This is a genomic window from Sphingobium chungbukense (assembly GCF_001005725.1).
GTDB classification, from domain to species: Bacteria; Pseudomonadota; Alphaproteobacteria; order Sphingomonadales; family Sphingomonadaceae; genus Sphingobium; species Sphingobium chungbukense.
This window is the reverse complement of sequence record NZ_LBIC01000021.1, coordinates 1-56,065: the sequence shown is the minus strand read 5'-3', so window position 1 is coordinate 56,065 and position 56,065 is coordinate 1. Positions and strand designations below refer to the sequence as shown.

Annotated in this window: 55 protein-coding genes and 1 tRNA gene (1 of these 56 cut by a window edge); 31 read left to right on the top strand and 25 right to left on the bottom strand. The window is 63.0% G+C overall.

The features are described from left to right. A protein-coding gene (locus tag YP76_RS25495) for a peptidylprolyl isomerase (RefSeq protein ID WP_046766175.1) crosses the window boundary here: on the bottom strand, positions 1 to 759 show its 5' portion. It extends 627 nt beyond the left edge of the window; the window shows 759 of its 1,386 coding nt (coding positions 1–759); its start codon is at positions 757 to 759; its stop codon lies off the left edge, out of view. Between the two features lie 86 nt (positions 760 to 845). Further along, positions 846 to 3,110: an LPS-assembly protein LptD gene (locus tag YP76_RS25490; protein WP_046766174.1), complete on the bottom strand. Its 2,265-nt coding sequence runs from the start codon at positions 3,108 to 3,110 to the stop codon at positions 846 to 848. A 180-nt stretch (positions 3,111 to 3,290) separates the two neighbouring features. Here YP76_RS25490 and YP76_RS25485 point away from each other — a divergent pair, with 180 nt between their 5' ends. The 3 genes from YP76_RS25485 (at position 3,291) to ndk (ending at position 5,706) form a co-directional block, all read left to right on the top strand. Beyond that, entirely contained in the window at positions 3,291 to 4,751 is a 1,461-nt protein-coding gene (locus tag YP76_RS25485) for a leucyl aminopeptidase (protein WP_046766173.1), read from the top strand. After that, a complete protein-coding gene (locus YP76_RS25480; protein WP_046766172.1) occupies positions 4,751 to 5,188 on the top strand; it encodes a DNA polymerase III subunit chi in 438 nt (145 codons plus the stop codon). Before YP76_RS25485 ends, YP76_RS25480 begins: the two co-directional genes overlap by 1 nt. A gap of 95 nt (positions 5,189 to 5,283) precedes the next feature. Beyond that, a complete protein-coding gene (gene ndk / locus YP76_RS25475; RefSeq protein ID WP_046766171.1) occupies positions 5,284 to 5,706 on the top strand; it encodes a nucleoside-diphosphate kinase in 423 nt (140 codons plus the stop codon). Between the two features lie 150 nt (positions 5,707 to 5,856). On the opposite strand, the gene YP76_RS25470 is transcribed toward ndk, so the two are convergent. Continuing rightward, positions 5,857 to 6,531 carry a glutathione S-transferase family protein gene (locus YP76_RS25470; protein ID WP_198147601.1) on the bottom strand — a complete coding sequence of 225 codons (675 nt, stop codon included), beginning with the start codon at positions 6,529 to 6,531 and terminating at the stop codon, positions 5,857 to 5,859. A 178-nt stretch (positions 6,532 to 6,709) separates the two neighbouring features. Here YP76_RS25470 and YP76_RS25465 point away from each other — a divergent pair, with 178 nt between their 5' ends. The 4 genes from YP76_RS25465 to YP76_RS25450 all read left to right on the top strand — a co-directional run bounded on the left by YP76_RS25465 (position 6,710) and on the right by YP76_RS25450 (position 9,863). Then, positions 6,710 to 7,501 (top strand): sulfite exporter TauE/SafE family protein, encoded by a 792-nt coding sequence (locus YP76_RS25465; RefSeq protein WP_046766170.1) that lies wholly within the window; start codon positions 6,710 to 6,712, stop codon positions 7,499 to 7,501. Between the two features lie 169 nt (positions 7,502 to 7,670). Continuing rightward, positions 7,671 to 8,912 carry a tyrosine-type recombinase/integrase gene (locus tag YP76_RS25460; RefSeq protein WP_046766169.1) on the top strand — a complete coding sequence of 414 codons (1,242 nt, stop codon included), beginning with the start codon at positions 7,671 to 7,673 and terminating at the stop codon, positions 8,910 to 8,912. Positions 8,913 to 8,965: 53 nt separating this feature from the next. Next, complete coding sequence (locus YP76_RS25455; protein ID WP_157035897.1) at positions 8,966 to 9,526, top strand: hypothetical protein; 561 nt, start codon at positions 8,966 to 8,968, stop codon at positions 9,524 to 9,526. Between the two features lie 112 nt (positions 9,527 to 9,638). Continuing rightward, positions 9,639 to 9,863: a helix-turn-helix domain-containing protein gene (locus tag YP76_RS25450; RefSeq protein WP_232307729.1), complete on the top strand. Its 225-nt coding sequence runs from the start codon at positions 9,639 to 9,641 to the stop codon at positions 9,861 to 9,863. A 249-nt stretch (positions 9,864 to 10,112) separates the two neighbouring features. Here the strand turns inward: YP76_RS25450 and YP76_RS28045 are convergent, their stop codons facing one another. Then, positions 10,113 to 10,361, bottom strand: a complete 249-nt coding sequence (locus tag YP76_RS28045) for a hypothetical protein (protein WP_232307728.1) — start codon at positions 10,359 to 10,361, stop codon at positions 10,113 to 10,115. A gap of 117 nt (positions 10,362 to 10,478) precedes the next feature. On the opposite strand from YP76_RS28045, the gene YP76_RS25430 reads away from it, so the two are divergent. From YP76_RS25430 to YP76_RS25405, 6 genes are all read left to right on the top strand, one after another. Beyond that, a complete protein-coding gene (locus YP76_RS25430) occupies positions 10,479 to 10,679 on the top strand; it encodes an arginine repressor (RefSeq protein WP_198147600.1) in 201 nt (66 codons plus the stop codon). Continuing rightward, on the top strand, positions 10,633 to 11,061 hold the full coding sequence (locus YP76_RS25425) for a hypothetical protein (protein ID WP_157035895.1): 429 nt from the start codon (positions 10,633 to 10,635) through the stop codon (positions 11,059 to 11,061). The genes YP76_RS25430 and YP76_RS25425 overlap by 47 nt, the downstream gene beginning before the upstream one ends. Positions 11,062 to 11,657: 596 nt before the next feature. Continuing rightward, the gene (locus YP76_RS28955) at positions 11,658 to 11,960 is read left to right on the top strand and encodes a toprim domain-containing protein (protein ID WP_232307727.1); all 303 of its coding nucleotides are present in this window, start codon (positions 11,658 to 11,660) and stop codon (positions 11,958 to 11,960) included. Positions 11,961 to 12,123: 163 nt separating this feature from the next. Next, positions 12,124 to 13,347 carry an AAA family ATPase gene (locus YP76_RS25415; RefSeq protein WP_046766162.1) on the top strand — a complete coding sequence of 408 codons (1,224 nt, stop codon included), beginning with the start codon at positions 12,124 to 12,126 and terminating at the stop codon, positions 13,345 to 13,347. 193 nt (positions 13,348 to 13,540) lie between these two features. Beyond that, on the top strand, positions 13,541 to 13,843 hold the full coding sequence (locus YP76_RS28485) for a helix-turn-helix domain-containing protein (RefSeq protein WP_046766161.1): 303 nt from the start codon (positions 13,541 to 13,543) through the stop codon (positions 13,841 to 13,843). A gap of 415 nt (positions 13,844 to 14,258) precedes the next feature. Then, a complete protein-coding gene (locus tag YP76_RS25405; RefSeq protein WP_157035893.1) occupies positions 14,259 to 14,591 on the top strand; it encodes a hypothetical protein in 333 nt (110 codons plus the stop codon). A gap of 101 nt (positions 14,592 to 14,692) precedes the next feature. Here the strand turns inward: YP76_RS25405 and YP76_RS25400 are convergent, their stop codons facing one another. From YP76_RS25400 to YP76_RS25390, 3 genes are read right to left on the bottom strand one after another with little or no spacing between them, the layout of a single operon-like run. Further along, positions 14,693 to 15,292, bottom strand: coding sequence for a hypothetical protein (locus YP76_RS25400; protein WP_046766159.1), 600 nt, complete (start codon positions 15,290 to 15,292; stop codon positions 14,693 to 14,695). After that, entirely contained in the window at positions 15,286 to 15,561 is a 276-nt protein-coding gene (locus tag YP76_RS25395; protein ID WP_046766158.1) for a hypothetical protein, read from the bottom strand. The genes YP76_RS25400 and YP76_RS25395 overlap by 7 nt, the downstream gene beginning before the upstream one ends. Before the next feature lie 3 nt (positions 15,562 to 15,564). Further along, on the bottom strand, positions 15,565 to 16,149 hold the full coding sequence (locus YP76_RS25390; protein ID WP_157035892.1) for a hypothetical protein: 585 nt from the start codon (positions 16,147 to 16,149) through the stop codon (positions 15,565 to 15,567). 202 nt (positions 16,150 to 16,351) lie between these two features. On the opposite strand from YP76_RS25390, the gene YP76_RS29345 reads away from it, so the two are divergent. Both YP76_RS29345 and YP76_RS25380 read left to right on the top strand, forming a co-directional pair. Continuing rightward, positions 16,352 to 16,591: a helix-turn-helix domain-containing protein gene (locus tag YP76_RS29345; protein WP_046766156.1), complete on the top strand. Its 240-nt coding sequence runs from the start codon at positions 16,352 to 16,354 to the stop codon at positions 16,589 to 16,591. A 146-nt stretch (positions 16,592 to 16,737) separates the two neighbouring features. Beyond that, entirely contained in the window at positions 16,738 to 17,130 is a 393-nt protein-coding gene (locus YP76_RS25380; RefSeq protein ID WP_046766155.1) for a hypothetical protein, read from the top strand. Between the two features lie 184 nt (positions 17,131 to 17,314). On the opposite strand, the gene YP76_RS25375 is transcribed toward YP76_RS25380, so the two are convergent. Beyond that, the gene (locus YP76_RS25375; protein ID WP_046766154.1) at positions 17,315 to 17,929 is read right to left on the bottom strand and encodes a hypothetical protein; all 615 of its coding nucleotides are present in this window, start codon (positions 17,927 to 17,929) and stop codon (positions 17,315 to 17,317) included. 190 nt (positions 17,930 to 18,119) lie between these two features. Here YP76_RS25375 and YP76_RS28040 point away from each other — a divergent pair, with 190 nt between their 5' ends. The 7 genes from YP76_RS28040 (at position 18,120) to YP76_RS25335 (ending at position 26,905) form a co-directional block, all read left to right on the top strand. Then, a complete protein-coding gene (locus YP76_RS28040) occupies positions 18,120 to 18,710 on the top strand; it encodes a hypothetical protein (protein WP_157035891.1) in 591 nt (196 codons plus the stop codon). Beyond that, positions 18,707 to 19,249 (top strand): aspartyl/asparaginyl beta-hydroxylase domain-containing protein, encoded by a 543-nt coding sequence (locus YP76_RS25360; protein WP_046766151.1) that lies wholly within the window; start codon positions 18,707 to 18,709, stop codon positions 19,247 to 19,249. Before YP76_RS28040 ends, YP76_RS25360 begins: the two co-directional genes overlap by 4 nt. Beyond that, the gene (locus YP76_RS25355) at positions 19,249 to 19,731 is read left to right on the top strand and encodes a GNAT family N-acetyltransferase (protein WP_046766150.1); all 483 of its coding nucleotides are present in this window, start codon (positions 19,249 to 19,251) and stop codon (positions 19,729 to 19,731) included. The genes YP76_RS25360 and YP76_RS25355 overlap by 1 nt, the downstream gene beginning before the upstream one ends. Then, the gene (locus tag YP76_RS26800) at positions 19,731 to 20,453 is read left to right on the top strand and encodes a hypothetical protein (RefSeq protein ID WP_052757578.1); all 723 of its coding nucleotides are present in this window, start codon (positions 19,731 to 19,733) and stop codon (positions 20,451 to 20,453) included. Before YP76_RS25355 ends, YP76_RS26800 begins: the two co-directional genes overlap by 1 nt. Position 20,454: 1 nt before the next feature. Beyond that, positions 20,455 to 21,756 (top strand): hypothetical protein, encoded by a 1,302-nt coding sequence (locus tag YP76_RS25345; protein WP_046766149.1) that lies wholly within the window; start codon positions 20,455 to 20,457, stop codon positions 21,754 to 21,756. Beyond that, on the top strand, positions 21,756 to 26,255 hold the full coding sequence (locus YP76_RS25340; RefSeq protein ID WP_046766148.1) for a thermonuclease family protein: 4,500 nt from the start codon (positions 21,756 to 21,758) through the stop codon (positions 26,253 to 26,255). Before YP76_RS25345 ends, YP76_RS25340 begins: the two co-directional genes overlap by 1 nt. A gap of 167 nt (positions 26,256 to 26,422) precedes the next feature. Next, positions 26,423 to 26,905: a hypothetical protein gene (locus YP76_RS25335; RefSeq protein WP_046766147.1), complete on the top strand. Its 483-nt coding sequence runs from the start codon at positions 26,423 to 26,425 to the stop codon at positions 26,903 to 26,905. 10 nt (positions 26,906 to 26,915) lie between these two features. Here YP76_RS25335 and YP76_RS25330 read toward each other — a convergent pair whose 3' ends face one another. Beyond that, a complete protein-coding gene (locus YP76_RS25330) occupies positions 26,916 to 27,686 on the bottom strand; it encodes a hypothetical protein (protein WP_046766146.1) in 771 nt (256 codons plus the stop codon). Between the two features lie 395 nt (positions 27,687 to 28,081). Next, positions 28,082 to 28,155: transfer RNA gene (locus YP76_RS25325), tRNA-Cys, on the bottom strand. Positions 28,156 to 28,343: 188 nt separating this feature from the next. On the opposite strand from YP76_RS25325, the gene YP76_RS25320 reads away from it, so the two are divergent. The 7 genes from YP76_RS25320 to YP76_RS25290 all read left to right on the top strand — a co-directional run bounded on the left by YP76_RS25320 (position 28,344) and on the right by YP76_RS25290 (position 38,232). Further along, the gene (locus tag YP76_RS25320; RefSeq protein ID WP_046766145.1) at positions 28,344 to 28,976 is read left to right on the top strand and encodes a protein-L-isoaspartate O-methyltransferase family protein; all 633 of its coding nucleotides are present in this window, start codon (positions 28,344 to 28,346) and stop codon (positions 28,974 to 28,976) included. 58 nt (positions 28,977 to 29,034) lie between these two features. After that, the gene (locus YP76_RS25315) at positions 29,035 to 30,462 is read left to right on the top strand and encodes a TolC family outer membrane protein (RefSeq protein ID WP_046766214.1); all 1,428 of its coding nucleotides are present in this window, start codon (positions 29,035 to 29,037) and stop codon (positions 30,460 to 30,462) included. Between the two features lie 68 nt (positions 30,463 to 30,530). Beyond that, positions 30,531 to 31,040: a DUF2497 domain-containing protein gene (locus YP76_RS25310; protein WP_046766144.1), complete on the top strand. Its 510-nt coding sequence runs from the start codon at positions 30,531 to 30,533 to the stop codon at positions 31,038 to 31,040. Between the two features lie 214 nt (positions 31,041 to 31,254). After that, positions 31,255 to 33,321: an alpha/beta hydrolase family protein gene (locus tag YP76_RS25305; RefSeq protein ID WP_046766143.1), complete on the top strand. Its 2,067-nt coding sequence runs from the start codon at positions 31,255 to 31,257 to the stop codon at positions 33,319 to 33,321. Positions 33,322 to 33,400: 79 nt separating this feature from the next. Next, positions 33,401 to 33,991 carry an energy transducer TonB gene (locus tag YP76_RS26795; protein ID WP_052757577.1) on the top strand — a complete coding sequence of 197 codons (591 nt, stop codon included), beginning with the start codon at positions 33,401 to 33,403 and terminating at the stop codon, positions 33,989 to 33,991. Positions 33,992 to 34,040: 49 nt separating this feature from the next. Then, on the top strand, positions 34,041 to 36,740 hold the full coding sequence (locus tag YP76_RS25295; protein ID WP_046766142.1) for a valine--tRNA ligase: 2,700 nt from the start codon (positions 34,041 to 34,043) through the stop codon (positions 36,738 to 36,740). 43 nt (positions 36,741 to 36,783) lie between these two features. Then, positions 36,784 to 38,232 carry an MATE family efflux transporter gene (locus tag YP76_RS25290; RefSeq protein ID WP_046766141.1) on the top strand — a complete coding sequence of 483 codons (1,449 nt, stop codon included), beginning with the start codon at positions 36,784 to 36,786 and terminating at the stop codon, positions 38,230 to 38,232. Between the two features lie 27 nt (positions 38,233 to 38,259). Here the strand turns inward: YP76_RS25290 and YP76_RS25285 are convergent, their stop codons facing one another. Continuing rightward, entirely contained in the window at positions 38,260 to 39,918 is a 1,659-nt protein-coding gene (locus tag YP76_RS25285) for an ATP-binding protein (RefSeq protein ID WP_046766140.1), read from the bottom strand. Between the two features lie 189 nt (positions 39,919 to 40,107). Here YP76_RS25285 and YP76_RS25280 point away from each other — a divergent pair, with 189 nt between their 5' ends. Then, entirely contained in the window at positions 40,108 to 41,190 is a 1,083-nt protein-coding gene (locus YP76_RS25280) for an acyltransferase family protein (protein ID WP_408640462.1), read from the top strand. On the opposite strand, the gene YP76_RS25275 is transcribed toward YP76_RS25280, so the two are convergent. From YP76_RS25275 to YP76_RS25225, 11 genes are all read right to left on the bottom strand, one after another. After that, complete coding sequence (locus tag YP76_RS25275) at positions 41,158 to 42,174, bottom strand: LLM class flavin-dependent oxidoreductase (RefSeq protein WP_046766139.1); 1,017 nt, start codon at positions 42,172 to 42,174, stop codon at positions 41,158 to 41,160. The genes YP76_RS25280 and YP76_RS25275 overlap by 33 nt on opposite strands. 52 nt (positions 42,175 to 42,226) lie before the next feature. After that, complete coding sequence (locus tag YP76_RS25270) at positions 42,227 to 42,667, bottom strand: Hpt domain-containing protein (RefSeq protein WP_046766138.1); 441 nt, start codon at positions 42,665 to 42,667, stop codon at positions 42,227 to 42,229. A 58-nt stretch (positions 42,668 to 42,725) separates the two neighbouring features. After that, the gene (locus YP76_RS25265) at positions 42,726 to 42,947 is read right to left on the bottom strand and encodes a sulfurtransferase TusA family protein (protein WP_046766137.1); all 222 of its coding nucleotides are present in this window, start codon (positions 42,945 to 42,947) and stop codon (positions 42,726 to 42,728) included. Then, positions 42,934 to 44,301 (bottom strand): ribosome biogenesis GTPase Der, encoded by a 1,368-nt coding sequence (gene der, locus YP76_RS25260; protein WP_046766136.1) that lies wholly within the window; start codon positions 44,299 to 44,301, stop codon positions 42,934 to 42,936. The genes YP76_RS25265 and der overlap by 14 nt, the downstream gene beginning before the upstream one ends. Before the next feature lie 117 nt (positions 44,302 to 44,418). Then, a complete protein-coding gene (locus YP76_RS25255) occupies positions 44,419 to 45,762 on the bottom strand; it encodes an outer membrane protein assembly factor BamB family protein (protein ID WP_408640463.1) in 1,344 nt (447 codons plus the stop codon). A gap of 14 nt (positions 45,763 to 45,776) precedes the next feature. Next, positions 45,777 to 46,475 (bottom strand): tetratricopeptide repeat protein, encoded by a 699-nt coding sequence (locus YP76_RS25250; protein WP_046766134.1) that lies wholly within the window; start codon positions 46,473 to 46,475, stop codon positions 45,777 to 45,779. A gap of 74 nt (positions 46,476 to 46,549) precedes the next feature. Continuing rightward, complete coding sequence (gene panB / locus YP76_RS25245) at positions 46,550 to 47,422, bottom strand: 3-methyl-2-oxobutanoate hydroxymethyltransferase (RefSeq protein ID WP_046766133.1); 873 nt, start codon at positions 47,420 to 47,422, stop codon at positions 46,550 to 46,552. Positions 47,423 to 47,555: 133 nt separating this feature from the next. Next, positions 47,556 to 50,030 carry a TonB-dependent receptor gene (locus YP76_RS25240; protein ID WP_046766132.1) on the bottom strand — a complete coding sequence of 825 codons (2,475 nt, stop codon included), beginning with the start codon at positions 50,028 to 50,030 and terminating at the stop codon, positions 47,556 to 47,558. A gap of 171 nt (positions 50,031 to 50,201) precedes the next feature. Continuing rightward, the gene (locus YP76_RS25235; protein ID WP_046766131.1) at positions 50,202 to 50,393 is read right to left on the bottom strand and encodes a YezD family protein; all 192 of its coding nucleotides are present in this window, start codon (positions 50,391 to 50,393) and stop codon (positions 50,202 to 50,204) included. 95 nt (positions 50,394 to 50,488) lie between these two features. Further along, positions 50,489 to 51,157, bottom strand: a complete 669-nt coding sequence (locus YP76_RS25230) for an RBBP9/YdeN family alpha/beta hydrolase (protein ID WP_046766130.1) — start codon at positions 51,155 to 51,157, stop codon at positions 50,489 to 50,491. A 227-nt stretch (positions 51,158 to 51,384) separates the two neighbouring features. Beyond that, positions 51,385 to 51,750: a PRC-barrel domain-containing protein gene (locus tag YP76_RS25225; protein ID WP_046766129.1), complete on the bottom strand. Its 366-nt coding sequence runs from the start codon at positions 51,748 to 51,750 to the stop codon at positions 51,385 to 51,387. Positions 51,751 to 51,835: 85 nt separating this feature from the next. Here YP76_RS25225 and YP76_RS25220 point away from each other — a divergent pair, with 85 nt between their 5' ends. Then, the gene (locus YP76_RS25220; RefSeq protein ID WP_046766128.1) at positions 51,836 to 52,267 is read left to right on the top strand and encodes an OsmC family protein; all 432 of its coding nucleotides are present in this window, start codon (positions 51,836 to 51,838) and stop codon (positions 52,265 to 52,267) included. On the opposite strand, the gene YP76_RS25215 is transcribed toward YP76_RS25220, so the two are convergent. The 3 genes from YP76_RS25215 to YP76_RS25205 form a co-directional block, all read right to left on the bottom strand. Further along, positions 52,256 to 53,164 carry a DMT family transporter gene (locus YP76_RS25215; RefSeq protein ID WP_046766127.1) on the bottom strand — a complete coding sequence of 303 codons (909 nt, stop codon included), beginning with the start codon at positions 53,162 to 53,164 and terminating at the stop codon, positions 52,256 to 52,258. The two genes, YP76_RS25220 and YP76_RS25215, sit on opposite strands and share 12 nt — an antisense overlap. A 152-nt stretch (positions 53,165 to 53,316) precedes the next feature. Next, a complete protein-coding gene (locus YP76_RS25210; protein ID WP_046766126.1) occupies positions 53,317 to 54,129 on the bottom strand; it encodes a class I SAM-dependent methyltransferase in 813 nt (270 codons plus the stop codon). Positions 54,130 to 54,269: 140 nt separating this feature from the next. After that, a complete protein-coding gene (locus tag YP76_RS25205) occupies positions 54,270 to 55,796 on the bottom strand; it encodes a CpaF family protein (RefSeq protein ID WP_046766125.1) in 1,527 nt (508 codons plus the stop codon). Positions 55,797 to 56,065 lie beyond the last annotated feature (269 nt).

Below are 56,065 nucleotides of genomic sequence, written 5' to 3'. Positions count from 1 at the left end.
CGCATAGGCCGCGAAGCTGCCGCCCTGCTTGATCTGTTCGATGATGTTGCGGGCGTTGGCGACGATCTGCTGCTGGTTTTCCGGCGTGGCCGACAGGTAGATCTCGCCGATGCGATATTCGTCGCTGCCCTTGGCCGCGTTCATGCGGTCGACCACCGACTTCACCTCATCCTCCGACACGTTGACGAAGGGCTGGATGTTGCGGCGGAGCAGGCGGCTCCAGGCCAGTTCGCCTTCGATCTGCCGCTTGATGCTGGCGGACGCGCTGCCCTGCTGACGCAGATACTGGTCGAACTGGGCGGGTGACTGGCGGAAATTGGCCGCGACCCGTTCATAGCTTTGTTCGATCTCGGCCTTGTCGACCTTGATGTCGTTGGCGGCGGCTTCCTGGATCTGGAGCGTTTCGTCGATCAGGTTGCGCAGCACCTGGACGCGCAGCCGCTCCTTCTCCTCGTCCGACACCTTGCCGCCATTGGCGGTGATGATCAGGGCCAGGCGCTGGTCGACATCCGTGCCGGTGATGATGCGGCCGTTGACGATGGCGGTCGCCTTGCGGACATTGGGATCGCTCTTGCCGAAGATCGTCACATCCTTGGGCAGGTTGAGCTGCTGCGAGGCGACGGCATCGTCGTCGCCCACCGTCTGGGCGGCTACGCCATGCACTCCTGTCGCCAGCAGGGCGGAAGACAGGAACAGGGTGCGCAGGCCCTTGGTGGCCGTGCTGCCAAGGCGGGAAAACGGGAAAACGACAGGCTGCATCGTCGACAAAACTCTCCAATCGGTTCGGCACGAGATGCGCCGATCCGCCTTAACCGGCCCTGAGCAGGAAGCGGGAAGGCTGATCCTTATATGCCAATATTGCGAAAAGCCAGCCGAAGCTGGAAGCTGTTGCCCTTTCGTGCGTCACCCAGCACCTGATAGTCGCGCCGCCAGGTGAGGCCGAGCGTCAGGCAGTCATCTTCATAGGCGATGCCGAGGCGATGGCGTACGGGTTCATAGCCGTCCGCCATGCTCAGCGGATCTTCCTTCGCATCGGTGAGGTCGATGACGGTCGAGCCGAACACCGACCAGAAACGCGCGAACTGGATTCGGCCCCCCAGGCGCAGTTCCTCACGGTCCTGCAAATCCTCCAGATTGAGGTTGGCATCGCGGTTGAGCCTCAGATAACCGACCATCGCGTAAGTCTTCTTGCTGCCGATGGTCGCGTCGATTTCATTGCGGCGGACGGCCAGCTTGTCCTTGTCCACGCGGAAACGGTGGGTGAAGCTGATGAAATCCTTGTAGCGGATGGTGGTGCGCCCGACGATGTCGGACAGGCGATCCGCCAGGCCGGTCCCGTCGGGCAGGATGCTCTCGCGGCTGTTGAGGCGATAGCTCTGCCCCACCACGGTCTCCAGCGAGAAGTTCGGCAAGGACAGGCTATATTCCAGGCCATAGGTGACGCGGGTCGAATCCTCGAACCGGTCGTAGCCGGAAAAGCGGTTGAGCGCGAAGAGGTTGCTATCCTCCAGATCGATCGCGCGGGCGTCCTCATTGGGGACGGAAAGGTTGGCGATCTTGGGCGCCGCGACGATCTGGACGCGCGGGGCGATGCGCTGCACGCCGCCAAAGGCCTCTCCCATGAAGGGCCAGCGCATGTCGACCGCCGCCGCCGCGATGCCGCGCGCCTTCCAGCCTGGATCGCCGGCATAGCTCGCCACGCTGCTCATCAGATTGTCGCTGCTGTGATAGATGTCGCCACGCAAATAGGTGGTGAAGGTCACTTCCTGCCCCATGCCGGTCAGCTTGCGCAGGTTCCATTCGAAGGCGGCGAAGGCGCGCTGCGTATCCTCGCCATGGGTGCGGGTGATGGCGAGGCTGTTGAGCTGGAACTGGGCCATGCCGCCCAGCCATGGGTCCTTCATGCGCAGGCGGTAATCGATGACGGGCAGCGCGATCGGCTGCTGTCCCTGCGAATCGCCGGAGCGGAGCGTCTGAACCGCCCAGCCGGCGATGGAGAAATAGCTCCTCTCGCCGATCCGTTGCGCATTGAGGGTTGAGCGCAGCCGGTCGTCATTGCTGATGTCGTAGCGGCGCAGGAAGGTCCGGTCGGTCGTGGCGCGAATCGATCCGCCGATGCGCCATTCGGGTGTCAGTTGCAGCGCGCCGCTGGCGTCCAGATAGCCGCGAAAATCCTTCTGCGAGTTTGCGGGGATGGTGGATGCGGCGCCGCTGGTGGCAAGGCGGCTGCCATAGGTGGCGTAGCCCGTGATCTGGTAGGCGCCGCGATCCCACAAATGCCGGTAATTGGTTTCCAACATCGGTAGCGTGCCGGTGTAGACATGCGGCGTGATGGTGAGGTCGCGATTGGGCGCCAGCTTCAGATAATAGGGCAGGGCGACCTCGAACCCGTTGTTCCGGTCATAGCGCAGGTTCGGCACCAGCAGGCCGCTGCCGCCATTGTCGCCCACCGGATGGGAAAAGCCGGGCAGCGGGATCAGCGGCAGGCCGAACAGCTCGACACTGGCATTGGTATATTTGACGCGGGCCTTCACCGGGTCGTAGACGACCTTCACCGCCTTGATCTGCCAGGTCGGCTCCTTCGGGCAGCCATCATGGTCCTCGACCACGCAGCCGGTATAGGCGGCCTTGTGCAGCGTGTAGACGCCCTTCACCCGCTCGCCATTGGCCGCGGCGAGGCGCCCGCCCGATTGCAGCACCAGCAGCATGTTCTGCACCATGCCGTCCTGAAGGCTGTCGGTGACGTCGAACCGGTCGCCATAGGCGATATTGCCTTCCGGGTCGGTGACGGAAACATTGCCGGTCGCCTCGACCTTTCCCGTATTGCGGTTCCACACCACCTTGTCGGCGCGCAGCCGGTTGCCCTCCCGCAGCAATTGCACATTGCCGCTGGCGGTCACGACCTCGCTGTTGTTGTCATATTCCAGCGCATCGGCGGCAAAGCCGATCTGCTCGTCGCTTTCGGGCACCGGGGCATCGGGGGCGCTGACGGTCGTCTGCGGTTCCTGAAGCTGCTGCGCCGTTGCGTGCGGGACGACGCCCAGACACGAAAAGGCGACGCCCGCGGCCAGGGCCTGTTTGAAACGCAAGGGGAAAGGGGAAATCTGCAAAGGGTGGGGCCTCTTCGGGGGCGCTTTGTTTCCCGCCTATCGCACTGCTTTGCGCGCGCCGCAATCTTTCAAGGCCAGTCTTTTGCCGGAAAATCGGTCGAACGGCTTTGCCAGACGACCGAAGCCGCACTATCTGAAGGGATACAGATATAAAGTCTTGCAGGAAATAAAGGACCCTTGATGGAAATCGCTTTCAGCCCCGTCCGTCCCGAAGCCGATACGCTGGTGTTCGCCGTGCCCAAGGGCGGTTTCGACGCCCTGCCGTTGAGTGCCGCGCCGGTGCTGGCAGCGGGTGCCGTGGCGGCACGCTTCACGGGCGAAGCGGGATCGAGCTTCGAGAGTTTCGTGGATGAAGGCGGCAAGGTGCTCCGCGTGGTGCTGGTCGGCACCGGCGCGGGCAGCGACGGCGATTATGAGCGCGCGGGCAGCGCTCTGACGGCGCGCCTGTCGACCAGCGGTGCCGTCCATGCGGCGGTCGAGTTCTTCGGCGGCGCGAGCGGCGACAAGGCGGCGGCGCTGGCCTTCGGCGCGTCCTTGCGCGGCTGGAGGATCGATACCTATCGCACGCGACAGGCGGAAAAGGCGAAGCCCACCCTGGCGAAGATCACGCTGGTTTCGGCGGACGCAGGTGCGGCCTGGGAACGCAAGGCGGCCGTGGCGGCGGGCGTGGCCTTCACCCGCGAGCTGGTGTCGGAGCCGGCGAATATCCTTTATCCCGAAAGCTTCGTCGAGCGCTGCCAGCATCTGGCCGAGCTGGGCGTCAAGATCACCGTGCTCGACAAGGCGGCGATGACGGAACTCGGCATGGGGTCGCTGCTGGGGGTGGCGCAGGGTTCGGCGCGCGAGCCCAGGCTGCTGGCGATGGAATGGGACGGAACGGCTTCGGCGGGGATTGGCGGCGCGACCGAAAAGCCGCTGGTCTTCGTGGGCAAGGGCGTGACCTTCGACACGGGCGGCATTTCGCTGAAGCCCGGTGCGGGCATGGAAGACATGAAGTGGGACATGGGCGGCGCGGGCGCCGTCGCAGGTGCGATCAAGGCGCTGGCCGGCCGCAAGGCGAAGGTCCGCGTCGTCGGCATTTGCGGCCTGGTCGAGAATATGCCCGACGGCAATGCGCAGCGTCCGGGCGACATCGTCACCTCCATGTCCGGGCAGACGATCGAGGTGCTGAACACCGATGCCGAAGGGCGTCTGGTGCTGTGCGACGTCATCACCTGGGCGCAGAAGACCTACGCGCCGGAGGTTGTCATTGACCTCGCGACCCTGACCGGGGCGATGGTCATTTCGCTCGGCAATGAATATGCGGGCATCTTTTCCAATGACGACGGCCTCGCCGACGATCTGATCGCGGCGGGCAAGGCGGCGGGCGACCCGCTGTGGCGCTTCCCGCTGGGCGATGCCTATAATAAGCTGATCGACAGTCCGATCGCCGACATGAAGAATATCGGGCCGCGCTATGGCGGGTCGATCACGGCGGCGCAGTTCATCAAGCGCTTCGTCGATGATGGCGTCAAATGGGCGCATCTCGACATTGCCGGCATGGTTTGGGCCGACAAGCCCGGCGCGACGTGGGACAAGGGCGCGACCGGCTATGGCGTGCGGCTGCTCGACCGCTATGTCGCGGACAAGTTCGAGCAATAATGCAGGTCGATTTCTACCAGCTCAGCCGCGATCCAGTGGAACAGGTGTTGCCCGCGATTGCCGGCCGCATCCTGGATATGGGCGCGCGGCTGCTGGTGGTGGCGCAGGAGCCCGATCGGCTGGAGCGGATTTCCGCAGGCCTCTGGGCGGGGCCGCCGGAGAGCTTCTTGGCGCATGGCCGGGCGGGCGAAGGCGCCGAGTCGGTACAGCCGGTGCTGCTGGCGATGGACTGTGCTGCCGCTAATGGGGCACGGCATGTCGCATTGGTGGACGGCCTCTGGCGTGAGGAAGCGCTGGGTTTCGAGCGGGTCTTCTATTTCTTCGACGCGGAAACCGTCGAGGGCGCACGCGCAAGCTGGCGCGATCTCGCCAAGCGCGAGGGTGTGACGCCTCGATTCTGGCGGCAGGAAGGCCGAAAATGGGTGCAAGGTCCCTAGCGCGACCGTGAATCCCAGTCCCTCTTGCGATAGCTTTCGGCCCGGTCTAAAGGGCGCGCCATCTTATCCCACATAATTCGGAGCTTTTGAGCCTCATGGCCGTGACCCGCACTTTTTCGATCATCAAGCCCGACGCGACCCGTCGCAACCTGACGGGCGCCGTGACCAAGAAGCTGGAGGAAGCGGGCCTGCGGGTCGTCGCTTCCAAGCGCATCCGCATGAGCCGCGAGCAGGCCGAGGGCTTCTACGCCGTTCACAAGGAACGTCCCTTCTTCGCCGATCTCGTCGCCTTCATGATCTCCGGCCCGGTGGTCGTGCAGGTGCTGGAAGGCGAAGATGCCGTGAAGCGCAACCGCGACATCATGGGCGCCACCAACCCGGCCAATGCCGATGAGGGCACCATCCGCAAGGACTATGCCGAATCGATCGAAGCCAATTCGGTCCACGGTTCGGACAGCGAGGAAAATGCCGCGATCGAGATCGCCTATTTCTTCAAGGCCGACGAAATCGTCGGCTGATCCGGCACGACAGTGGTAGAAAAGGGGCCGGGGCGATGTGCTGCCGGCCCCTTTTTCGTGGCCGATCGGGGTGGATTCCAGCCCTTCCCACCGTCCGGGATCAAACCCGGGGCGTGAAGGGCTTATGTCCGGTCCTAGCCAAAACCCACCTCATTCCGGTTGCGGTGGCGCCTCGAACTTGTCGATGACCCATTCTTCGGCCTGGGCGCCGCCGATCCACTCCTGCATCCAGGGATGGTTGATGACCGCGCGCATATAGGCTTCGGCAAAGCGGGCCACGGGCAGTTGATAGGTGATGAAGCGGGTCACGACCGGCGCGAACATCACGTCCGCCGCGCCGAACTCCCCGAACAGGAACTCTCCCTGGCCGCCATGACGGGCGCGGGCCTCCGCCCAGATCTGCATGATGCGGCCGATGTCCTGCGCCACCGCTTCGGACGGGGGAACCGGCGCATAGATCTGGCGGATGTTCATGCTGTGCTCGCGCCGCAGCGCCGCAAAGCTCGAATGCATTTCCGCCGCCATCGACCGGGCCATGGCGCGCGCGGCGGTATCGGCGGGCCAGAACATGTCGCCGCCCGATTTCTCGTTCAGATATTCGACGATGGCCAGGCTGTCCCACACGACGATGTCTTCGCCATCCCACAGAATCGGCACCTTGCCTGAGGAGGGCGCGAACTCGTCGCCCTCACGCCGCTTCTCCCACGCTTCGTCATAGAGCGGGACCACGACTTCCTCGAACGGCAGTCCGGAAAGCTTGCACGCCAGCCAGCCGCGCAGCGACCAGCTCGAATAGGCCTTGTTGCCAATGAACAGCTTCATCATGCGTCCGTCTTAGACGCGGGAGGGAAGGGAAGTCGAGAGGATCGCCGTCGTGACGTCTTCCGCCCGAACAGCAATTGTTTCCGCGGCGATAAATTTCCAATCCAAAAGGGGGCTGGCTGGCGAGGCCTTTGAGCCCTAGATGTCTACCAAATTAATCATAGAGAATTCGGGGCGGAATATGGATTGGTTGCACGCGGTCGCCGGTTTGTTCGTCGGCCTGATGGTCGGCATGACCGGAGTGGGGGGCGGGTCGCTGATGGCGCCGATCCTGATCCTGCTGTTCGGCGTCGCGCCGACGACGGCGGTCGGCACCGACCTCTGGTTCGCGTCCATTACCAAGGCCGTTGGCGGCGCGGTGCACCACCATCATGGCGGTCCCGAAGGCGGGCCGGATTATGAGGTCATCAAGCGCCTGATGATCGGCAGCATTCCCGCCTCGCTGATCATGCTGACGGTCCTGTCCCAAATGCATGTGGGGCAGATCAAGACCGGGGTCATCACAGGGGCACTGGGTATCGTATTGATCGCGACGGCGGTCGCGACGCTGCTGCGCGGGCGTTTCCACGCCTGGGCGCTGGCCCGCAGGGTCGGTACGGCTGACCGCTTCACCCGCTGGCAACCGGCGCTGACCGTGCTGGCGGGCGCGCTGCTGGGTGCGATGGTGACGCTCACCTCCGTCGGTGCGGGCGCGATCGGGGCGACCCTGCTGCTGGCGCTCTATCCGTTGCGCATGCGGATGCAGCGGCTGGTGGCGACCGACATCGTCCATGCCGTGCCGCTGACGTTGGTGGCGGGCCTGGGCCATTTGTGGATCGGCAATGTCAATCCCACGCTGCTGGTCAACCTGCTGGCCGGATCGCTGCCCGGTATCGTGATCGGATCGCTGCTGGCCACCCGCACGTCGGACCGCGTGCTCCAGCCCTTGCTGGCGGCAGTGCTGGTGGTGGTGGGGTGGCGCCTGATCGCTTGATCGCCGAAACTATGGAGGCCCGAGCCAACTTATAACCTTCCTTCGCTCGCTTTCGCGACTCTTCGGGAATCTGCCACTGTTCCCTTTATGATCGTCCAACCTGTTCCGCTTACGTTCGTTGACCTTCGCCTAAAGTCGCTCCATTATGAGGGAACGAATGAGGTGACGGATGGGCAAGCTGACAGCGACCACAGTGAAGAACGCGAAGCCGGGCCGTCACGCCGATGGCGAAGGGCTTTACCTGCTGGTGAAGCCGACAGGCGGACGGTCATGGCTTCTGCGCGTCCAGTTCGACGGGAGCCGCCGCGACATAGGGCTGGGGTCAGTCGATCTTGCGCCGCGAAAGATCGCGTCAGGCGATCCGGTTGATGACATTCCTATTCTCGACAGGCGTCTGCTGACTTTAGCTGAGGCGCGGGAGAAGGCTGCTATTCTTCGGCGTCTCGCAAAAGCTGGGCGTGATCCGGTCGCTGAGAGAGACAAAGACCGGCGCGCCAGTCGCACATTCAAGGACGCCGCCGAAGCCTACAAGAAGAGCATGGCGGCAACCTGGACGAAGGCTCACACGGCGCGCTTCATCAATTCCCTGACGGAGCATGCTTATCCACATATCGGGGCGAAGCCGGTGGACCAGATTGACGCCGCCGCGATGCGCGATGCCCTTGGGCCGATCTGGACGACCATGCCGGTGACGGCCGGGAAGCTGCGCCAGCGAATCGCTGCCGTCCTGAATTATTCGAACAGCGAGGGGTGGCGACCCACGGAAGCGCCGCTGCGTGCCCTGTCTTTCATGTTGGGCGATCGTCCGAACGGCGGCAATTATCCTGCGATGCCGTTTGAGGAAGTGCCTGCGTTCGTCGCCGGGCTGGAGGCCGATGCGGAGACGATGGGAAAGCTGGCACTCCGCTTCCTTATCTTCACCGCCGCGCGATCGGGGGAGGTTCGTAAGACGACATGGGCGCACATCGATCTGGAGGGCAGGATGTGGAACCGCCCCGCCGACATCATGAAGGGGCGAAAAGCGAAGGCTCATAGCGTCACGTTGAACGACCAGGCGATTGCGGTGCTACAACGTGCGGCGGAGTTGGGAGGCAGTAACCCAGATGCCCCCATCTTCCCCGGCAGCAAGGGTCAGGCGCTCAGCGACATGACCATTTCAAAGATCATGCGCGACAAAGGACTCGCCTTCGTGCCGCATGGCTTCCGATCTAGCTTTCGCGACTGGGCGGCAGAACGGATGCCGTCGATCCCCGATCCAGTGGCAGAGGCGGCGCTGGCGCACATCGTGCCCGATAAGGTGGTCGCAGCCTACAAGCGGACAACCTTTATTGAGTTGCGGCGAACACTGATGGACGGGTGGGGAAGCTTCCTCGCTGGAGGTCAGAACGTACGCCACCTAAGGGCGGTATAGTGCGCAGCCGAAAGCACGGGCTGGTCGGGCCGCGATCCCACATCGATCTTTGTTTGAAATATGCTGCCGAAGCGAAAGGGCGCGGGGCATCTGGCGAGGCAGAGGCGCAGCGGGCTATCTTCTATCTGCTTCAATATCTTGGTGAGAGCGCGGCACCGTTGACTACGGTTGCCGAACCGAAGCGGGACAGTTGGATGCGGGCTTTGCGGTTTCTAGATGATTGTCTTGCTACTACAGCGCTTGACGGACTGAGCTTGGCTCTCGCGGATTTAGAGAAGGGCAATATCGACCCCGCATTTTCTGTGGCGCCTAAAGTGGGACGGCGAGGCCCGTCGTGGCGAGAACTGGTGGCCATGCGTGTGATCGTGGAGGGAGCAGACGCGCTCAGGGCAGAAGTGGAAAACGATCTTGTGTATCGCTTGGAGCTGAAGGCAGCGGGCGTTCCTTATTCGACCGTTGAGGACCATCGTCGAAGGATTGGAAAAGCGGGCGGCGAGTGGGCGAATCATCGGTCGTTCATTCTGACTTACGGAAGTGCCACGCCGGTAGATGTAATTCGGCGCGGGGCGGTGCTCCTAGCGTCAGTGCGCAGGTCGCTGAAAGGTGCGGTATGACTTGAACGTCGGGAAATGCTCGCAGTTATCCGGCGCGCAATCTTGATGACGTGCCCGAAGGCGTGCGTAATTTGGCGAGCGGTCACGAAGGACCGCACAGCGCGGTCCCAAAATGGAGGCCGCTATTATGGGAACGACTTCAACCATCGAACCGATCGCGCTGCCGCCTAAGATGGCGTTTGCGGCAATCGGCGTCGGCGTCACCAAGGGTTATGAACTGATTGCGGCGGGCGAACTCGAAACCTTCAAGATCGGTCGCGCTACCCGGATCACTACGTCCAGCATCAAGGCGCTCGTAGCCCGCCGCCTTGAAGCGCAGAGTAAAGACGCTGCATAATGCCGCTCGCCACGGCACGGCGCGCCGATAGCGCTGGAAAACGAAGAGGCCGCCCCGGCAAGAGCAGCCCCTTCCAAATCACTTTCAACGGCAGCAACAAGGATAAGGGTTCAGACTGGCGGGCGCAACTGCTGATGCGGCGCCATCACGTTTCGCCAAGCGTTGGCGGCCTGATCCTGTCGCTCCATTTCGGGGAGGGTCGTCATGCCTAATCCCCATAATGGAAAGAACGCCCAGCATATCACCTCGCTAGCTGATGCCGCGATGGTCTCCGCCTGCGGCCGGAGCGCTGAGGCCGCAATCCTGCTCTTGGACGCCGCGTTGGCTATTGCCCTGACAATGCTCGGTGCGCGCGCTGATGAGATGGCCGGCTATTTGGCAGAATATCTCGTCCAGCAGTGCAGCCATGTGACGGGAGGCGCTGGCAATGCCTGACCGGATCATCATCAGCAGGGCCGCTATCGGTGGCCGCTTCATCGTCAGCTTTGAGCCGCGCACGATCGCAATGCCGAGTTTGGAGTTTCGCGCCCATGCTGACGCCAAGCGGTGCGCTGACGCTCGCCACGCGGCGCATGGCTGGCCCATCATAGACCAGACGGCGGAAGGAGGCGCGGCATGATGGCCCCTTTCACCGACCATCGCACCGCTGCTCTGGCGCTGCTCAATGGTGGCGAGCGACTGACGCGGAAGGCCGGCTCCTTCCTCGGTCAACTCGCCGTCGATCCCACGCCCATGACCCCGGCCCAAGCTGAATGGCTTGCAAAGCTGCTTGACCGGTCTGGGCTTCCTCCTGTCGCGGGAGATGAACATGAATGATCTGTACGACCGCGAACTGCGGGCGAGCGCTGCCGGGGGCTATTCCTCGCCGGGCGCAATCTATCCGAACACTGCTGGCTTCAAGGGATCTGCGGAAACTGGACGGGAGGCGGCAGAGGCCATCAACGCGAAGTTGGGCCCGCTGCAAAGCCTTGTTCTCCGCAAGTTGCGGGAGCGTGGCCCCTATGGCCTCACGCCCGAGGAATGCGCCGAGCTTGCCGGCTTGGGCCGTGTCAGCCTTCAGCCTCGTTTTTCCGAACTCAAAGCCAAGGGCCTGATTGCCGATAGCGGAAAGCGCCGGGTGAATTCCTCCAGCCGCAAGCGCGCGGTGGTGTGGGTGATCCGCGATCTGGCCCCGGAGCAGAAAGGCGTCGAGATATGAGGGAGTTTTCCTCCAGAACTCGCCGCCCTTATCGTGACGCTCCAATGGAACATGATACGGTCGCGGCCTTCATTTCGGCCATGGAAGCTGCTGGCATCCATCCCAAGGAACCAATAGCCGATCGCCTCGGACCTGACCTAATCCGCTTCGCTTGCGAGGGTGACGGCTCAAGTAAGCGTAACGGCTGGGCAGTCTTGCATCAGGACGAGTGCCCAGCCGGCGCCTTCGGCAACTATCGCCTTCAGATTAGTGAGACTTGGCGCTCCGGCTCTGTCGAGCGCCTGACGGTCGCGGAGCGGCGTGAACGAGCGGCGCGCTATAGGGAAGAGAGGGACCGGCGCGATGCTATCCGGCTGAACGAACAGCGAGAGGCAGCAGCGCGATGCCAAGTCCGGTGGAATCGCTCCCGGCCTGCTGATCCACAGCACCCTTATCTTCAGCGCAAGCGCGTGTCGGGTGAGGGTTTGCGGCAGGACGGCAATCGGCTGCTGGTCCCGATGTTTGATGCCGGAGGAATCCTTTGGAACCTTCAGGCGATTGCGCCCGATGGTTCTAAGCGGTTCGCAACTGGCGGACGGCAGGCAGGCCTATTCTGCGTGATAGGCGATCCGGGCGCTGTGCTGCTGGTGGGGGAAGGCTTCGCCACCTGTGCGGCAGCGCGGCGGGCAACGGGCTATGCCGCTGCCGTGGCTTTCTCAGCCGCCAATCTCTCACCTGTGGCGCAGGTGGTAGCCTCGGCCTACCCTGCCGCTGATCTGGTGGTCCTCGCCGACGATGACGCGCATCTGGTCAACCATCCGACCATCAAGAAAAATGTAGGGCTGGAAGCCGCGCGCGCTGCCGCTCTTGCTGTCGGCGGTCGCCTTGCGATCCCGCCGCGAGAGGATGACGCGGCATGAGCGCAAAGATATTTGGGCGGGAGTGCTGGCGGGCAGCGCAATGTCGGCGCGCAAAGCGAGAGGCGGCAATCCTGCGGCAACTTTATGCCGGGCCGACTCCGCGCAAACGCCCTTCCCTTGACGAGATCATGGGGCCGGCCTTCGATCCCACTGGAGGCGCGGCATGACGGTAGCACCGCGCGACTTTGCTGACGAGATTGGCGATAGCGCCATTGTCGCGGCCATACACTCCGCAAAGCCTGTGCGGCTGGTGCAGGCCACGCCTTACATTTGGCGCGATCCAGCGACCATTCCACCCAGGCCGTGGGTATATGGCCGATGGTTCCTGCGCGGCACGGTTGCCTGTGTCGTGGCGCCGGGCGGTGCGGGTAAATCCACAATGCTCGCTGGGACCGCACTGGCGCTTGCATCGGGACAAGACTTCCTGGGCAAGAAAGTATGGGAGGGACCAAAGCGGGTCTGGCTCTGGAACCTTGAAGACGACATGGACGAGCTTTCCCGCTCGATCCAGGCGGCGGCGATCCATCATGAGCTTGGGCCTGATGATGTTGGCGGACGGCTTTTTGTGGACAGCGGCATGGAGGGTGCAGGCCTTTGCACTGCCGTTGAGACAGATGGGCAGTTCCGGCTGCTGGAGCCGATCTATGAGGCCCTCACTGCCGAGATTGAGCGTCGGCGGATTGATGTGCTGATCGTTGACCCCTTTGTCTCGTCTCATGAGGTTGAGGAAAACGCCAACAGCAAGATCGACAAGATTGCCAAGGCTTGGGGCCGGGTCGCCAAGGCGGCGAATTGCGTCATCGTCCTTGTCCACCACACCAGCAAGGCCGGTGCGGGCGATGTTACCGCCATGTCGGCGCGCGGCGCGGTGGCGCTCATCAACGCGGCGCGCTCCACGCTGGTTCTCAACCGAATGACCGACGAGCAGGCGCAGGAGCTTGGCATCACGCCTGAAAAGCGCGGGCGCTATGTCAGTGTGGCAGACGATAAGCACAACCGCGCACCGGCTGAAAAGGCGGACTGGTTTGAATTGATCGGTGTTGACCTCGGCAACGGCGTGGATGCTCACCCAAGCGATAGCATAGCCGTGGCGGTGCCATGGAAGCTGCCGGATCCGTTCGATGATGTGACGGTGGAGCATATCGCCCAGGTGCAGCGCATTATCGCTGATGGAGAATGGCGGGAGAATGCTCAGTCGAACCAATGGGCCGGGCGCGCTGTTGCGGAGGCGCTCGGTCTGGATGCCGACGCCAAGGCGGATAAGGGACGGATCAAGTCAATCCTGCGTCAGTGGATCGCCAACGGCGTGCTGAAGGTCGAGCGCCGCAAGGATCGCAACAGGGAAGAACGCCCCTTCGTGGTCGTCGGCAGGGTGGTTGAGGCATGATGTGCAGCACTTCAAAATGTATGGTGCTGCAAGGTGCGGCAGTGCTGCGGCCTGCGAGGTGCAGCACCACCCCCCATATTATGGGGTGGTGCGGCGCTGCACGGCACGGCGGAAAAATCGAGGTACTGCAAATTCGAGGTGCTGCAAGGGTGAACAGGACAGCCAGGCCGAACGCCAATCGGGAGCTGATCGCATGACCTTCGATCCTGATATGGGGAAGACGGGATTTGCTCGGCACCTGTTCCGGCTCCGCTTCCGCGATCTTAAATTGACCCAACGGGAGTTCGCTGCGCGCTATGGCTTGGGCTATCCCACCATTCGCGCCTTGGAGCAGGGGGAAACGAAACCCACGCCAGCAATCCGTTTGATCGTTGCGGCGATTGCCCGTGATCCTGAATGGATGGCTGATACTGCTCGATCCCTTGGGGGTCGGTGCCAGTGCGGCGAACTGGAAAATATTGGCTGCTGCTCGATCGAATTGCGGGAGCAGGGATAGGTGCCGAACGGCGGCAGTATCGGGACAGTAACGCGCAGGCGCGCGCGTTATTAGAATATAAGAGAAGAGAATGGGCCGGCGGTGCCGCTGCTCGGCAATAATGCCATGCGCTTATGCGCGGGGCGGTTTGATAAACTATCAGCCGGTATCAATTAGCAGGAATGGCCGACGCGCCTGTAAAGTGCAGGCGATTTAGTGGCCGCCGCTGGGGTTAATCCGACATAAGCCCGGCGCAAAAATGCCCCGATCCTTTCGAACCGGGGCAAGGTGTGTCCAAGTTTGGGCATACCTATGGGCGGGGTCGGCGGGGGACGCCTCGCTTCCGTTTCAATAGTTGCCGCTTTGTGGGCACTTGCGGCTGTCGGAAAAGCCGGTGGTATCGGACGCGGCTCCTTATCTCGCCACGCTCCCGCCAATGCTCTCTGACAGGATAGCACCGATCACGGCGGAGGCGGTTGGTCTGTTCGCGGTAGGCTTCAGGATCAGCGAACAAGCCGATGTCGCCGTCATCGATCTCCCCAAGCTCCTCGCCACCATAGTCGGGATCGCTCACCGGGCAACCGGGGCCAGGCATGTAGGTGTTATGGTCACAAAAATCGTCCTCACCCAAGGAGCCGTCCAACTCGTCACCGTTGGGCTCCAAGTCGGTGTCGCCGTCCATATCGTCCATGTGGCCGATCATCCGGTGAACCAGCCTGCCGAGTTCGGCGCGGGAAAGGCTGGGGATGACGGTCAGCAGGGCCGCTAGCGACGGGAGGGGCTGCGGTAGGCGTGTGTCCCTGCGCTTGCTCCTGATGCGCCTCCTTCGGGGCTGGCAGGGTGCGCTGCGCGGTGCTTTGCTCGCCATGGTTAGTCCCTCCCTTCCAGCTTAGCCAGAAAGGCGACGATCTTCTGCCGCGTAGCAGGGCGGATATTTTCGCCAGACCTGATCCGCGACATGAGGTTAGGATCGTTGCTCATACTCTTACCGAACTGGCGCTCTGAGAGGCCATGCGCGCCCATAGCCCGATGGATGTGGGGCAATAAATCGTCGGCTGCTGCGGACTTCATCGGGGCAGAGCCAACGGGGTCATTTTCTACCGACTGGATGAAAGCCCTAATTCGGGCTGTCACTCGTGAAGAGGGATCGCGCCCCTTCCGAAGGTCACCAACCAGCCGCCCATCTCCCACGGCGGCTTTGCCGAAGGATGTCGCAGACATGCCGGTGCGCTTCAGGATGCGCTCTATCTCCATCAAGATCGGCGGTGCATAGTTCTTCGGTCTGAGCGCCGGCCTTTCTGCCGGGAGGCGTCCCTTCGACCTTGCCACGCCAGGCGAACGAACTTCGTCTGCTTCCGTCGCTGGCGGCATGCCGTGGATCCGACTATCGATCCATTCCAAATCGGGGTCGGGTTCGATCGGCGCGCGGGCATGTGCGAGTGCCGAGTAGTTCTGCCGGTAGATCAGCATGACAGCGCCTCCTTGGGGCTGGAGGCAAGCAGGAGGGCTTTGACAGCCTCTCGCTTCGCAAGGTCGCGCCGCAATGGTCGCTCATGTTGGGCCAGCGCGTCCCGCTCATGTTCGGTGATCCGAAGGGACCAGTGTAGGCAGACGCTCGTCGGGTTGACGGTATAGCCGCCGCCCAATTCGACATAGCGGGCCAGCCATTCGGCCGGGTCGAACAGGCGCGCGCCATCTGTGGGGGCCGAAGCCCCCTGAATGCTGTTGGCGATGTGCATGGCTCAAGCCTCCCCAGTGATGGAGGTCAGGAGCGGCTTGAGATCGCCTTCCTCATCCCCAAAATGCTCGATCAGCAGGCCCAGCTTGTGGGCGATAATATCAGGATCGCGGGACGGGTAGGCGATGATTGCCTTGATCGCGCCCATACGGGTGTCGTGGGCCGCGCTCCAGACTTCTTCGGTTTCCTGCACGCCATATTGGGTATTCAGCGCGGCGGTGGTCTGGTTGCGCTTTTCCTTCATCATCGTAGGGAACGCGTTGTAGTCTGCTATGCCCGCATTCACTCGCTCGTCGCCCTCTTCATGGGTGGGGCGCGCGTCGATGAACTTGTGAGGCCTGCCGAACTTGTCGTCCCATTCGGCCTGCCAGCCTTCCATGAACGAGGCGCGGGCTTTGGCGAAGTGGCCGAAAGCTTCGTCAGCGGCTCCCGCTGCTTGGCTTGCAACGGCGGCGGCGCGGCGCTCGTCATCGAGCAGCGCGAGCCATGCCGGGTCTTTTGACGCGGCCGGGATGCAGGACAGGCCCGTCGCGGCGCTGGCGGCGGCGGTTGTCGCAATGATGGACGGTATGACGGTGAGAGCGCGCATGACTTCGCGCCGCGAAGTTGATACTTCGGACATAGCTTTAGCCCTTCTAGATCAAGGGTTGGAGTTAGACCGGGTGGCTCGGTTGCAGCCTTGCCGCTCGGTCGCTAACGGGCTTCGTTAGCTAAAATGGTTATCTTCCCATATTGGCACGGCGTCAACCCTGATAGTTGATGTTACCTAAAAAAGATGCCATAGGTTTCTGATGATAACACCAGCAACTTGTCGGGCCGGTCGCGGCCTTTTGGGTATGACGCAGGCGGAACTGGCCTCAAGTGCCAGTGTCGGGCTGTCCACGGTGAAGAACTATGAAGCCGGGAAGTATGTGCCCGTGCCCAACAATCTCGCAGCGATCCAGCGCGCACTGGAGGCGGCGGGCGTCGTGCTAATAGCGGAAGGGGCCGAATCTGGTTCTGGTGGCGCGGGAGTTAGGTTGAGGCCTTGACGGCCGCTGCCGGCAGGAGGAAGATGCGAAGGTTAGCGAACCTTTCAATATCCCCCTTCTCCTCATCTTTAGGATCATGCTGTTCAGTCTGCTCGCTCGTGGGCTATCTTGGCGCGCATTGATTCGTGGATGACAGGGGGATTGTCATGAAGTTTGCTATTCCAGCATTGGCTGCACTGCTCGCGGTGACGGCTTCTCCCGCACTGGCACAAAGCTGCCCCTATGATCCGAATTGCATCGACAACCCTTATGGGGCGGGCAACCCCTACAACCCCGACAGCGTTAACAACCCCTATGGCCGTTATGGTTCGCCCTACAGCAATCAGTCTGCCAACAACCCCTACGCCACGGACGCCCCGGAGATTTACGATCAGGACGGAAACTATCGGGGTCGCCTGAGCAACAATCCCTATGATCCGGATAGCGTCAGCAATCCATACGGTCGCTACGGCAACCCCTATTCGGCAGATAGCGTCCGGAACCCCTATGGCGCGGGAAACCCTTATGGCCGTCCGCTGATCGTTCGGCCTCGGCGGTAAATTCTGGTAGGATGCGCATTGCCGATCGCAGCGGCTCTGCGGTCAGATAGTCAGGAGTGCGGCCATGAAGAAAGATCCCGACAGGTTCGGCACTGGCTTCGGCGTCGGCTTCCTGATTTTCGCGCTAGTCGCTGCTGCGGCCCTGAGCTTGTACACCGGATTATTAAGCTGAAGGTCCGCAGCGCTAAGCGAAACCGAGATTGATAGGACGAATCTGGAGCGGTCTTATCTTCACCGTGATGACGAGCTTGACCTCGTCGGCCGTAGCGGGGTTGTTCAAGTCATAAAGCAACATGTCGGTATCGACACTGACGCGTGTGACGAGCCTGTCATCCTCCAGCAGGCAGAAAATCCGTTCCGGAGCTTCATCCTTCCTGTCCCGGTATTGTTCTTGCGGTTCGGGAATCCTCAACGCGTCCAGAAGCGTTTTTAGGCGATTATCGATGTCGCCCGCCCACTCAGTTTTGCCTAGTGTCTCTGGCCGTAGCATCAGAATGTCCAGATCACAGGCTAGATCGAGTTCTGATGTGACCAGTGGCACAAATTCAAAACCATATTGGCTGTGCGCTTCAGCAACCTTATCCACCGATATGCGGTGCTGCCCGGCATGCGTCTGGCCGTTCACGATACTGAGGAAGCCGCTGCCTCCGTTTCCGTTGAGAACCTTCATTTCCGCCCACAAGCAGCGTAGCTGCGCGTGAAATGCCATCCGCATGTCATGTTTGTTGTCTCTTCGCTTGGCTCCAGAGCCGGGTTGAGAGGCTTGTAGCTGCCCTTCGTAGGTCAGGCGAAACTGCATCGGGTCATCCTAAGCAAATGGTTGTTTGGGAACAGGCGCTTGCGTGTGTCCTTAATCATAGACAGGGGGTGGACCGCGCTTTGTAGTTCTGGCATACCGGAATGGTCAAAGCGCTGGTCACCCGGCGCGCCTGAATGACGGACAGGCATGGCGAAGGCAACGTCCCAGTTTCCCAACGGGATTTGCCTTCATGCCCTCAGAACCAATCCATGTCCGCTATCCGCAAGACCTGATCGAAGTCATCCGCGCCAATGCTGAGCGATCCGGCGTAACTCAAGCCGATTATCTGCGCGGCCTGGTCCGCCAGGACGACGAACGCCGCAAGCGCTGGACCGTGCCCGCTCAAGAAGCGGGGGACGACACGCTGCTTTTCCGGTCTGCCCACGGCGATGACGGGGCCATGATGGAAATGGCCTGCCGCCTGGCTGAGAAAATCGATGAGGAGATAAATACTTGTCAGCGGTTCGAGCTTTTCGGCGCAGCCATGACCCTGATGCGCCTCGCTGCTGAATGCGGTGACGGCAACGCACAGGCCAACTTGGCTGCTGGCCTTTTGCTTCGTTCCGACGCGGCTCGCGCCATGGGCGATCACGCCTTTGCCGACGCACTCCAGATTCACTCTATCGCGCGCTACGATCTGGCATTGGATCGCGGCGCATCCGATGTTTCCGCCGAACTCGAAAAGGTCATCAGCAAAGCGAGACCGTCGATGGTGGAAGCGGCCCGGTCGCTCGTAGAAACCATAGCGGCAGGCCCCAACGCCGAAGAGGTGCAGGGATGAGGAATTTCCTTCGCATCGCTTCCGGCGTCAATGTCGTGCCGGTGCTGACCGCGCTGGCTGCAAAACCGGGCCTGTGGAACGCAGACACTCTCCGCACCGCCCATCCGCAAAGCCCGCATTCGCAGGCTGATGACATACTCGTGTTCTTCAACTCGATACCTGCCGATCCGCTCGATATCGTTGACGACATTCAGACCCAGCCTTTCCCGGCGTGGTCGGAACTGCCGCAACTGCGCCCGCTGATCTTCGACCTGATGCGCCTCACGGAAGCTTCCCAGCTCGGTCGCGTCATCATTTCGAGACTGGCCCCCGGCGCACGGATCGCGCCGCATGTGGACGAGGGAGCGCCCGCCACATTCTACCAGCGCTATCAAGTCGCCCTGCAAAGCCATCCGGGCGCGCTGTTCAGGATTGGGGATGAGACGGTCAACTTCGCCAGCGGGGATGCCTACTGGATCAACAACCGGGCCGAACACGAGGTCATCAACAACAGCAACGACGAGCGCATTGCCCTCGTCATCGACATGAGGTTGGCGTGATGATTACCGCACAGGTTGAAAGCCTGAGCGAGCGCCTGGGCGAACTGATGCCGCTGTTCCCTGAGCATTATAAGGAACTGGCGCTCAATCAGGATCAGGTGCCGCTCGATCCACAATATGAGGAATATTTGAGGCGCGATGCTGCTGGCGGCGTCATGCTCGTGACGCTGCGCGATCTGGGCAAGCTCGTCGGCTATTTCGTCGGCTTCGTCGCGCCAGGGCTTCACTATCGCACATGCCTGACGCTCACCATGGACATCTTTTGGGTTCATCCCAGCCATCGGGGCGGTCGCGCCGGGTTCATCCTGTTCGATGCCGTTGAGAAAGAGGCGAAGCGGCGCGGGGTGCAGCGCATGTTCGTGGGCAGCAAGTGCCACAAGGATGCGTCATTCCTTTTCGAACGGCGCGGCTATGAACGCTGCGAGGTCTATTACACCGCTTGGCTTGGTGGCGCTGCGGACGCAGCGCGGGAGGCGGCATAATGGTAGCAGCAGCAGCCATTGGCGCAGTCGCCACGATCGGTGGGACCGCCGCACAAGTCTCCGCAGGGAAAAGCGCCGCCAAGGCTCAGGGCAAGGCCGCGCAGCAAGCGGCTGATGCCTCAGAGCGTGCGACACAGCTTCAGATTGAGGAGAGTCGGCGCCAGTATGACCAGACCCGTGCTGATTATGCTCCTTATCGCGAGACGGGCTACAAGGCACTGGATACGTTGGCAGGGTTCTACGGGGTCGGGCCAAGCAAGGGCGATCCTACCGCGATGCTGGAAGCAACTCCGGGTTACCGCTTCCAGATGGATGAAGGCCTAAAGGCTATCGACCGCCAGAACGCAGCGCGCGGGGCTCTAAATAGCGGCGGGGCGGACAAGGCCCGCATCCGGTACGCCCAAGGCTTGGCGGCATCCACCTATGACACCTATGCCAATCGGCTCGCCGCGCTTGCCGGGGTTGGCCAGTCAGCGACGGGTTCGACGGCGGCGGCGGGGGCCCAAGCTGCTGGAACGATTGCGGCGGCCTATGGTGCAAACGGACAGACCCAAGCGCAGACGGCGATGGCTGCGGGGAATGCCCGCGCGTCATCCTATGCCAACACCGGCAAGGCAATCGCCGGAGGCTTGCGAAGCCTGTCTGACCTCTACTTCAACATGAGCGGGCCAAAGATCGGAGGCTCCGGCTCCTATGGTGGCGATCTTGGGGGGATATACTGAAATGGCGAGCAATCCTTGGGCAATCCTGTCCAGCATCAATGATGGACCATCTATCGCGGACCTCTATGTCGGCGCGAAACAGCGCCGTATTGCGGATCTGATGCAGGCGCGGAAGATGCGGCAGGAAGATGAAGACCGGGCTTGGGCAATCGAGGAGCGCCAGGCCATTGCGGACGCGGCAACGCCTGCCCCTGTGCAGGCATCCGCGCCCTCTATTCCAGTGGACGGCAAGCGCTCGGCTTCGGCGCAGTTTGGCCGGCTGTCGCAATTGTCTGGCGTCCGGGCAACGCCCGAACCGCAGCGGGGAACGCTGGCCCAGCTAGCCCTTGCTCCGCCTAGTGAGCCTCAGGCGCACACGATCGATCCCTATGGACGCAAGGTCATGATCGCGTCCATGGGCGAGCAGGGCTACAACCAGTGGAGGAAGCGGCACGGGATCGTGGAGATTGGCGATGGCGCGCCGTCACCTCCTCCTCCTATGCCTGCCGCGCCCCCGGTTTCCGATCCTGCTATTCCCACTACGCCATCTGTCGCAGATGAGCCGCAACACACGGCAGAGGCGGAGAGCCTGATCCCCGCCGATGCGGGATTGGAACCGCCAGTGAGTGGCGCAACTTCCCCGATCGGTGGCTTGTCACTCAATCCTGCAGGACTGCGCAGACTCCAGCGGATCAATCCAAAACTGGCATTTTCCCTCGCTGAGATGGAGGCCGACCAGCGCACGGCCGCCTATAAGGCAATCACCGAACAAGTGGCGTTGGAAAGCCGAGTTATAGGGGCGGTGCGCGCTGCGCCGGAGGCCGATCAGCAGCGGGTATATTCTGAAATTCGGAATTATCTCGGATCACGCGGCGTTACGGGCTTGCCTGAGCAATGGGACCCCGCCTTGGCGGAAACCCACCAACGCATGGGCATGACGGCGATGCAGGCGTTTAATGATGAACGTGCAGACCAGCGCTTGGCGCATGACATCGCAGACGATGAGGCTGACAATGCTCGTGCCGATCGCAACACGGACAGCCTGATTGCGGATCGGAATGCCCGGCGCGGCCTCGTGGCGCGGGGGCAGGACCTGACCGATGCCAGAGGGCGGAGGGGGCAAGACCTTGCCTCGTCTGATCGCCAGCGCGGTCAGAATATGGCGTCGTCTGATCGACGCTATGCCGTGGACAATGGTGGCAGGCGGAAGAAGGCTGGGGTGCCAGAGAACATCCCCACCATCCGTAGCGCCGCTGACCGCGACAAGCTGCCCAAGGGCGCGCTGTATCGCGCTCCTGATGGCTCCATCAACAGGAAGAACTAATGGCGAACTGGTGGGATCAGGACGAAACGGTCAACGCCTCCGCCCAGCCTGCGGGCAATTGGTGGGATCAGGACCAGACTGTTGAGCAGCCAAAGGCGAAGGCGCGGAAGGAGCGCTGGTGGGACAGGGATGCAACTATAGAGAAGCGCCCATCCGGCCCGCTCGCTGCGACGGGGGAGGCACATGACGGAGACACATTCCGTCTGAACACGGGGCAAAATGGCCGCCTCTACGGCGTTGATGCGTTCGAGTTGGATCAGCAGGGGATGCGGGGTGGCAAGCTGGTTCCGCTGGGTCAGCAATCCCGCGAAGCGTTGATCCCCTTCCTGCGTCCAGATGCAACCGTGACGGCCACTGGAAAGACGACCTATGGCCGACCTGTCGTGTCTCTGCAAAGCGGCGGGAATGACGCCGGTCAGGGGATGTTGGACCAGGGCATGGGATTGGCAACTCCGCAATATCTGAAGGGCGACCCGCGTCTGACCGATTACATGGAGGCTGAGCGCCTTGCGCGCCTGAACCGGCGCGGCGCGTTCGCCGGGCAGTTCCAAGACCCCGCGACTTTCCGCAAGGGCGATCCCGACCCGTGGGCGAAACCGGAAGAGGGGGAGTATGGCAATAGCATCGCCGTGTTCGCGGATGAGCCGACGCCGTTCCAAGGGCTGCGGCCAGAGATTGCGGAAGGCTATCAGAAGATATGGACGGACCCCGCGTCCACGGCTGACGATCTGCTGGCTTATGCGAAGGACAATGGCTTCATCATCGACGCCGACGCGACCCGCAAGGCTTATGTCGAGCGCGCGAAGCGCGGGGCTGATCCGACGATCCGCTATCAGGAGCCGCCGCGGCTTCTGACCGATCCCGGCGATGGCATGGTGGGCGCAGCCGTGCGTGGTGCTGCCGACCCCATCAACATGCTGGACGAGATGGGCGCGGTGATCGATACGATCGGCCTGACGCCAGGCCGGGAGAATGTCTGGAGCAGCGACCGGCGCTTCGGAGACATTCTCTGGAACAACATCGACCAGAATCGCAGCATCCTCGACTATGACGATGCGAACCATCCCTATGCCCGCTTTGGTGGACAGCTTGCCAGCGGCATCATCCTTCCCGGTGCAACTGCGGAGGGCGTGGGATTGGCGGCGGCCCGAAAGGTGCTGCAAGCCGGGGGATCGCGCTTCGCAGCGGAAAAGGCGGCGCAAACGGCGGTGCGGATGCGGCTTGGCATGGCCGGCTCGGTCGAAGGCGGTCTAGCTGGGTTCGGTGCGGGCGAGGGTGATGCGCTGGACCGCACGCCAAGTGCTGCTGTCGGAGCGCTGGCTGGCGGTGCGTTGGGCTATGGTTCGGCGGCGCTGGCCCAGACGCTCGGACCTGTAGGCCGTTCGGCCATCGATCGGATCAAGGGGCGCAAGGCTGCTGAAACTGTCCTAGATGAGGCTCCGGGCGTCGGCGTGGATGAGGCGATCAGCGCGGCTTCTGCTCGCGCTGTGGACGCTCCGCCTCCGGGCTTCACCATCGACATGGCGAACGAAGCCACCGAGCCGCTCCCGTCGATCTCGTCGCCGCGCGTGCTGGATCGGATCGACGTCAATAGCCGCGCTCGGCCTATGCTAGACCCCGCGACTGATATGGAGCGCATGGCTCAGGCGGAGCGGGTCAGCCCCACCGATGTTCTGCCTCTGCCTTCCAACGTGGTTGCGAGCCAGGAAGAGGCCGCATCGATCGGTGCCGGGCTATATCCCACCATCAAAGCGCCGAATGAGGCGGCGGCGCTGGAAAGCCGGATGCTGCCGCGTGGTGATGATCCGACCCGTGAATTGCCAAAGCGCGGTCCTGCTGATCTTGTCACATTCCTTCGCACTCAGGGCGGCGTCATCGATCAGGGCGGCGAACTGCGGGCCATGGGGATCAGTGACAATGCGGGCCGCGATCTGGACTTTGCGCGCGGGGAACAGCGCTTCGGCAAGCTGGTGGACAATGACAATGGGATGACGCTCGATCAGGCGGCGGACCTCGCGTGGCGGTCGGGATACTTCCCCGATCATGCGGAGCGCCCAACCATTCGGGAATTTCTTGGTGCCGTCGATAATACGAACCGGGGCGTCAATCGGTCGTTCCATCCTGACGATCTGGCAGAGGTGGATGCCTTTAACGCGGCACGCGATCGGCGGTTCGCGGTCGAGCGGGCACGGGATCAGGGCGCGCCTCTGGCAGAGGATCGCGGTCAGCCCGTCAGCATGGATGATCTGGAGGCTAATCAGCCGCCGCTGTCGGCCTATGAGGAGTGGGGAGACCAGGCACCGGACTTCGCGGGCAACATCCGCCTGTCGAAGCTGGACAGCCCACAATCGATCCAGCGGGCATTGAGCCAGGCTGACCGGATGACGGGCGGATTCGACGCTGCCCGGCGCGGTCGCATCACTCAGGCAGAGACGCAGAGCCTTGCCAATGAACTGGGCATGACGCCCGATCAGCTCTTGTCTCGGCGCAAGGGGCAGGCGTTCAACGCAGAGGAAGCGCTGGCCGCGCGTCAAATCCTCGCCAAGTCGGGCAACGAGCTTGTGAACATGGCGCGGCGCATCCAGCGCATGGACGATCCGGGCGAAGAGGCGCTTGCGGCATTCCGGCAGGCGTGGGTCCGCCATGTCGCTATCCAAGAGCAGATTGCCGGAGCAACGGCGGAAGCGGGGCGGACGCTCGCGCAGTTCCGCATGGTGGCCGATGGTCGGAACGTGAGAGGTGATGTGCTGGCGGCGCTCTCTGAAGGGGCTGGGGGCCGGGACCGCCTGAAGAAGGCGGCGGACATCATCTTGGACAATGCCGACACGCCCCAGCGGCTCAACAAGATCGCGGCGCAGGCCCTTAAGCCAAAGTGGCTCGACAAGATCAATGAGTATTGGGTGAACTCGCTGCTGTCGGGGCCGCAAACCCATGTCGTCAACATGCTGTCGAACACCATGACAGCACTTGCGCAGATTCCTGAGCATGGGGCGGCGGCAATGATCGGCCTCGGCCGCCGTGCCGTCGCGCCGAACGCCAGTGCTGACCGCGTGATGTTCTCGGAATTGGGGGCACGGTCAGTTGGGCTTCTCCAAGGTGCCCGTGAGGGGCTGGCCCAAGCGGTGCGCACATTCCGCACTGGCGATGCATCGGACTTTGCCAACAAGGTGGAAGCCCGGTCGCAGGATGCCATTTCAGGGCGCAAGGGCGAGATCATCAGGCTCCCTACGCGGCTGCTCTCGGCGGAAGACGAACTCTTCAAGGCGATGGCCCGCCGCATGGAACTGGCTGGCCTTGCCGTTCGCCAAGCGGGCAAGGAACGGCTGACCGGCGAAGCCGCGCGGAAAAGGGCTGGGGAATTGCTCGCCAACCCTACCGAGAAGATGCTGGATCAGGCGTTCGACTATGGGCGCTATGTCACCTTCCAGCGTCCGCTTGGTCCTGCGGCGCGTGGCATATCGCAGTTCACGCAATGGATGCCGGGCGCGAAGTTCGTCCTGCCGTTCATCCGCACCCCCACCAATCTGCTGAAATTCTCATTGGAGCGCTCGCCGGCCGCGCCGCTGGTCGATAGCTGGCGGGCCGATTTTCGAGCCGGGGGAGCGCGCAGGGATCTCGCTGTAGCGCGGGCTATGGTCGGAACTGGCGTGGGCGCACTCGTTACCGAACTGGCGGCAAATGGATATGTGACCGGGGCCGGGCCAGCCGATCCGGGGGCCAGGGCGCTGCTGCGCGCTGATGGCTGGCAACCTTACTCCATCAAGATTGGCGACAAATATATTAGCTACCAGCGGCTCGATCCGTTTGCGACAACGCTAGGCGTTGCTGCCGGGATGGTCGATCTTCAGGATTACATGACCGATAAGCAGAAGGATAAGGGCGCGCTGCTCATGACGGCGAGCATCATGCAAAACCTGTCCTCAAAGACCTGGCTTTCCGGGATGGGCGACCTGATAGAGGCCGTGAATGATCCCATGCGCTACGGCGAGGGTTTCGCGCGTAGGCTGGCCGGGTCGGCTGCTGTCCCCGCTGGCATCGCCCAGGTGGCGCGAACGGTAGACCCCACGATGCGGGAAGCGGAAGACATTCTGGATGCGGCCAAGGCCCGCATTCCGGGCATTTCCACGACACTGCCAGAGAGGCGGGATGTTTGGGGCGCGCCCGTCACTGGAGAGGGGGGCGTAGGGCCCGACATCTTTTCCCCGGTATGGGTTTCGACCGCAAAAAATGATCCTGTGAACAAAGCGCTGCTACAGGCGCGCGTGAACATCAGCGAGCCGCTGCGGGACGTGAAGACTTCCAGCGGTGAGGTTCGCCGCCTGACGGGCAAGGAATATGGCGAGTATCGCGCGCTCGCGGGGTCGATCGCTTATGGCGAGATTGGCGAATTGACAGCCTCTCCCGACTGGATGGCGATGGATCAGACGGAACGCAAAAAGGAGGTCACAAAGATTTTGCGCTCTGCGCGGGAGCGGGCAAGGGCGGCTCTCGGTCTGTAGTGCTACAGTGGTCTTGGCTTAAAATGCGGCGCTGATATTCTCGGGCGATGTCAGAAAGCCAGAATCAGCCTGTCCCCTGTGGGCAATGCGGTAAGCCAGCTATCGTGCAACTAGGTGCGGTCCCCGTTTGCATCGATTGCGACCATCGTTGGCAGCAGAGCCGATACATGGTGTTTGCTCAAAGCATGACATTGATGAACCAGGCCGAGCACGAGATGGCCGGGCTCACCGGCATGGCGCCGAACATCACGCCGATACCTCCGGCTCCCATCCCGCCTATCCACTACAACAATCAGAACGTCAGCATTTCGAATAGCAACGTCGGTGTCCTGAACCTTGGATCAGCCAAGGACATTCAGGTCGAAATGAAAACCATGGTTGAGCAGGGGAATGTCGCTCTTGCTGATGCCTTGTCTGCCATGACGAACGCTGTGTTGCACGATGAGGCGGCGGACATTGCCGCGAGAAATGAGCTTTTGGATCTGATTGCGGCGCTGTCACAGCAGGCCAATGCGAAACCAGAGGGGCGGAAGCTGGGAACGATCAAGGCGATATTTGGCGCTGCCCAGGCAGGGGCGGCCGCCGTCCAAGGGGCTGCTGGAGCTTGGGGCGCGCTGGAGCCGCTGCTTAAGGTGCACTTCGGTCTCTGAGAGGTGCTGGCTAGGCGCGGTTCTGTTGATACACCTGTGAGATAGCTAGTTTTTGCGCCCTGTCGTCTAAGAAACGCCCTGCTGCGGCGAGTATGATGGCTTTCGCCTCGTCTAGGGTCATGATTTTCTTCGGGGCCTGATAATTCTGCTCGCCGTGCCGAGCAAAGGGGCCGACTGCCGCAGGCGTGTTTGCTGTCTGCCGGAAACGATTGACCTCGCTTCTGGTTGAATTAGCCGCCACGGCAATCGCGTCGTCATCCCAGCCGCCGTTGTTCATATAATCACGAAGCGCAAAGAGCGATATCCAGGTCGGCCCGTTAACGCCTAGAAAGGAGAGCATTCCCCGAGTTAGGTCATCTGTCCGGGCCATATATAACATGCGCGCCGACGGACGCTTCAAATCACCATAGGCTCTGGGTATCTGCGCAGCCATCCAATCCGCGGAAAATGGATCGGCAAGCACATTGCCGTCTGCATAGACGTACCTTGCGCCCGTTCTGAGATCGATAATATTTCCAGTCTTAAGGCCGCCGAAATGGCCTTTCTGAAGGTAAATGGTGCCATCAAACAGTGCGATCAGAGCAGCCGCGCGATCCGCGACGGCCTGATGATCGTTCAGTTCGTCCCAGTGATGTGAGACGAGCCCGTATTGGTTGGGCTGCGCGTCATATGTGTCAGTCAAAAATCCGACATCGACGGGGTTGTGTGTCTCGGCTAGGTCCTCGATCCACGAATAGCTTGTAAGAACTTGAATAGCCCATCGATGCTCATTGGATGACACGCTCTAGCTCCTTTGAATCGCTGCCCGCCGGCTAGACGGCGGAACGAGGGATTGTCCACAATCTAAATGCCTTTCCGTAATTGACGTACTTCCCCCGCCAGCCCGCTTGACGGAAGTTGCAACTGGGGCGCTGCCGACGATCCGGACTCTGCGCTGAATGGCGAGAGAACCGGTGAACTGGAAGATGCTGGGCAGTGTGGGGTGTGAACTACGGCGGCAGGTCGCTCTGTGGGGCGACCAGATGATCGAGGCAAAAAAAATTTCCTCAGTAGGTTTACCCGCCCGCGTTCGCCGTCCTTCGCCACAAATCGCGAGCGGATGAGGGGTAAAATGAGGGAACGCTTATCGGAATATCCGAAAAAACGCTGCAAACTCAACGTGTTGTGCGGAAATTTTGGAGGCCCGAGCCGGAATCGAACCGGCGTATACGGATTTGCAGTCCGCTGCGTCACCACTCCGCCATCGGGCCTCGGCGTGGGTGGCCGCAAATGTGCGGCTTTTGATGCAAAGTCAAGCAGCGCTGTGATATTGTCGGGCAAGATTCTGGCGATGGCGCACGCAAAGCCGCTTGGCGTGGCCTGTCCGCTGATTTAGAGGTCCGATTATGTCCTTGCTGTATTGCTTTCATAATACAGTTGTGCCAATCGGGGAATTGTCGTGACCGAGCAGAATTTTTCATCGATGCGGACCGCCATGGTCGAAAGCCAGCTTCGCACGAGCGATGTGGACGATCAGCGCGTGATCGCCGCGATGGCGCATGTCGCGCGTGAGGATTTCGTGCCGGCAGAGCGTCGTGCGATGACCTATGTCGACCGTCCGATCCCGCTCTCCAGCGGCCGCTCGCTCAATCCGCCGCTGGTGACGGGCCGCCTGCTCAAGGAAGCGCAGATCGCGCGGGGGGACAAGGTGCTGCTGATCGGCGGGGCCACCGGCTACAGCGCGGCGCTGCTGGCGTCGATGGGCGCGCAGGTGACGGCGGTCGAGGAAGAAGGCGGGCCGGAAATCGCCGTGCCCGGTGTGACCGTGGTGCGCGGCGCGCTGAACGCGGGCGCCCCTGCCGGTGCGCCTTATGACGTGCTGCTCATCGAAGGCGCGGTGGAGGAAGTTCCCGCCGCACTCGTTGAGCAGCTTGCCGACGGCGCGCGTGTGTCGACGGGAATCGTCGAACGTGGCGTCACGCGCCTGTGCAGCGGCCGCGTCGTGGCCGGCGCGCTGGGGCTTGCCAGCCTCGCCGATTTGGAAATGGTTGTGCTTCCGGGCTTTGCCGCGCCGGAACGATTTGTGTTCTGAAGGAACAGCTTGGGGGCGACATGACGGCAAGGCATCAGGTTGTTCGGCGTTACGCCGTATCGGTTTTGCTCCTCGTCTCCTCAGCCATGGCCGGGCGGTTCAGGCGGAAACGCTGCAGGGCGCGCTGGCCAAGGCCTATCGCTCGAACCCGGTCCTGACCGGCGCGCGGGCGGGCCAGCGGGCGGTGGATGAAAATGTCCCGATCCAGAAGGCGGCCGGGCGCCCTGCGCTGGACGCGACGGCCAACTATTCCGAAAGCATCTTGAAGCCGACGATCAGCTTCACCTCGCCGCAGCGGACGGTGAGCGCGAACGCGCAATTGAGCGTGCCGCTCTATACGGGCGGGAGCGTGCGCAACGGCATCAAGGCGGCCAAGACGCGGGTGGCGGCCGGACAGGCCGATCTGCGCGGCACGGAGGCCAGCATCTTTTCGCAGGTCGTCGCCGCCTATATGGACGTCATCCGCAACAGCGCGGTGGTTGCGCTCAACCAGGCCAATGTCCGGGCGCTGGAGGTCAATCTCCAGGCGACGAGCGATCGTTTCGAGGTGGGCGATGTGACCCGCACCGACGTCGCGCAGTCCGAGTCGCGTCTCGCGCTCGCGCGGTCCGATCTGCAAGGCGCCGAATCCAATCTCATCACCGCCCGCGAAAATTACATCGCTTTGGTGGGCGAGGTGCCGGAAAATCTGGAACCGCCGCCGCCCCTGCCGGGCCTGCCCGCCTCCGCTGACACGGCCGTGCAGGTGGCGCTCAAGGACAATCCTGACATTCTCGCCGCGAAAAAGCTGCGGGAGGCGCAGGAATATGACGTGCGCGCGGCCAAGGGCACGGTGCTGCCGACGGTGTCCGCCTTCACCCAGGCCGGTTACACCAATTATCTCGACACGTTGACCAGCAGCGCCACAGGGTCCCAGATCAACAAGCAGGCGGCCGCCGGGGTCCAGCTCAACATTCCCTTCTATCAGGGCGGCCGTCCGGCGGCGCAGGTGCGGCGCAACCAGGCGCTCGAGTCGCAGGCGATGGAGAAGGAGATCGAGGTCGAACGCTCGGTGATCGCGCAGGCCCGGTCCGCCTATGCGAGCTGGCAGGCGTCGCTGGAGAGCATCCAGTCGAACCAGAAGGCGGTCGATGCCGCGAACCTCTCGCTGGAGGGAGTGCGGGCGGAAAATTCGGTCGGTAGCCGCACCATCCTCGACATATTGAATGCCGAGCAGGAAGCGGTGAATGCCAAGGTCCAACTGGTGACGGCGCGGCGTAATGCCTATGTTGCGGGCTTCACCCTGCTCGCCGCCATGGGGCATGCGGAGGCGGACGACCTTAGCCTCGAAGCGGGCACGCTCTACGACCCGATGGTCAATTATGACCGGGTGAAGGGCAAATGGTTCGACTGGGATTTCGATGCTCCACCCCGGGTGCAGGCGACGCGGACCGTTGACTCGCCGGCGCAAAATGCCAATGTGGACCCCGGTTTGGCGCAGCCTTAACGCAATTTTAACCCCAAGAGCGTTCCTTTGGTGGTATGGCGTTACGGGGAATGGAATAGGGGTTGACCATGGGCGACATGAGCAAGGAACCCTCGATGGAGGACATTCTCTCGTCCATCAAGCGGATCATCGCGGAAGAGGGCGAGGAGGTCGTGCAGACCCTGCCGCGCCGGGTAAGAGGCGAGGCCGCGCCCAAGGCGCCGCCACGGGGTCCCGTCGCGCCGGAGGCTGCCGAGGAATCGGCGCCGGAAGCCGCGATCGACGAAGTGCTGGAATTGACCGACGCGGTTGCTGTGGAGGAACCCATGCCTGCCCATCGAACGTCCCGTGCGCCGCGTCCCGTCGTTGAAGAAGCGGACGCATCCATCCTGTCGGTCGAGAGTGAGGTGGCCGCGCGTCATTCTCTGTCGGCCCTGTCGTCGATGCTGGTGGCGCCCAAGGATGGCGAGGACAATACGTTGGACGGCCTGGTCCGCTCGCTGTTGAAGCCCATGTTGAAGGAATGGTTGGACACCCGGCTGCCGCAGATGGTCGAGGACATGGTGGCGAAGGAAATCGCCCGGATCACCGGCCGCTGAGATAGCCGCATGAACGGATGGGAAGCGCGGGAACGGCTCATCCTTCCCTATCGCTTGCTGTGCCGTCCGAATGATCGCAAAGCCGGCCTTTGTTTCTTTATTACGCGTTGGTGATTGATCCTTGCGCGTCGGCAAGGCGCCGCTTACACCCTCCCGCATAGCTGTCGCCGCTTCTGAAAAGGCGCGGCGCGATCCGATCCGAGGGTGTCATTCCATGAAAGATCTTCTGTACAGGGGGCTGAGCGCGCTGGCTCTGGCCCAGGCGGCGTTGGCTGCCGCACCGGCCGTTGCCCGGCCGTTCACGCCCGCCGATATGGTCGGCCTGTATCGCGTGTCGGCGCCCGCGGTTTCGCCCGACGGGCAGTGGCTCGCCTATCAGTTGCGCACGACCGATCTCGCCGGGAACAAGGGGCGGACGGATCTCTATCTGCTGGACCTGAGCAAGGCGGGCGCGGTTCCGCATATGATCGCCTCGGCCGCGGACAAGAATGAAAGCGCGCCGGTCTTTTCGACAGACGGCAAGTCGCTTTACTATCTCTCCAACCAGAGCGGCGATGACCAGCTTTGGCGGGCGGCCGTCACGGGCGGTCAGACCGAGCAGGTCACGCAGGCGCCGGGCGGGATTTCGGGTTTCCTGCTGAGCCCGGCGGGCGATCGGGTCGCCTTGTGGGCGGACCGGCCGGTCGGCGCGAAGACGCTCGACGATGCGAAGTCGGCGCCGCCGCCCGGCGCGGGGACCGGGCGCGTCTATGAGCAATTGTTCGTGCGCCATTGGGACACATGGGCGGATGGACAGCGCTCGCAAATCTTCGTCATGCCGCTGGACGGTGGCGCCGGGAGCGGCAAGGCGGTGTCGGTGATGGGAGCGCTGGTCGGGGATAGCCCGTCCAAACCCTTTGGCGGGGCGGAGGAAATGGCGTGGAGTCAGGACGGCAAGACGCTGTTCTTTGCGCTGCGCGAGGCGGGGCGGATCGAATCGCTCTCGACCAATCTTGATATTTTCGCGGTCCCGGCGGACGCCAGCGCAGCGCCCGTGAACCTGACCGATGCCAATGATGCGACCGACACCATGCCCGCCGTGTCACCGGATGGGAAATGGCTCGCTTATGCGGCGATGAAGCGGCCCGGTTATGAGAGCGACCGGCTGGTGCTGATGCTGCGCAACCTGGCGACGGGCGAGACGAAGGCGCTGACCGACGCCTGGGACCGTTCGGTGGCCTCCATTGTTTGGGAGGCGGATGGCAAGGGCATCCTCGTGACCGCCGATGATGTGCTGGATCATCCGGTGTTTCGGGTGGACGCGGCTTCGGGCAAGGTCGTGCGGCTGACGCAGGCGGGCCATGCGGGCAGCGTCGTGCCGCTGCCCAGGGGCGGCTTCGTCTATACGCTCGACAGCATACAGTCGCCCGCCGATTTCTGGAAAATGCCGGGCGGCAAGGGCAATGGTGTCAAGCCGGTGCGCCTTACCAGCGTCAATGCGGAGAAACTGGCCGGAATCGATGATGTGTCGGTCCAGCGCTACAGCTTCAGGGGCGCCAATGGCGATACCGTCTGGGGCCAGATCGTGAAGCCCAAAGGCGCGGTGGGCAAGCTGCCGGTGGCTTTCCTGGTCCATGGCGGGCCGCAGGGCAGCTTCAACGACAGCTGGTCCTATCGCTGGAATCCCAAGGCATTCGCGAGCCATGGCTATGCGGCGGTGATCGTCGATTTCCACGGGTCGACCGGCTATGGCCAGGCCTTTGTCGACAGCATCAACCAGGATTGGGGCGGCAAGCCGCTGGAGGACCTGAAGCTCGGCCTCGCGGCGGCCGCGGCGAAGGACGCGCAGGTCGATGCGGGCAATGCCTGCGCGCTGGGCGCCAGCTATGGCGGCTATATGATGAACTGGATCGCGGGCAACTGGCCCGACGGGTTCAAATGCCTGGTCCAGCATGACGGCGTGTTCGACGCCCGCGCCATGGCCTATGAGACCGAAGAGCTATGGTTCGACGAATGGGAACATGGCGGGCCTTATCATGAACAGGCCGGGCAATATGAGAAATGGAACCCGGTCAACCATGTGACGAGCTGGAAGACGCCGATGCTGGTGGTGACCGGCGAAAAGGACTTCCGCATCCCCTACACCCAGGGGCTGGCGGCCTTCACTGCGTTGCAGCGGCGGGGCGTGCCGTCGAAGCTGCTGGTATTCCCGGACGAGAATCACTGGGTCTTGAAGCCGCGCAACTCGCTGCAATGGTATGATGAGGCGCTGGGCTGGCTGGACCGGTGGACGAAGAAATAGCGAGCTTCGTGAGTAGCTTGAAATCGTCTCATAGCTTTGCGAAAGGTTGTTACGGAACCGATTTAAAAAAGGGCTATGGATGAAACGGGCGATGATGGTTGGCTTTCTGCTTGCGGTGAGCATTGGTCCGGTCGCCGCCCGCGAGCCTATACGGGCAGTGCCCAAGGACAGTCCGGGCAACTGGTTTCATGATAAAGATTATCCGATTTCTGAGCGTGCCAAGGGTGTGAGCGGCACTACAAGTTTCAAATTGCTGATTGGCGATGATGGGCGGGTGAAGGATTGCAATGTCGAAAGCAGCAGCGGATCGCCGGTGTTGGATGAGACGGCTTGCACGCTTTTGAAGGAAAGGGCGTCCTTTTTTCCCGCAAAGGACAGACGCGGCAAACCTGTGAATGGGACCTATAATGGCCGGATCAGTTGGCGTTTGCCTATTCATTCGGCCATTTCCATGCCCCCGCCCCAAACGCTGACCGTGACGGTCGACATCAGCAAGGACGATGTGGTCGAGAAGTGCAGCTTTGAAAAATCGGGGGATTTCACTTTGCCCGTTGATCCCTGTTTGCGCTTCCCGGTAGGATCGAAAGGTCCACCCTATGCGGGGAAGAATGGCTTGCCATTTCCCATCCGCTTCGTGAACAGGATGACCACTACGGTAGAGGCGCGCTAAAAGATGCGAGCTATTTGATCTTCCTGCCGGTGCCGCTAAAGCGCCTAGCATGACCGAATTGCCCAAGACCTTCGACCCCGCAGAAATCGAATCCCGCTGGTACGCCCATTGGGAGGAAAAGGGTCTGTTCCGCCCGGAACGGCCGGACGCGGAACCCTTCACCATCGTCAATCCGCCGCCGAACGTGACGGGCAGCCTGCATATCGGCCATGCGCTCGACAATACGTTGCAGGATATCGTGATCCGCTACGAGCGGTTACGCGGCAAGGATGCGCTGTGGGTGGTGGGCACCGACCATGCGGGTATCGCCACGCAGATGGTGGTCGAGCGGCAATTGAACGCGCAGGGCCAGAAGCGTACCGACTTCAGCCGCGACGATTTCGTCGCCAAGGTCTGGGAATGGAAGGCCGAAAGCGGCGGCGCGATCACGCGCCAGCTTCGTCGTCTGGGTTGTTCGATGGACTGGGCCAATGAGCGCTTCACCATGGATGAGGGCTTTTCGAAGGCTGTCATCAAGACGTTCGTGGAACTGCACCAGCGCGGCCTGCTCTATCGCGACAAGCGGCTGGTGAACTGGGACCCGCATTTCCGGTCCGCCATTTCCGATCTGGAGGTGGAGACGAAGGAAGTGAAGGGCGGCTTTTGGCACTTCCGCTATCCGCTGGCGGATGGCGTGAAGCTGGCCAACGGCGCGGACCATATCGTCGTCGCCACCACGCGCCCGGAAACCATGCTGGCCGACATGGCGGTCGCCGTGAATCCGGAGGACCCGCGCTACAAGGATGTGATCGGCAAGGATATTCTCCAGCCCATTACCGGCCGCCGGTTCAAGGTGGTGGCGGATGAACATGCCGATCCGGAACTGGGATCGGGCGCGGTCAAGATCACGCCGGGCCATGACTTCAACGATTTCGAGGTCGGCAAGCGGGCGGGCTTCAAACCCGCCGACATGCTCAACATGTTCGATGCCGACGCCAATGTGGTGCAGACCGCGGACGGTCTGATCCCGGATCGCTTCCTTGGGCTGCACCGTTTCCGCCGCGACGGCGTGGACGGCGCGCGCGAGCTGGTGGTGGCGGAGATGAAGGCGCTGGGTCTGCTGGTGCCGCATGTCACCAAGTCCAAGGACGGCGAGGAAGTTCGCTCCGACGCCGAGCCGCGCACGATCCAGACCCCCTTCGGCGATCGTTCGGGCGTGGTGATCGAGCCGTGGCTGACCGATCAATGGTATGTCGACGCGGAGAAGTTGGCGCTTGCCCCCATGCAGGCGGTGCGCGACGGACGGATCGAGATCGTCCCCAAGAGCTGGGAAAAGACCTTCTTCAACTGGATGGAGAATATCCAGCCCTGGTGCGTCTCCCGCCAGCTCTGGTGGGGGCATCAGATCCCGGCCTGGTATGACGAGGACGGCAATCCCTATGTCGCGGAAAGTGAAGAGAAAGCGCAGGCTCTGGCCGGCAACAAGAAGCTGACCCGCGATCCCGACGTGCTCGACACCTGGTTCTCCTCTGCGCTGTGGCCCTTCGGCACGCTGGGCTGGCCGGAAGAGACGGAGACGCTCAAGCGCCATTATCCCAACGACCTGCTGATTTCCGGCTTCGACATCCTGTTCTTCTGGGATGCGCGCATGGCGATGCAGGGTTTGGAGTTCATGGGCGACGTGCCGTGGCGCAAACTCTACCTGCACGGGCTGGTGCGCGCCGCCGACGGGCAGAAAATGTCCAAGTCCAAGGGCAATGTCGTCGATCCGCTGGGCCTGATCGACAGGTTCGGCGCGGACGCGCTGCGCTTCTTCATGGCGGCCATGGAAAGCCAGGGCCGCGACGTGAAGATGGATGAGAAGCGCGTCGAGGGTTATCGCAACTTCGCGACCAAGCTGTGGAACGCGGCGCGTTTCCTGCAATCCAACGGCGTCACCGCCTCGACCAGCCATGAGGCGCCCCATGCCGACGCCCCGGTCAACCGCTGGATCGTCGCCGAGACGGTCGCGACCGTGCAGGCGATCGACACCGCCATGGCCGAACTGCGTTTCGACGCGGCGGCGAACGCCATCTACCATTTCGTCTGGGACCAGTTTTGCGACTGGTATATCGAACTCACCAAGGGTTCGATGGATGAGGAGACGAAGGCCGTCGCGGGCTGGGCGTTCGACCAGATATTGGTGATGCTCCACCCCTTCATGCCCTTCATCACCGAAGAATTGTGGAACCTGACCGGTACGCGCGAGACGCAGCTTATCGTCGCCCGCTGGCCGCAGGCTCTGTATGCCGTGGACCGTGAGGCGCAGGCCGAGATCGACTGGCTGATCCGCCTGATCAGCGCGATGCGCACGGCGCGCACGGAACTCAACGTCCCGCCGGGCGCGAAGCTGGGCGTTGTCGTCCATGACTCGTCTGAGGAAACCCGCCGTCGCATTGATCGTCAGGGTACGGCGCTGGCGCGGCTCGGCCGCGTCGAGAGCCTGTCTTTCGGCGACAAGGTTGAAGGCGGCGCGGCGCAGATCGTTGTCGACGAAGCCACCTTCATCCTGCCGTTGGAAGGGGTGATCGACATCGCCGCAGAAAAGGCGCGCCTCGCCAAGGCGCTTGCCAGCGCGGAGAAGGAACGGGACTCGCTCTCCGGGCGTCTTTCCAATCCCAGCTTCGTCGAAAAGGCCAAAGCCGAAGCCGTCGCCAAGGCACGGGAGGACCATGCTGAAAAGGCTGCCGAAGCCGAAAGATTGAAGGCTGCGCTGGAGCGCTTGGCCTGATCGGCCTTCCGTTCATCGACGACAGGACATAAGAAGAGGGACGATGGACGGAGGGGCAAAGGGACGGGATTTGACGCGGGGGCCGATCGGCCCGGCCCTGCTGCTGTTCGCGCTGCCGACGCTCGGCTCCAACGTGCTGCAATCGCTGAACGGATCGATCAACGCGATCTGGGTCGGCCGCTTCCTGGGCGAGCGGGCGCTGGCGGCGACGGCTAATGCGAACATCATCATGTTCCTCATGTTCTCCATCGTCTTCGGGTTCGGCATGGCGGCGACGGTGGTCATCGCTCAATCCTTCGGTGCGCGGGACATCGCCTCGGCGCGGCGGGCCTTCGGCTCGGCGGTGGGTTTCTGCACGATATTGGCGTTGGTCGTCGCGCTGGCGGGATGGCTGGGCGCGCCCGCCCTGCTGCGCCTGCTGGCGACGCCCGCCGAAGCCTTCGATCCTGCACTCGTCTATCTGCGCGTGATCTTCATCGCCATGCCTGCCACGCTGCTTAGCGTCATGATCATGATGGGGCTGCGCGGCACGGGTGATGCGCGCACGCCGCTGATCTTCATGTTCGTCAGCGTCGGCGTCGACCTGGTGCTGAACCCGGTGTTGATCCGCGGCATCGGGCCATTCCCGGAGATGGGCATAGCCGGATCGGCCACCGCCACCGCGGCGGCGGGCATCGTCAGCCTGATCGGCGTCATCGTCTATATATACCGCAACGACCTGCCGCTGCGCTTGCGGGGCGAGGAACTCGCCTATCTGCTGCCCACCGCCGAGCAGGTCCGGCTGCTGGTGGGCAAGGGGCTGCCCATGGGTTTGCAGATGATCGTCATGTCGGCGTCCGGGCTGGTGATGATCGGCCTCGTCAACCGGGAGGGGCTGGTGACGACCGCCGCCTATGGCGCGGCGCAGCAACTCTGGACCTATTTGCAGATGCCCGCCATGGCGATGGGTGCGGCGGTCAGTGCCATGGCGGCGCAGAATATCGGCGCGGGCCGATGGGACCGGGTGGGGCAGATCGCCTCCTATGGCATCGGCTATCTGCTGCTCGTCACCGGGGCGATGGTCGCGGTGATGCTCCTGTTCCACGAAGCCCTGTTGGCGCTGTTCCTGGGATCGGGCAGTCCCGCCATTCCGGTCGCCTGGCACATGCAATTGCTGGCCAGCTGGAGCTTCATCTTCTTCGGCTGCTCGATGATCTTCTTCGGCGTGATGCGGGCGAACGGCGTCGTGGTGGGACCGCTGATCATCCTGGCCTTCACCATGTTCGTGGTCCGGCTGGGCTTCTACAAGCTCAGCTACGGATCGATCGGTGCGGACGCGCTATGGCTGAGCTTCCCGATCGGATCGGGCGCGACGCTGTTGCTGGCCCTCGCTTATTATATCCGCGGCGGGTGGAAGAAAGCGAAGCTGCTCGCGCCGCCCAATGAGGAGGAATGCCGCGAAGCGATCAATGCGGAAGGGGAGCCCGCCGGGCGGATTGCACCGACGGGCTGAGTTGCGGTCCGCTTGCCTTTCGGCAGGTTAACGTCCCTGACTGCGCCAACGGGTGATGGTGCGGTCGAGAATATCCGCTTCGCCGCCGGACTGCCGCCACAATTCGGTGAAGCTCGGATCGCCCGAAGCGGGACGCCGTTCCTCCTCCAGATTGTCGAGCGCCACGCGGATCGGCACGGCGACGCCTTCGCCGCAGATGATCGCTTCGCGATTGCGGAGCGCCGGGATGGAATCGAGGAACCCACGCGCGCCTTCGGGCATGGCCGCCTTGACGAAGGCCTGGTCGCGGTCGTTGTTGAGGCGCATCGAGATGATCGTGCCGCATTGCGACAGCACGCCTTCGGCCAGATCGGACGGACGCTGGGTGATGAGCCCCAGCGAAACGCCATATTTACGGCCTTCCTTCGCGATACGCTCCAATATGCGCCGTACCGCCTGACCGCCGCCGGTGGTGCTGCTGGGGATGTAGCGATGCGCCTCTTCGCAGACGAGAAGGATGGGCCGCTGCGGCTCGTCGCGCGCCCACAGGGCATAGTCGAACACCAGCCGCGAGAGCACCGACACGACGACCGACGTGATGTCGGACGGCATGGAGGATACGTCGATGATCGAGATCGGCTTGCCGCCCGAAGGCAGGCGGAAGATCTTGGCGATGAATTCCTGCATCGTGTCCGCGACCAGCATGCCGGAGAACATGAAGCTGTAGCGCGGATCGCTCCTGATCTCGTCGATCTTGGTCTTCAGCCGCATATAGGGCAGCGATCCGGTGCCCTTGTCCAGCTTGCCCATCTCGTTCTGGAGGATGTTGGTGAGGTCGGAGAGCAGATAGGGAACCGGCGAATCGACCGTCAGTCGCCCGATGCTCTCGGCCAGCCGATTCTTCGATCGCGCCGCCAGCAGGCATTTGGCGAGGATGTCGCAGTCGACCGTCCGCTCCGAACCTTCGGAAGTGACGAACACCTCGCAATGCTCCTCGAAATTCATCAGCCAATAAGGGAGGGCGAGGTTGTTGACGTCGAACACGGCGCCATTGGTCTGGAAAGCCGCGCCATATTCGCCATGGGGATCGATCATCACGATATGCCCCTGCGGCGACAGGTCGCAGATGCGGTGGAGGATCAGCGCGGCGCTGGTCGACTTGCCGGTGCCGGTCGATCCCAGCAGCGCGAAATGCTTGCCCAGCATCGAATCGACATAGAGCGCCGCACGCGTGTCGGCGGTCGGATAGACGGTACCGATCTGCACATGGGGGCGATCGTCGGCCGAATAGATTTGCTGCATGTCCGCGCTCGACACCGGATAGACTTCCGTCCCCGGAGCAGGATAGCGGGTGACGCCACGGCGGAAGCGGTAGATGCGGCCGGTCAGTTTTTCCTCGTCACCTTCGCCGAGAAAATCGATGTCGACGATGATGCTGTTGCTGTCGCGGCGGTCCATCGCCATGGCCCGGACGCTGGCGATCAGCCAGACATGGCCGACCCGCATCTTCACCTGACTGCCGACCTGTCCGGCCATGGCGATGCAGGGATCGGGATCATGGGCCAGAACGGCGATCCGGGTGCTGTCGATGATGATCTGGGAGCTTGACCCGGCGATCTGGAAAACCATGCCCATGGCGTCGGCAGGTGCCTGAAAAGCGTGCGCCTGCGCGCCGACGAAATGTTCAGCACCTTGCATATGGGTCATGAGCCTTTATTTCCCCTTTCGTCCCGACCGGATTCCGGCACGTCGGACCGATTTAACCGGGGACTGGTAAAGAATATGCTTATCCCGGCCCCATAAAGATGGAACGGCCGATCGCTCGGGCCGTGATGCCAGAGGAACCCTGTGTCGGAATTGGCCGTTCAAACATTTGCCAACAATCGGGAAAATCATTTGATCCAGAGGCTGACGACCGACGCGGCGCGCCGATCCGATGCGATTTCCATCGCCCGCGTCATCTGCATATTGGGCGTGGTTTATGTCCATGCCTGGACGGGCCTGAGCGGTCATGATCTGGAAGGTCTGCGCGGCACGCCTCAGGAAAGCCTGCGCTGGACGCTGATGGAGATTTTCGGGCGGAGCGCGGTGCCGCTGCTCGGCCTGATTTCCGGCTGGCTGGTGGGCGGATCGGCGCGCACGCAAGACTGGGTGCGGCATGTCGGGCGCAAGGCCCGGACCATATTGTTGCCGATGATATTGTGGAACGGTTTGGCGATCCTGTTCGTGTCGGGCGCGGCCTGGGCGCTGGGTCTGGCGGCGCCGGTGCCGTCGTCGACCGGCTGGATGTTCCAGGAATTGTTCATCGTCAGCCGCAATCCCGACATCAATGTCCAGATGCCGTTCCTGCGCGACCTATTCCTGTGCATGCTCGCGGCACCCCTGTTCGTGCGGCTGCCCGGCTGGATGCTGGGGTCGATCGCGGTCATGGCGGCGCTGTGCCAGATCATGGGCTGGGGACCGCCGGTGCTGATGCGGGCGTCGATCCTGTTCTTCTTCGTCATGGGCATCATCGCCCGCCGCGAAGGGCTGGCCGATCGGGTGGCCGGGCTTCCCTGGATGGTCGCGGCGGCGCCCTTCGCATTGTTGATGAGCGCGCAGCTTTATGTTTCGCTGCATCCCGGCAGCGGCATGCCGGGCATCGCCATTTCCACGCTCGACATGGCGGTGCGGATCGCCGCAGCGGTCTTCTTCTGGCGGTTCGCCTGGAGCCTCGCTGCCAGCGTGGCGCGGGGGATGCTGCTGCGGATCGAACCGTTCGCCTTCTTCCTCTTCTGCTCGCACCTGATCCTGATCTGGCTGGGCGGCCCGGTGCTGGGCGCGCTGTTCGGAAAGCTCGGCTCGCCCTTCTATCCCGCCTATCTGCTGGTGCAGCCTTTGCTGGTGCTGGTGGCCGTGATCCTGCTGGGATCGCTGCTCAGCCGCGCCTCGCCGCAGCTGGCGAAGCTACTCAGCGGCGGCCGCCTCATGGCCGCCTGACACTGCTTTCGCGGCGGTCATGGCGATTTCCAGGCTGCGTTTGCGGGCGTCGAAATCATGTATCTGGCCGCCCAATATGATCTCATCGACCTGGGTGCGACGGATGAAGGCGGCAAGGTCGCGCTCGACATCGGCTTGCGTCCCGATGGTGGAGGCGTTCAGCGCATCGGCCAGCATCGCCTGCGCTTGCGGTGGCAGGCTTTCATAATAGCCGGGAACCGGCGGTTGCAACTTGCCCGGCTGGCCCGTGCGCAGGCGGACAAAGGCCTGCTGCATGGAGGTGGCGACCAGGCGCGCTTCCTCGTCCGTGTCGGCAGCGAAGACATTATACCCCGCCATGACATAGGGATATTTGAGCTGGGCCGAAGGCTTGAAATCGCGCCGGTAGATGGCGATCGCCTCGTCCAGCGCTCCGGGCGCGAAATGGGAGGCGAAGGCATAGGGCAGGCCGAGCGCGGCGGCCAGTTGCGCGCCATAGAGGCTGGAACCCAGAATCCAGAGCGGCACATCCTCCCCCGCTCCGGGTGTCGCCTGAAATCCGAGGCGGGCGTCGCCCGCGAAATAGGCCTGCAATTCCATGACGTCGCGGGGAAATTCGTCTGGCCCGCCGGTCAGCGTCCGGCGCATGGCTTGGGCGACGCGCTGGTCCGAACCGGGCGCGCGGCCCAGCCCCAGGTCGACGCGGCCGGGAAACAGCGCCGCAAGCGTGCCGAATTGTTCCGCGATCAGCAGCGGCGCATGATTGGGCAGCATGATGCCGCCCGCGCCGATGCGGATGCGGCTCGTCGCCCGGCCGATATGCGCCAGCACCACGGCGGTCGCGGCCGATGCGATGCCCGCCATGCCGTGATGTTCCGCCACCCAATAGCGATGGAAGCCCAGGGCTTCGGCATGGGAGGCAAAGGCTGCGGCCCGCTCCAGCGCTTCGCCGGGGGTGCTGCCTTCATTGACGGGGACGAGGTCCAAAACGGAAAAACGGGTCATGCCCCGGATATGGGGCGATAACCCGTTTTATTTCAATACCTGATTTTCAGGATCAGACGGCGCGGCCGAAACCCTGGGCCGGTGCGTCGACGCGGCGGCCGAAACCCGTGGGGCGCCGAGCGACCAGCGGATTGGCGTCACGGTCGAGCAATGCCATGGTTTCGGTGAAGCAAGGGCGCAGGGCGACGACATCCTCGATCAGCTCATCGGGCTCTTCGCGGGTTTCCACGCAGCGGCGGGCGACCATCTCGATCTTTTCCGCCAGGGCGCTCAGCCGATAGGCGCCGAACTGGGCCGATTCGCCCTTCAGCGTGTGCGCGGGCGTCACCAGGGCAGTGGCGCTGCGTGCGCGGAAGGCTTCCTCGATCACGCCGATGGCCTTTTCGCCATCTTCGCGGAAATAGCCGAGAATGCGCAGAAATGCGCTGCCCAGTTCCCCCCGCGATTTGGCAAACTCGGTCCAGTTGACCAGTTCGGCCTCTTGATATGACACCTTCGCGACACTCCCTGTTTTGCCGCAGCCTGTATAGAAGAGGGGCGTAAACAGCCGGTTAAGCCGTTACCGCAAGGGCGATCGCGAAGAGATGCGGTCCCCTGGCCGTGAAGATCCAGCCCTGTTGCCGGGCCAGCGCTTCCAGTTCCGCGGGCGCGATGGGGTCGTCGGCCTCGATGGTGATGGTCTTGGCCGAGCGCATGGCGCGGGCGGCGCGCAGCGCGGGCCAGGGACATTTCATGCCCCTGGCGTCGATATGCACGCCTTCACTTGCTGGCATAGGGGTTTTTGGCGCTGCGCAGCGTCAGGCGCACCGGCACCGCGCCGAAGCCCAGCTCTTTCCGGATGCCGTTCACCAGATAGCGGCGATAGCTTTCCGGCAGCTCGTCCAGCCGCGTGCCGAACAGCACGAAGGTCGGCGGACGGGTCTTGTTCTGGGTGATGTAGCGCAGCTTGATCCGCTTGCCGCCGGGGGCGGGGGGTGGGTTGGCCTCCAGCGCGCGTTCGAACCAGCGGTTGAGGATGCCGGTCGAAACGCGCTGCGACCAAGCGGTGCGGGTTTCGAAGGCGACGCGGATGAGGTCGTCCAACCCCTTCCCGGTGGCGGCGGAGACGGTCATGATCGGCACGCCGCGTATCTGCGCGAGACCGTCCGACAGTGCCTGCTTGATGCCCTGATAGAGCGCCGAACCATGCTCGACCGTGTCCCATTTGTTGAGCGCGACGACGAGGGCGCGGCCTTCCTCGATCACCTTGTCCGCGATGCGCAGGTCCTGCGCCTCCAGCCCACGGGTGGAATCGAGCAGCAACACCACGACTTCGGCGAAGTTCACAGCGTTCAGGCCATCGGAAACGGCCAGCTTTTCCAGTTTGTCCTGCACCTTGGCGCGCTTGCGCATGCCTGCCGTGTCGATCAGGCGGACGGGGCGTTCGTTGCCGTCCGGGTCGGTCCATTGCCAGTCGACAGCGATGCTGTCGCGGGTGATGCCCGCTTCGGGGCCGGTCAGCAGGCGGTTTTCGCCCAGCAGCCGGTTGATGAGGGTCGACTTGCCCGCATTGGGGCGGCCGACGATGGCGAGCTTCAGCGGCGCGGATTCGAGATCGGCCTCTTCGGGTTCAGCCTCCTCTTCCTCCTCCTCGCGGTCGATATAGGGGAGCAGCGCCTGGAACAGATCGGCCAGTCCCTGGCCATGTTCGGCGGAGAAGGGGACAGGGTCGCCCAGGCCCAGGCTGAACGCCTCCATCACGCCGTCGTCGCCTGCCTTGCCCTCGGCCTTGTTGGCCATCAGCACGACGGGGGCGTCGCCCTCGCGCAGCCAGCGGGCGATTTCCTCGTCCAGCGGGGTGATGCCGGCCCGGGCATCCACGACGAACAGGGCGACATCGGCATTTTCCACGGCCGCCTGCGTCTGCATGCGCATCCGGCCGGGCAGGGTCTGCGGGTCTTCATCTTCGTAACCGGCAGTGTCGATGATGGTGAAATCGACCCCGAGCAGATTGGCCTGCCCCTCCCGCCGGTCGCGGGTCACGCCGGGCTGATCGTCGACCAGCGCCAGCTTCTTGCCGACCAGCCGGTTGAAGAGGGTGGACTTTCCCACATTGGGGCGCCCGACAATGGCAACGGTGGGCAGCATGAGAGGCCCGTATCCTTTAAAATAGTGGTGCTCCTGCGCAGGCGGGAGTCCAGTCCAGAAGGCGGAACTGGCCTCCCGCCTGCGCAGGAGCACGGTTACTTAGCATTATTGAAGGCGTCAGCGAAACGCCGTCAGCTTTCCGTCATCGGCGAGGATATACAGCGTGTTGTTCGCCACCACCGGCGAAAGCGACATGGACTTCTTCAGGTCGCGTTCCGCCTCGATCTTGCCGGTCGTCGGATCGACATAATTGAGGTCGCCATGGGTCGACACCAGGATCAGGCGCCCACCCGCCAGGAGCGGGCCGGTCCAGCGGATCGCCTTGTCCTTCTTCTTCACCTTTTCCCAGCGGCGAAGCTGGCTGATCCAGCGAATCTTGCCGGTGGCGCGGGCGACGCAGAGCAGTTTCGCGTCGCTGGTGACGGCGAACACCCATTCGCCCACGACCGAAGGGGTGGAAATGCCCGCAATGTTGATTTCCCACAGGCGCTGGCCGCTCACCAGTTCGTAACTGGCCATGCGGCCGCCCTGGCCAATGGCGAAGACCCGGCCGCGATCGATCACCGGATCGGCGTCGATGTCGGTGAGCGTGGCGACGGCGGTGGAAATGCTGGTGCGCGAGAGGGCGTCACCCCACAGCGTCCGGCCATTTTCATAGCGATAGGCGGTGAGTTCGCCCGAACTGTAGCCCGCGATCACTGTGCCCTGCGCCGCGGCCGGAGCCGCCACGCCGAAAATGCCCGTGACCTGCAACGTGCCGCTGTCGGTCCACTGCACTTCGCCATCGCTCTGATTGAGGGCGAAGATCTGATTGTCCTGGCCCATCACATAGACATGGCCGTTGGCCAGGGTCGGCGCGCCGCGCAGCGGGCCGCCGGGGCGCTTCTTCCACAGGACCGCGCCCGTATTGGCGTCCAGCGCGGCAACGTCGCCCACGCCGGTGCTGGCATAGAGCTTGCCGTCGATCACGCTGACGCCGCCGCCGAACAGGGCGCGGCCGCTGCCCTCGGCGGGCAGGGCGGTCTGCCACAGCTTCGCACCGCTATTGGCGTCGAACGCGATCACCCGCGCATCGGCGTCGATGACATAGAGCTTGCCGCCGACCACCACCGGGGCGGAGGCGAGGCGGGCCTGCGGCGTGCTGCCTGCGATGGAGGCGGTCCAGGCCTGCGAGGGTGACGCGCCCAGCGCCAGATTGCCCATCGTCTTGGCGGGGCTGCCGCCCGGCTGCGACCATTGGTCGTTGGCATAGGGTTCGGGCAGGGTCACGGGCACATCGGCCAGCGTCGGGTCGACCTCCACCCCCTGCTCATTGCTGAGGATCGAGGTGCGCTTGCCGACCACCGGGGTCTTGGGGCCACCCTTCTTGCCGCCGATCACGCCGCAGCCTGCAAGCAGGGCGATCATCATGGCAACAGTCACGGCGCGACCGGCGCCCGAAAATTTCGTCATGCTGTGCATCCCCATGCGCCCCATCATTCCTGTCCCGCCGCGTCCGGCGTCTCGACTGCATCCACACCCAATAAGCCCGCCATCTGTCGCGCGCGTGAACGGATCGACTGGGGCACGTTCTTGTCCTTTGCCATGGCGGCGAACAGCGGCCCGGCGAGGTCGGGCTTGCGCATCTTCATATAAGCGATGGCGACCAGTTCCCCGGCGCTGCCGAACCAGGGCGCACCCTCGACCGCCAGGGGTTTCAGCCGGTCGACGACCTGTTGCGGAGCGAGGCTTTCATATTCCAGCGTGGTCTGGCGGATCAGCGCCAGGTCGCGATAGGGCTGGTCGAGCGAACCGTCATCGGCCATCGCCTTATAGGCGGCGATCGCGGCCTTGCTGTCGCCCTTGCGCGCGGCGGTGCCGGCCTTCACCAGCAGGGCCGACGCGCGGAAACCGGGCTGGCTCGCCTGAGTGAGCGTGTCCAGTTCCTTCGCATCGGGCGTGCCGCCGCCGACCGCCGTGGCGATCACCTTGTCCATTTGCTCGGACACGGCCTGCGACTGCGTCTTGGTGTAATGCTGCCAATAAAGCCAGCCGGCGAAGACCGCGAGGCCTATGACGACCGAGGCAACGATCCAGCGGCCGAAGCGCTGCCAGAAGGTCAGCAACTGGTCCTGCCGGACGGCCTCGTCGACCTCGCGCATGAAGGCTTCGCTATTTTGCGGCGTCAGGGCCACTTGGGTCTCCAGAAATTCGTCAGAAAAGGCAGGCGGAAGGCGCGATCATTAGCGGCGCTCTTGGCTCACGCAAATCACTTTTTGGGCCGATAGACCTGATCTTCGGTCGGAAAGTTCCGGTTTCGGACATCCTCGGCATAGCGGGCGGCCGCTTGATCGATCGTTTCCGCGATATTTTCATAGCGCTTCACGAAACGGGGTACGCGTTCGAACATGCCCAGCATGTCCTCCGTCACCAGCACCTGGCCGTCGCAATGGGCCGATGCGCCGATGCCGATCACCGGCACGTCCACGCTGTCGGTGACGGTGACGGCGATGTCCTCCATCACCCCCTCCAGCACCATGGCGAAGGCGCCTGCCTGTGCGACGGCGCGGGCGTCCGAGATGATCTTGGCATGTTCCTCCTGACTCTTGCCGCGTGCGCCATAGCCGCCCAGCGCGTTCACCGCCTGCGGGGTGAGGCCGATATGCGCCATCACCGGAATGCCGCGCTGGCTGAGGAAGGATATGGTTTCGGCCATGGCGGCCCCGCCCTCCAGCTTGACGCCCGCGCAGCCGGTTTCGGCCATGATGCGGCTGGCGCTGGCAAAGGCCTGCTGGGGTGAGGCTTCATAGCTGCCGAAGGGCATGTCGACGAGGACGACGCTGTGATAGCTGCCGCGCACCACGGCGGCGCCATGGGCGATCATCATGTCGAGCGTGACGGCAAGGGTGGAGGGAAGGCCGTAAATCACCTGTCCCAGCGAATCGCCCACCAGCAGCATGTCGCAATGCGGGTCGAGCAACTGCGCCTGCCGCGCCGTATAGGCGGTCAGCATCACCAGCGGTTGTTCCGTCTTCCCCTCGAACTTGCGGCGCTGGATGGCGGGCACGGTCAGGCGCTTCATCGGCGCGGGGGTGGGATTGGCGCGGCTGGTCGACGTGTCGAGCGTGAAGGTCGTGGACATGGCACGCGCTCTACCGCAGCGGCGCGCCGGGCGCAAATCGGGCAGGTATCCAGTCGGTTCAGGGCGGCATCGAAAAATGCGGGGAGCGACAGGGCTGTGTCGCTCCCCGCAGGGGGTGAACCTCGTTAAAGGGTCAGAAGGAGAATTTGATCGTTCCGCCCCAGGTCTGCGGGTCGCCGGGCTGGCCGGCGATCAGGCCGGTGTTGCCAGGCGCGACCTGTAGGTTTTCGATGTAGTTCACGTCGAAGGCGTTGCGGACCCAGCCGAAGATGTCGAACCCTTCGCCACGGAAACCAGCCCGGAAATTGGTCAGCGCATAGCCCTTCACCTCGGTGTAGATCGACGGCGAGGCGTTGGAGTTCCAGTGCGACCGGTAATTGCCGTCCACGCCCAGATAGAGCTGGCCGTCCTTGTCCAGCAGCGTGACCGGAATGTTATATTCCGCGCCGTAGGAGAAGGCCCATTTCGACACGCCGGGCAGGCCCTGGCCCGAGATGTCGCAGGCCCGCGGGCTGAGCGACGCGGTGGGATGGCTGGGCGTGTTGCCGGCCTGGCCGGGTGCATCGGGCGTCTGGTTGCCGGTCACGAAGGTGCCGCCGGACAGTTCGGGCGGGCAGGGGGCATTGGTGAACTTCTTGTACTTGGCGTCGGTGTAGGCGCCGTTCGCATAGGCCGTGAAGCGGTCGCTGGCGACGATCTTGAAGTCGGCCTCGATACCCTGCGACCGGACCTTGTCCGCATTGGCAAGGTAGCCGCGCACCGTGCCGAACTGGCCGCCGTTCACCGTCGCCTGGAAATTCTTGATGTCCGTGCGGAAAGCGGTGAGGTTGAAGGTAGCGCGGCGGTCCCAGAACTGGGTCTTGAGGCCCACTTCGAAATGGTTGACCGATTCCGGCTTCACCGTGCCGGCGGCGTAATTCACCGTATTGTCCGAATTGAGCGGCAGGCCGTTCTGGTTGATGCCCAGCGTCTTGAAGCTCTTGGCATAGGTCGCATAGGCAAGGATGTCCTGAGCGATCTTGTAATTGACGTTGAAGTCGTAGGTGAAGTTCCAGGCGCTGTCCGATGGCGCGCTGACCTGCGGCTGGTAAACGCCGCATTGTGCCGCCAGCACCGAGCCGGCGGTTGGCGTCGGCGTGCAGGAAATGACCTGGCCCGCACCATTGGTCACGATACGCTGGTAGAAGCCCGACTTCTTGTCATAGTTGAGGCGAGCGCCCGGCTGGATGGTCAGCGCGTCGGTAACCTTCCAGCTCAACTGGCCAAACAGCGCCGCGCTCGTGCTTTTGAGCCATTGCGTGTTGCTGGCCGTCAGACCCTGAAGGATGCTGGGCGTGGTGGCCTGCGTGCCGGTCAGGCTCCAGCGGCTGGCGTCGGCGCCCTGTTGCTCTGTGCCCTGGGTGTCGATCCGCTGCTTGAAGCCGAACAGGCCGACCACGAAGTCGATCTTCTGGCTTTCATAATTATAGCGGAATTCCTGGCTATACTGGTCCTGCTGCGAGGGGTTCTGCGATTTCGACACGACCGAGAGGCCGGTGAAATCGCGGTCATTCTCCGGCTTCCAGTCCCAGAAGCGCCAGGCGGTGACGGAGGTCAGCGTGCCGGGGCCGACATCCCATTTGATCTTGGCCGAGACGCCGCCGATCTTGTTGCCTGCGTTCAGGTTGCTGTCGAGATCGGTCAGACGATCATAGGGATTGCGGCTGGGCACTGCGTAATTGCGGCCGGGATTGGCGGCGTTGATCGCGGCGACCAGCGCATCATATTGACGCGTGATCGGGCGCTGCGTCGTGCCCACCCGCACGAACACCGTGCCGCAGCATTCCGGGTCCTGCTTGCTGTAGTCGCCCGACAAGGTGAGGCTGAAATTGTCGGAGGGCTTGAACAGCAACTGGCCGCGGAGACCCAGATTGTCCTGTTCGTTGATCCAGCGGTTGGTGACCGTGTTGTACAGCGTGCCCCGGCGGCTGGTCGCGGCGACGGCGATGCGGGCGGCGATCGTATCCGACAGCGGACCGGAGACGGCGGCCTTTGCCTGCCTGTAATTGAGGTTGCCGACGGTCAGTTCGGCGCGGCCCTCGAAATCGAAGGTCGGCTGGTTGGTCGTGATGTTGATCGCGCCGGCCGTGGTGTTCTTGCCGTAAAGCGTGCCCTGCGGGCCGCGCAGCACCTCGACCTGGGCGACGTCCAGGAAGTCGAAGGTCGCGGCGGCGACGCGGCTGTTGTAAACGTCGTCGACATAGATGCCGACGCCCTGCTCGAAGCCGTCGCTGGTCAGGCCGAACGGCACGCCAAGGCCGCGGATGTTGACCGAGGTGTTGCGCGGATTGGTGGTGTAGACCTGCAACGTCGGCGCGAGCTGCTGGAGCTTCACCACGTTGAAGTTGCCTGTGGCCTCTATGCTGTCGCCGCGGATGACGGAGATCGCCAGCGGCACTTCCTGCGCGGTTTCCGCGCGGCGGCGGGCGGTGACGATGATCACTTCCCCGCGGGCAGTGGCCTGTTCGGCGCTGTCCGCAACGGGTTGAGCCGTGTCCTGCGCATGGGCGTTGGACGCAATGATGGATGCGCTCGCCACCCCGGCGAGCCACAGAAAACGCGCAATCATGATAATTCCCCTTCCGGATGTCCGGTGAATGTTGATCGCGGCCTCTGCGGTGATCCGCTCAAAGCCGTTGGTCGTGGGAATGGTAAAGTGCGGCCCACCCCTTGCCGCCTGTTATCCGGCCAGCCCTGAGGCGGCCTTTATTCAGCAACCCTGTTTGCCCCCGCGCTTCCTTCAGGCGGTCAGGCGTGTTTTTTCCGTCACGTCGATCTGCACGACGCGCGCGTCGTGCACGGTCAGTGTGACAGATCCGAAACGAAGCGCTTCCAATACGTTGCGCACCTTGTCGATCGTAACGGCGATATCATGGCGCTGCCCATCGCTGCGACCGTTCCGGGCAAATTCAATCGATCGGTTTTCACTCATAAACACCTCTTCGCCGCTTTTATCTCAACTATTATGATAGACAAAAAAGCAAATATAAGGGGCGCTCAAGTTTCTCTTGTCGCGCCCCGAAAAACTCAGCCGTTGACCCTCAGCGCCGCTAGTCGCCGCTCCTGATGGGCCAGAGGTATGGCGGGCCGTAATTGCCGCATGGCAGAGGCCTGCTCATGCGCGTTGTCGATCAGCTTTTCGAGCAGCGCCTGGCCGAAACGCCATTCGCCCAGGCCCGATTCCGCGTTGATATGGCCGCAAAAGCCGGCGTCGACGAAGCTGCTGCCCCAATTCTTGCCGATGCTGTGGGCGCGCTCGAAGAAGATATAGGGATCGTTGCGACTCGCCACCACGATTGAGGGGAAGGGCAGTTGCGCGCGCGGCGTCGGGCCGAATCCGCCGATCGTCTCGGGCGTTTCCATCCGGTCGCAATCGGGCGGCGCCACCAGCAGCGCGCCGGTCACCGGCCAGCCATAGGCCTGGCTCTGCAAGGCGCCCCACCAGGCGACCGCCAGGCAGCCCAGGCTGTGCGCGGCCAATATGATCGGTCCATCCGCCGCCCGAATCGCCGCATCCAGCCGCGTGACCCAGCTGTTGCGGTTGGGGCTGGCCCAGCTTCCCAGATCGACGCGTTCGCAATCGCCGCGCGTCTCTTCCCAAAGGGTTTGCCAATGGCCGGGGCCACTGTTGTTGAGGCCCGGAATGGTCAGCACGACCGGCTGGCGCGCGTCACCTGAATGTCCGAATCGCTCCATGGACTCATCCTCATCCTGTTTGAGGCACAGAGATAATTCTATTTATTAAGTAGACAATGGGCAAGCGACAAAATGTGTCTGAATTTAGGCAGCCCGATTCATCTGGCGTTCATGTTAAAAACATCGTCTGCCAAACGCAAAGGATGTCGTTCGGCAACAGCATGCAGGCAGGCCGCAAGGGCGCACGGGCCCTGTCCGGCGGCCAGAAACCAAGTCCTTGAAAATCCTTACCAGGGATAGACCAGCCCATAATATTGGAAGACGCTGCGGCCGTAGGTTTCGTCATAATCGGGACGCTCGTCCGGCTCGTGCCGGGGGGCGTCGTCCAGGACTTCCTTGGCCAGATCGACCACATAGCCGCCCTGGTCGATGTCATAGCTCAGCATCGACCAGGGCAGGGGATAATGGTCATGTCCCATCCCCAGGAAACCGCCGAACGACAGCACGGCATAGCGGACCTGCCCGCTCCGCTTGTCGACCATGAAATTGGAAATATGGCCCAGCCGTTCGCCCGCGCGATTATAGACCGCCGTGCCTTCGACCCGGTCGGATGCGATCAGGTCGCCATGATTTTCCATCGCCATACCCGTCATTGTCACTCTCCTGCGCAATTTCGCCTTATGCTGGTGAAACCAAGGGGGACCGGCGGGGTTCCTCCGGGAACATAGGAGGACGGATATGAAGATCAATCGCAGCGGGTCGGCCGTTTGGAGCGGGGGCCTGAAGGACGGCAAGGGCGCGATCTCGACTCAGAGCGGCGCGCTCGACGCCCATCCCTATGGCTTTGCGATGCGATTCGAAGGGGTGCCCGGCAGCAATCCCGAAGAACTGATCGCGGCCGCCCATGCCTCCTGCTTCACCATGGCGCTGTCGCTGATTTTGGGCGAGGCGGGGCTGACGGCGGAAAAGATGGAGACCAATGCTGTCGTGACGCTGGAGCAGCAGGATGGCGGCTTTGCCATCACGGCGAGCAGGCTGAACCTCAAGGCGACGATTCCCGGCGCGGAAGAGGCGCAGTTTCAGGAGTTGGCGGCCAAGGCGAAGGCCAATTGCCCGGTATCCAAGCTGTTGAATGCCGAAATCAGCCTGGATGCCGAATTATTGAATTGAAGTCAGGCGCCTGGCGCGGATCTGTTCGCGCCAGGTGATATAAAGACCGCTGGCCACGATAAGCGCGGCACCGATCCAGGTCGTCACCATCGGCCAACTGCCCCAGATCGCCCAACCGAGCAGCGTCGTCCAGATGATGGAACTATAATCCATCATCAGCACGACCGACACGGGGGCCCAGCGCAGGGCGGCGGTCATGCATATCTGCGCAATGCCACCGGCGACTCCGATGAGTATCAGCAGTCCCCAGGTCGCGGCATCATGGGCCTGCCCATAGAATAGCATGGCGACGCCCAACGGCGGCAAGGACAACAGCGTGAACCAGAAGACGATCGTCCCGGAATTTTCCGTCCGGGACAGTTGGCGCAGGATCAGGCTGACGCTGGCGGTGAAGAGCGCGCCGGCAAGGGCCACGGCAACGCCGGCGGCGGGGAAATGCCCCGCATCCGGCCGGACCATGATGATCACGCCGACAAAGCCGAGCAGAACGGCGCTCCAGCGGTGGATGCCCGTCGCTTCGTGCAGGATCAGGGCGGACAATATGGTGGCGAAGATCGGCATGGTGAAGCCGATGGTCACGGCTTCCGCCGGCAGCAGCAGGATATAGGAGAGAAAGTTGAGGATCATGCCGGTCAGGCCGACGATCATGCGTGTGGCATGGGCGCCGACGCGGCTGGTGCGGAACGATCCGACGCCTGTGGTCATGGCGATCCAGAGGGCGGCCACGGGCAGCGCCAGCGCCTGGCGATAGAAGAGCGATTCGACGATATGCACGCCGCGCGCATCGGCCAGCCTGACCGCGATGAACATGACCGACAGGCAGATCACAGCGATCAGCCGCAGGCCGATGGCCGTGAGCGGGCGATGCGGGCGTGCGGAAGGCGAAGCGGGTGACACCGCATCGCCTTAGCCCGGCGGAAGCATGATGCAACCGCTTAGAGCGGTTTTCGATCTGATGGCATCAGATCGCCGCTCCAAGCCTTTTGTTTGCCGCGATTTCTTGACTGGCGATCGGTTCCGATCGCTTCGAAACCGCCATTCGCGCCGCCTTACTTCACCGGTTTGCGAAAGCGCAGCGTCATCCGGTCGCTCTCGCCGATGGCGAGATATTTCGCCTTGTCGACTTCGCCATTGCGCAGGGTCGGGGGCAGCGTCCACACGCCCTTTTCCCAGTCGGCCGTATCCTTCGGGTTGGCGTTGACCTCCGATGATCCGACATATTCGAACCCTGCGGCCTCCGCGATGCGGCGGACCGTCGACACTTTGAGATAGCCGCTGGTCTTCTCCAGCGCCGTGTCGCGCCCCTCGGGCAGGCGGTGATCGACGATGCCCAGCGTCCCGCCGGGCTTCAACAGGTCGTAAAAGACCTTGAAGGTGGCCGTTTCCGTGCCGCCCATCACCATATTGTGGATATTGCGGAAGGTCAGCAGCGTGTCGACGCTGCCCGCCGGGATCAGGCCGGTCTGGTCGGGGAAGGGGACCAGCATGACCTTGCCGTAGACCTCCGGCTTGGCGGCGAGAAAAGCCTTGTAGCTATCCAGGGAACGTCCGGTCGGCTGGAGCGCGTAGAAACTGCCTTTGTCATGCAGCAGCGGGGCGAGGATTTCCGTGTACCAGCCGCCGCTCGGCGAATATTCCACCACCGTCTGGTCCGGCCTGACGCCGAAGAAGGCGAGGGTTTCGGCGGGGTGGCGATAGCGGTCGCGCGCCAGATTGGCCGGGGTGCGGCTGGTGGCCGCGACGGCCGCCGCGATGGGATCGGCCGTCCGATGCGCGCCATGCCCCGCATGTTGCGCGACGAGCGGTGCAAGGGGCAGGGTAAGGCCGGTCAGCAGGGCGGCGGCATGGACGACACGGTTCATCGGGGATCCTCTCCTGATCGTGAGGTTTCCCGATGTGCCGTTCGCGCATCCGCGATGCAAGCCGCACGGCGGTGAAATTCGCCGCCGGAAACAGATTGTTACGGTCGGCCTGTCATGGCCCGGCCGTTACAGCCCGGTTATTACAGGCAGGCTTCCAGGAAGGGCTGATCGAAGCCGAACTGCCGCGCCTTGTCCAGCGTGTAGGGGCGCAGGCCCATCGAGCGATATTCGCCGATGATCTTCCCGCTGTCGTCCTCGTCATGATATTCGAACTTGAACAGTTCCTGGGTGACGATGACGTCGCCTTCCATGCCGATCACCTCGGTCACGTTGGTGACTCTGCGAGAGCCGTCGCGCAGGCGCTTCACCTGCACGATCAGGTCGACCGAATCGGCGATCTGCTTGGAAATCGCTTCCTTCGGGATCTTGATGTCGCCCATCAGGATCATGTTCTCCATACGGCCCAGGCATTCGCGCGGGCTGTTGGAGTGGAGCGTGCACATGGAACCGTCATGGCCCGTATTCATCGCGGCGAGCAGGTCGAAACACTCCGCGCCGCGGATTTCGCCCAGGATGATGCGGTCGGGACGCATGCGCAGGGCGTTCTTGACGAGATCGCCGATGGTGATCGCGCCCTGACCCTCCAGGTTCGGCGGGCGGGTTTCGAGCGGCAGCCAGTGCGGCTGTTGCAGGCGCAGTTCGGCCGCGTCCTCGATCGTCAGCACGCGCTCGCCCGGATCGATCATCTTCGACAGGGCATTGAGCATGGTAGTCTTGCCCGAACCCGTACCGCCCGAAATCACGATGTTCATCCGGCAGGCGCCCGCGATCTTGAGTGCGGTGCACATTTTCTGGCTCATCGCGCCCCATTGGGCGAGATTGTCCAGCGTGATCGGCTTGGCGGAAAATTTACGGATGGAGATGGCGGTGCCGCGCAGCGACAGCGGCGGCACGATCACGTTCACACGAGAGCCGTCGGGCAGGCGGGCGTCGGCCAGCGGCGTGGTCTGGTCGACGCGGCGGCCGACCTTGTTCACGATGCGCTGGGCGATCTGGAACAGATGCTCCTCGTCGCGGAACTTGATCGGCGCGATCTGGAGCTTGCCCTTCTTTTCGATATAGGTCTGCTCCGGACCGTTGACCATGATGTCGGTGACGTCCGGGTCGGACAGCAATTCCTCCAGTGGGCCAAGGCCGAGCAGTTCATCGACCAGCACCTTTTCCAGCGCGAACTGCTCGCGCCGGTTGAGGGTCAGCTTCAGTTCCGCCAGCACCTCCATGATGATCGGGCGGAATTCCTCGGCCAGTTCATCCTTGGTCAGCGTCGCTGCGGCTTCGGGATCGACGCGCTCCAGCAGGCGGGGGAGGACCTGCTCCTTGATCGTGTGGACCGATGCTTCAAAACCCTGCGGGCCGGTGTCGGTCGCATGTTCGGCATTGGCGCGCTCCGACAGGCGCTGCATGGCATCGGCGTTGCGCTGCATCTGGCCGGTTGGAGCGGAAAGCGGATCGACGGGAGCCTCGCTGGGCAGGGCCGTCATGTCCAGGGGGGGGAATTGTTCGCCTCCCTTGACCTCTTCCCGGGGCGCGCCGCCCTGCATGGGGCGGGCAATGCCGAAGCCCGGCTTGATGCCCGCGGGTCCATTTTTTCGTCCAAACGCGCTCATAATTCTCCGCCGAAATGATCTGGATCAGCTCTGATGGTTAAAGGTGAATAGGGTGGAAACTTTGATAAATGGCTAATGCGGCAGGGATGGCGGGGTGACGAAGCGCGGGGCGGCGCGCGCTCAGCCGGATGCGTCGCCGGCCGACGCGCATACTGCCGGATAGTGGCCGCTATACAGAGCAGCTTGACAAAAAAGGCCGCGCTCCTTGGTGGAGCGCGGCCTTTTGGTTCGGTTTGCGGTCAGGCCGTGCGTTGCGCTAGGCCGTAGTG

What these genes read in the sequence shown, in the direction of transcription:
- YP76_RS25485 (WP_046766173.1), top strand. Translation starts at nt 3,291, where the DNA reads ATGGAAATCGCTTTCAGCCCCGTCCGTCCCGAAGCCGATACGCTGGTG.
- YP76_RS25480 (WP_046766172.1), top strand. Translation starts at nt 4,751, where the DNA reads ATGCAGGTCGATTTCTACCAGCTCAGCCGCGATCCAGTGGAACAGGTG.
- ndk (WP_046766171.1), top strand. Translation starts at nt 5,284, where the DNA reads ATGGCCGTGACCCGCACTTTTTCGATCATCAAGCCCGACGCGACCCGT.
- YP76_RS25470 (WP_198147601.1), bottom strand. Translation starts at nt 6,531, where the DNA reads ATGATGAAGCTGTTCATTGGCAACAAGGCCTATTCGAGCTGGTCGCTG.
- YP76_RS25465 (WP_046766170.1), top strand. Translation starts at nt 6,710, where the DNA reads ATGGATTGGTTGCACGCGGTCGCCGGTTTGTTCGTCGGCCTGATGGTC.
- YP76_RS25460 (WP_046766169.1), top strand. Translation starts at nt 7,671, where the DNA reads ATGGGCAAGCTGACAGCGACCACAGTGAAGAACGCGAAGCCGGGCCGT.
- YP76_RS25450 (WP_232307729.1), top strand. Translation starts at nt 9,639, where the DNA reads ATGGAGGCCGCTATTATGGGAACGACTTCAACCATCGAACCGATCGCG.
- YP76_RS25430 (WP_198147600.1), top strand. Translation starts at nt 10,479, where the DNA reads ATGATGGCCCCTTTCACCGACCATCGCACCGCTGCTCTGGCGCTGCTC.
- YP76_RS25415 (WP_046766162.1), top strand. Translation starts at nt 12,124, where the DNA reads ATGACGGTAGCACCGCGCGACTTTGCTGACGAGATTGGCGATAGCGCC.
- YP76_RS28485 (WP_046766161.1), top strand. Translation starts at nt 13,541, where the DNA reads ATGACCTTCGATCCTGATATGGGGAAGACGGGATTTGCTCGGCACCTG.
- YP76_RS25405 (WP_157035893.1), top strand. Translation starts at nt 14,259, where the DNA reads ATGCTCTCTGACAGGATAGCACCGATCACGGCGGAGGCGGTTGGTCTG.
- YP76_RS25400 (WP_046766159.1), bottom strand. Translation starts at nt 15,292, where the DNA reads ATGCTGATCTACCGGCAGAACTACTCGGCACTCGCACATGCCCGCGCG.
- YP76_RS25395 (WP_046766158.1), bottom strand. Translation starts at nt 15,561, where the DNA reads ATGCACATCGCCAACAGCATTCAGGGGGCTTCGGCCCCCACAGATGGC.
- YP76_RS25390 (WP_157035892.1), bottom strand. Translation starts at nt 16,149, where the DNA reads ATGCGCGCTCTCACCGTCATACCGTCCATCATTGCGACAACCGCCGCC.
- YP76_RS29345 (WP_046766156.1), top strand. Translation starts at nt 16,352, where the DNA reads ATGATAACACCAGCAACTTGTCGGGCCGGTCGCGGCCTTTTGGGTATG.
- YP76_RS25380 (WP_046766155.1), top strand. Translation starts at nt 16,738, where the DNA reads ATGAAGTTTGCTATTCCAGCATTGGCTGCACTGCTCGCGGTGACGGCT.
- YP76_RS25375 (WP_046766154.1), bottom strand. Translation starts at nt 17,929, where the DNA reads ATGCAGTTTCGCCTGACCTACGAAGGGCAGCTACAAGCCTCTCAACCC.
- YP76_RS28040 (WP_157035891.1), top strand. Translation starts at nt 18,120, where the DNA reads ATGCCCTCAGAACCAATCCATGTCCGCTATCCGCAAGACCTGATCGAA.
- YP76_RS25360 (WP_046766151.1), top strand. Translation starts at nt 18,707, where the DNA reads ATGAGGAATTTCCTTCGCATCGCTTCCGGCGTCAATGTCGTGCCGGTG.
- YP76_RS25355 (WP_046766150.1), top strand. Translation starts at nt 19,249, where the DNA reads ATGATTACCGCACAGGTTGAAAGCCTGAGCGAGCGCCTGGGCGAACTG.
- YP76_RS26800 (WP_052757578.1), top strand. Translation starts at nt 19,731, where the DNA reads ATGGTAGCAGCAGCAGCCATTGGCGCAGTCGCCACGATCGGTGGGACC.
- YP76_RS25345 (WP_046766149.1), top strand. Translation starts at nt 20,455, where the DNA reads ATGGCGAGCAATCCTTGGGCAATCCTGTCCAGCATCAATGATGGACCA.
- YP76_RS25340 (WP_046766148.1), top strand. Translation starts at nt 21,756, where the DNA reads ATGGCGAACTGGTGGGATCAGGACGAAACGGTCAACGCCTCCGCCCAG.
- YP76_RS25335 (WP_046766147.1), top strand. Translation starts at nt 26,423, where the DNA reads ATGGTGTTTGCTCAAAGCATGACATTGATGAACCAGGCCGAGCACGAG.
- YP76_RS25310 (WP_046766144.1), top strand. Translation starts at nt 30,531, where the DNA reads ATGGGCGACATGAGCAAGGAACCCTCGATGGAGGACATTCTCTCGTCC.
- YP76_RS25305 (WP_046766143.1), top strand. Translation starts at nt 31,255, where the DNA reads ATGAAAGATCTTCTGTACAGGGGGCTGAGCGCGCTGGCTCTGGCCCAG.
- YP76_RS26795 (WP_052757577.1), top strand. Translation starts at nt 33,401, where the DNA reads ATGAAACGGGCGATGATGGTTGGCTTTCTGCTTGCGGTGAGCATTGGT.
- YP76_RS25295 (WP_046766142.1), top strand. Translation starts at nt 34,041, where the DNA reads ATGACCGAATTGCCCAAGACCTTCGACCCCGCAGAAATCGAATCCCGC.
- YP76_RS25290 (WP_046766141.1), top strand. Translation starts at nt 36,784, where the DNA reads ATGGACGGAGGGGCAAAGGGACGGGATTTGACGCGGGGGCCGATCGGC.
- YP76_RS25285 (WP_046766140.1), bottom strand. Translation starts at nt 39,918, where the DNA reads ATGACCCATATGCAAGGTGCTGAACATTTCGTCGGCGCGCAGGCGCAC.
- YP76_RS25275 (WP_046766139.1), bottom strand. Translation starts at nt 42,174, where the DNA reads ATGACCCGTTTTTCCGTTTTGGACCTCGTCCCCGTCAATGAAGGCAGC.
- YP76_RS25265 (WP_046766137.1), bottom strand. Translation starts at nt 42,947, where the DNA reads ATGCCAGCAAGTGAAGGCGTGCATATCGACGCCAGGGGCATGAAATGT.
- der (WP_046766136.1), bottom strand. Translation starts at nt 44,301, where the DNA reads ATGCTGCCCACCGTTGCCATTGTCGGGCGCCCCAATGTGGGAAAGTCC.
- YP76_RS25255 (WP_408640463.1), bottom strand. Translation starts at nt 45,762, where the DNA reads ATGCACAGCATGACGAAATTTTCGGGCGCCGGTCGCGCCGTGACTGTT.
- panB (WP_046766133.1), bottom strand. Translation starts at nt 47,422, where the DNA reads ATGTCCACGACCTTCACGCTCGACACGTCGACCAGCCGCGCCAATCCC.
- YP76_RS25240 (WP_046766132.1), bottom strand. Translation starts at nt 50,030, where the DNA reads ATGATTGCGCGTTTTCTGTGGCTCGCCGGGGTGGCGAGCGCATCCATC.
- YP76_RS25235 (WP_046766131.1), bottom strand. Translation starts at nt 50,393, where the DNA reads ATGAGTGAAAACCGATCGATTGAATTTGCCCGGAACGGTCGCAGCGAT.
- YP76_RS25230 (WP_046766130.1), bottom strand. Translation starts at nt 51,157, where the DNA reads ATGGAGCGATTCGGACATTCAGGTGACGCGCGCCAGCCGGTCGTGCTG.
- YP76_RS25225 (WP_046766129.1), bottom strand. Translation starts at nt 51,750, where the DNA reads ATGACGGGTATGGCGATGGAAAATCATGGCGACCTGATCGCATCCGAC.
- YP76_RS25220 (WP_046766128.1), top strand. Translation starts at nt 51,836, where the DNA reads ATGAAGATCAATCGCAGCGGGTCGGCCGTTTGGAGCGGGGGCCTGAAG.
- YP76_RS25210 (WP_046766126.1), bottom strand. Translation starts at nt 54,129, where the DNA reads ATGAACCGTGTCGTCCATGCCGCCGCCCTGCTGACCGGCCTTACCCTG.
- YP76_RS25205 (WP_046766125.1), bottom strand. Translation starts at nt 55,796, where the DNA reads ATGAGCGCGTTTGGACGAAAAAATGGACCCGCGGGCATCAAGCCGGGC.